Source organism: Acinetobacter sp. BY419 (assembly GCF_019038395.1).
GTDB lineage: Bacteria > Pseudomonadota > Gammaproteobacteria > Pseudomonadales > Moraxellaceae > Acinetobacter.
Genome location: NZ_JAGFXZ010000013.1, coordinates 1 through 57,671, shown reverse-complemented (window position 1 = coordinate 57,671; position 57,671 = coordinate 1). Strand labels below are relative to the sequence as shown.

The 57,671-nt window shown below is 43.2% G+C and carries 55 protein-coding genes and 4 tRNA genes (1 of these 59 running past the window's edge); 19 read left to right on the top strand and 40 right to left on the bottom strand.

What is annotated here, in order from left to right:
• From cgtA to KUG37_RS07075, 3 genes are all read right to left on the bottom strand, one after another.
• Positions 1–289 carry the start of an Obg family GTPase CgtA gene (cgtA, locus tag KUG37_RS07085; RefSeq protein WP_216934480.1) on the bottom strand. Its footprint begins 929 nt before the window's first position, so only the first 289 of its 1,218 coding nucleotides appear in the window; its start codon is at positions 287–289; the stop codon falls past the left edge of the window.
• Positions 290–675: 386 nt separating this feature from the next.
• Entirely contained in the window at positions 676–1,095 is a 420-nt protein-coding gene (locus KUG37_RS14715) for a hypothetical protein (RefSeq protein WP_254202638.1), read from the bottom strand.
• Between the two features lie 30 nt (positions 1,096–1,125).
• Complete coding sequence (locus KUG37_RS07075) at positions 1,126–1,500, bottom strand: helix-turn-helix domain-containing protein (protein ID WP_216934478.1); 375 nt, start codon at positions 1,498–1,500, stop codon at positions 1,126–1,128.
• 103 nt (positions 1,501–1,603) lie between these two features.
• On the opposite strand from KUG37_RS07075, the gene KUG37_RS07070 reads away from it, so the two are divergent.
• On the top strand, positions 1,604–2,464 hold the full coding sequence (locus tag KUG37_RS07070) for an SDR family oxidoreductase (protein WP_216934476.1): 861 nt from the start codon (positions 1,604–1,606) through the stop codon (positions 2,462–2,464).
• Positions 2,465–2,516: 52 nt separating this feature from the next.
• Here KUG37_RS07070 and KUG37_RS07065 read toward each other — a convergent pair whose 3' ends face one another.
• The 6 genes from KUG37_RS07065 to uvrB all read right to left on the bottom strand — a co-directional run bounded on the left by KUG37_RS07065 (position 2,517) and on the right by uvrB (position 9,954).
• On the bottom strand, positions 2,517–3,974 hold the full coding sequence (locus KUG37_RS07065; protein WP_216934474.1) for a glyceraldehyde-3-phosphate dehydrogenase: 1,458 nt from the start codon (positions 3,972–3,974) through the stop codon (positions 2,517–2,519).
• 241 nt (positions 3,975–4,215) lie between these two features.
• Positions 4,216–5,661: a hypothetical protein gene (locus KUG37_RS07060; protein WP_254202637.1), complete on the bottom strand. Its 1,446-nt coding sequence runs from the start codon at positions 5,659–5,661 to the stop codon at positions 4,216–4,218.
• On the bottom strand, positions 5,624–5,977 hold the full coding sequence (locus tag KUG37_RS14710) for a hypothetical protein (RefSeq protein WP_254202636.1): 354 nt from the start codon (positions 5,975–5,977) through the stop codon (positions 5,624–5,626). Before KUG37_RS14710 ends, KUG37_RS07060 begins: the two co-directional genes overlap by 38 nt.
• Positions 5,978–6,098: 121 nt before the next feature.
• Complete coding sequence (rarD, locus tag KUG37_RS07050) at positions 6,099–7,037, bottom strand: EamA family transporter RarD (RefSeq protein ID WP_216934470.1); 939 nt, start codon at positions 7,035–7,037, stop codon at positions 6,099–6,101.
• 162 nt (positions 7,038–7,199) lie between these two features.
• Positions 7,200–7,787, bottom strand: coding sequence for a lipocalin family protein (locus KUG37_RS07045; RefSeq protein ID WP_216934468.1), 588 nt, complete (start codon positions 7,785–7,787; stop codon positions 7,200–7,202).
• Between the two features lie 145 nt (positions 7,788–7,932).
• Positions 7,933–9,954 (bottom strand): excinuclease ABC subunit UvrB, encoded by a 2,022-nt coding sequence (uvrB, locus tag KUG37_RS07040; protein WP_216934466.1) that lies wholly within the window; start codon positions 9,952–9,954, stop codon positions 7,933–7,935.
• Positions 9,955–10,497: 543 nt separating this feature from the next.
• Between uvrB and KUG37_RS07035 the strand changes: the two genes are divergently transcribed.
• Positions 10,498–11,286, top strand: a complete 789-nt coding sequence (locus tag KUG37_RS07035) for a hypothetical protein (protein ID WP_216934464.1) — start codon at positions 10,498–10,500, stop codon at positions 11,284–11,286.
• A 291-nt stretch (positions 11,287–11,577) separates the two neighbouring features.
• Here the strand turns inward: KUG37_RS07035 and KUG37_RS07030 are convergent, their stop codons facing one another.
• Positions 11,578–11,757 carry a hypothetical protein gene (locus KUG37_RS07030; RefSeq protein WP_064095505.1) on the bottom strand — a complete coding sequence of 60 codons (180 nt, stop codon included), beginning with the start codon at positions 11,755–11,757 and terminating at the stop codon, positions 11,578–11,580.
• Positions 11,758–12,204: 447 nt separating this feature from the next.
• Between KUG37_RS07030 and KUG37_RS07025 the strand changes: the two genes are divergently transcribed.
• The 5 genes from KUG37_RS07025 to KUG37_RS07010 all read left to right on the top strand — a co-directional run bounded on the left by KUG37_RS07025 (position 12,205) and on the right by KUG37_RS07010 (position 16,676).
• Positions 12,205–13,278: an OmpW family protein gene (locus KUG37_RS07025; RefSeq protein WP_216934462.1), complete on the top strand. Its 1,074-nt coding sequence runs from the start codon at positions 12,205–12,207 to the stop codon at positions 13,276–13,278.
• Positions 13,279–13,433: 155 nt separating this feature from the next.
• Positions 13,434–14,648: an MFS transporter gene (locus tag KUG37_RS07020; RefSeq protein WP_216934459.1), complete on the top strand. Its 1,215-nt coding sequence runs from the start codon at positions 13,434–13,436 to the stop codon at positions 14,646–14,648.
• The gene (locus KUG37_RS14835) at positions 14,641–14,775 is read left to right on the top strand and encodes a hypothetical protein (protein WP_302052316.1); all 135 of its coding nucleotides are present in this window, start codon (positions 14,641–14,643) and stop codon (positions 14,773–14,775) included. The genes KUG37_RS07020 and KUG37_RS14835 overlap by 8 nt, the downstream gene beginning before the upstream one ends.
• A 178-nt stretch (positions 14,776–14,953) precedes the next feature.
• Positions 14,954–15,919 (top strand): TauD/TfdA family dioxygenase, encoded by a 966-nt coding sequence (locus KUG37_RS07015; protein WP_216934458.1) that lies wholly within the window; start codon positions 14,954–14,956, stop codon positions 15,917–15,919.
• Positions 15,920–16,346: 427 nt separating this feature from the next.
• Entirely contained in the window at positions 16,347–16,676 is a 330-nt protein-coding gene (locus KUG37_RS07010; RefSeq protein WP_216934455.1) for a four-helix bundle copper-binding protein, read from the top strand.
• Positions 16,677–16,815: 139 nt separating this feature from the next.
• Here the strand turns inward: KUG37_RS07010 and sthA are convergent, their stop codons facing one another.
• The gene (gene sthA, locus KUG37_RS07005; RefSeq protein WP_216934453.1) at positions 16,816–18,231 is read right to left on the bottom strand and encodes a Si-specific NAD(P)(+) transhydrogenase; all 1,416 of its coding nucleotides are present in this window, start codon (positions 18,229–18,231) and stop codon (positions 16,816–16,818) included.
• A 214-nt stretch (positions 18,232–18,445) separates the two neighbouring features.
• Between sthA and lipA the strand changes: the two genes are divergently transcribed.
• From lipA to KUG37_RS06990, 3 genes are all read left to right on the top strand, one after another.
• Positions 18,446–19,459: a lipoyl synthase gene (gene lipA / locus KUG37_RS07000; RefSeq protein WP_216934451.1), complete on the top strand. Its 1,014-nt coding sequence runs from the start codon at positions 18,446–18,448 to the stop codon at positions 19,457–19,459.
• Between the two features lie 345 nt (positions 19,460–19,804).
• Positions 19,805–22,309, top strand: a complete 2,505-nt coding sequence (locus tag KUG37_RS06995; RefSeq protein WP_216934449.1) for an acyl-CoA dehydrogenase — start codon at positions 19,805–19,807, stop codon at positions 22,307–22,309.
• A gap of 169 nt (positions 22,310–22,478) precedes the next feature.
• Complete coding sequence (locus tag KUG37_RS06990) at positions 22,479–22,865, top strand: carboxymuconolactone decarboxylase family protein (RefSeq protein WP_216934447.1); 387 nt, start codon at positions 22,479–22,481, stop codon at positions 22,863–22,865.
• 385 nt (positions 22,866–23,250) lie between these two features.
• Here KUG37_RS06990 and KUG37_RS06985 read toward each other — a convergent pair whose 3' ends face one another.
• The 9 genes from KUG37_RS06985 to KUG37_RS06945 form a co-directional block, all read right to left on the bottom strand.
• A complete protein-coding gene (locus tag KUG37_RS06985; RefSeq protein ID WP_216934445.1) occupies positions 23,251–24,126 on the bottom strand; it encodes an NAD(P)-dependent oxidoreductase in 876 nt (291 codons plus the stop codon).
• Between the two features lie 15 nt (positions 24,127–24,141).
• Positions 24,142–25,497, bottom strand: coding sequence for a pyrimidine utilization transport protein G (gene rutG / locus KUG37_RS06980; protein ID WP_216934443.1), 1,356 nt, complete (start codon positions 25,495–25,497; stop codon positions 24,142–24,144).
• Between the two features lie 33 nt (positions 25,498–25,530).
• Positions 25,531–26,088 (bottom strand): NADH-dependent FMN reductase RutF, encoded by a 558-nt coding sequence (gene rutF, locus KUG37_RS06975; protein WP_367947471.1) that lies wholly within the window; start codon positions 26,086–26,088, stop codon positions 25,531–25,533.
• Positions 26,089–26,191: 103 nt separating this feature from the next.
• A complete protein-coding gene (gene rutC, locus KUG37_RS06970; RefSeq protein WP_216934440.1) occupies positions 26,192–26,572 on the bottom strand; it encodes a pyrimidine utilization protein C in 381 nt (126 codons plus the stop codon).
• Positions 26,573–26,605: 33 nt separating this feature from the next.
• Positions 26,606–27,367 (bottom strand): pyrimidine utilization protein B, encoded by a 762-nt coding sequence (gene rutB, locus KUG37_RS06965; RefSeq protein ID WP_216934439.1) that lies wholly within the window; start codon positions 27,365–27,367, stop codon positions 26,606–26,608.
• A complete protein-coding gene (gene rutA, locus KUG37_RS06960) occupies positions 27,364–28,470 on the bottom strand; it encodes a pyrimidine utilization protein A (protein ID WP_216934438.1) in 1,107 nt (368 codons plus the stop codon). Before rutA ends, rutB begins: the two co-directional genes overlap by 4 nt.
• A 335-nt stretch (positions 28,471–28,805) precedes the next feature.
• Positions 28,806–29,597, bottom strand: coding sequence for a pyrimidine utilization protein D (gene rutD / locus KUG37_RS06955; protein WP_216934437.1), 792 nt, complete (start codon positions 29,595–29,597; stop codon positions 28,806–28,808).
• Between the two features lie 80 nt (positions 29,598–29,677).
• Entirely contained in the window at positions 29,678–29,935 is a 258-nt protein-coding gene (locus tag KUG37_RS06950; protein ID WP_216934436.1) for a hypothetical protein, read from the bottom strand.
• 134 nt (positions 29,936–30,069) lie between these two features.
• The gene (locus KUG37_RS06945; protein ID WP_216934435.1) at positions 30,070–31,251 is read right to left on the bottom strand and encodes a trypsin-like peptidase domain-containing protein; all 1,182 of its coding nucleotides are present in this window, start codon (positions 31,249–31,251) and stop codon (positions 30,070–30,072) included.
• 169 nt (positions 31,252–31,420) lie between these two features.
• On the opposite strand from KUG37_RS06945, the gene KUG37_RS06940 reads away from it, so the two are divergent.
• The 8 genes from KUG37_RS06940 to KUG37_RS06905 all read left to right on the top strand — a co-directional run bounded on the left by KUG37_RS06940 (position 31,421) and on the right by KUG37_RS06905 (position 35,530).
• Positions 31,421–32,179 (top strand): Nif3-like dinuclear metal center hexameric protein, encoded by a 759-nt coding sequence (locus tag KUG37_RS06940; RefSeq protein ID WP_216934433.1) that lies wholly within the window; start codon positions 31,421–31,423, stop codon positions 32,177–32,179.
• Positions 32,180–32,332: 153 nt separating this feature from the next.
• On the top strand, positions 32,333–32,959 hold the full coding sequence (locus KUG37_RS06935; protein ID WP_216934432.1) for a superoxide dismutase: 627 nt from the start codon (positions 32,333–32,335) through the stop codon (positions 32,957–32,959).
• Positions 32,960–33,107: 148 nt separating this feature from the next.
• Positions 33,108–33,183 (top strand) — tRNA-Asn (locus KUG37_RS06930).
• A gap of 5 nt (positions 33,184–33,188) precedes the next feature.
• Positions 33,189–33,264: transfer RNA gene (locus KUG37_RS06925), tRNA-Asn, on the top strand.
• Between the two features lie 294 nt (positions 33,265–33,558).
• Positions 33,559–33,634: transfer RNA gene (locus KUG37_RS06920), tRNA-Asn, on the top strand.
• A 6-nt stretch (positions 33,635–33,640) separates the two neighbouring features.
• A tRNA-Asn gene (locus tag KUG37_RS06915) sits at positions 33,641–33,716 on the top strand.
• Positions 33,717–33,778: 62 nt separating this feature from the next.
• Complete coding sequence (locus KUG37_RS06910; RefSeq protein WP_216934430.1) at positions 33,779–34,222, top strand: DUF2726 domain-containing protein; 444 nt, start codon at positions 33,779–33,781, stop codon at positions 34,220–34,222.
• Between the two features lie 318 nt (positions 34,223–34,540).
• A complete protein-coding gene (locus tag KUG37_RS06905) occupies positions 34,541–35,530 on the top strand; it encodes a diaminopimelate dehydrogenase (protein WP_216934428.1) in 990 nt (329 codons plus the stop codon).
• A 196-nt stretch (positions 35,531–35,726) separates the two neighbouring features.
• Here KUG37_RS06905 and KUG37_RS06900 read toward each other — a convergent pair whose 3' ends face one another.
• The 6 genes from KUG37_RS06900 to glnA form a co-directional block, all read right to left on the bottom strand.
• The gene (locus tag KUG37_RS06900; protein ID WP_216934426.1) at positions 35,727–35,990 is read right to left on the bottom strand and encodes a hypothetical protein; all 264 of its coding nucleotides are present in this window, start codon (positions 35,988–35,990) and stop codon (positions 35,727–35,729) included.
• A gap of 132 nt (positions 35,991–36,122) precedes the next feature.
• Positions 36,123–37,328 carry a S9 family peptidase gene (locus KUG37_RS06895; protein WP_216934424.1) on the bottom strand — a complete coding sequence of 402 codons (1,206 nt, stop codon included), beginning with the start codon at positions 37,326–37,328 and terminating at the stop codon, positions 36,123–36,125.
• A 113-nt stretch (positions 37,329–37,441) separates the two neighbouring features.
• On the bottom strand, positions 37,442–38,320 hold the full coding sequence (ubiA, locus tag KUG37_RS06890) for a 4-hydroxybenzoate octaprenyltransferase (protein WP_216934422.1): 879 nt from the start codon (positions 38,318–38,320) through the stop codon (positions 37,442–37,444).
• A 5-nt stretch (positions 38,321–38,325) separates the two neighbouring features.
• Positions 38,326–38,793 carry a chorismate lyase gene (locus tag KUG37_RS06885; RefSeq protein WP_216934420.1) on the bottom strand — a complete coding sequence of 156 codons (468 nt, stop codon included), beginning with the start codon at positions 38,791–38,793 and terminating at the stop codon, positions 38,326–38,328.
• A 48-nt stretch (positions 38,794–38,841) separates the two neighbouring features.
• A complete protein-coding gene (locus KUG37_RS06880) occupies positions 38,842–39,117 on the bottom strand; it encodes a hypothetical protein (RefSeq protein WP_216934418.1) in 276 nt (91 codons plus the stop codon).
• Between the two features lie 90 nt (positions 39,118–39,207).
• The gene (gene glnA / locus KUG37_RS06875) at positions 39,208–40,623 is read right to left on the bottom strand and encodes a type I glutamate--ammonia ligase (protein ID WP_216934416.1); all 1,416 of its coding nucleotides are present in this window, start codon (positions 40,621–40,623) and stop codon (positions 39,208–39,210) included.
• A gap of 992 nt (positions 40,624–41,615) precedes the next feature.
• Here glnA and KUG37_RS06870 point away from each other — a divergent pair.
• On the top strand, positions 41,616–42,830 hold the full coding sequence (locus KUG37_RS06870; protein WP_216934414.1) for an integrase arm-type DNA-binding domain-containing protein: 1,215 nt from the start codon (positions 41,616–41,618) through the stop codon (positions 42,828–42,830).
• A gap of 64 nt (positions 42,831–42,894) precedes the next feature.
• Here the strand turns inward: KUG37_RS06870 and KUG37_RS06865 are convergent, their stop codons facing one another.
• The 14 genes from KUG37_RS06865 to KUG37_RS06800 form a co-directional block, all read right to left on the bottom strand.
• A complete protein-coding gene (locus KUG37_RS06865; RefSeq protein ID WP_216934412.1) occupies positions 42,895–43,080 on the bottom strand; it encodes a hypothetical protein in 186 nt (61 codons plus the stop codon).
• Positions 43,022–43,399, bottom strand: a complete 378-nt coding sequence (locus KUG37_RS06860; protein ID WP_216934410.1) for a hypothetical protein — start codon at positions 43,397–43,399, stop codon at positions 43,022–43,024. The genes KUG37_RS06865 and KUG37_RS06860 overlap by 59 nt, the downstream gene beginning before the upstream one ends.
• Entirely contained in the window at positions 43,399–43,986 is a 588-nt protein-coding gene (locus KUG37_RS06855) for a glycoside hydrolase family 19 protein (protein WP_216934408.1), read from the bottom strand. Before KUG37_RS06855 ends, KUG37_RS06860 begins: the two co-directional genes overlap by 1 nt.
• The gene (locus KUG37_RS06850) at positions 43,967–44,269 is read right to left on the bottom strand and encodes a hypothetical protein (RefSeq protein ID WP_216934406.1); all 303 of its coding nucleotides are present in this window, start codon (positions 44,267–44,269) and stop codon (positions 43,967–43,969) included. The genes KUG37_RS06855 and KUG37_RS06850 overlap by 20 nt, the downstream gene beginning before the upstream one ends.
• Positions 44,250–44,576, bottom strand: coding sequence for a hypothetical protein (locus tag KUG37_RS06845; protein ID WP_004646469.1), 327 nt, complete (start codon positions 44,574–44,576; stop codon positions 44,250–44,252). The genes KUG37_RS06850 and KUG37_RS06845 overlap by 20 nt, the downstream gene beginning before the upstream one ends.
• An 80-nt stretch (positions 44,577–44,656) precedes the next feature.
• Positions 44,657–44,890, bottom strand: a complete 234-nt coding sequence (locus KUG37_RS06840) for a hypothetical protein (RefSeq protein WP_216934404.1) — start codon at positions 44,888–44,890, stop codon at positions 44,657–44,659.
• Complete coding sequence (locus tag KUG37_RS06835; RefSeq protein WP_216934402.1) at positions 44,883–46,901, bottom strand: hypothetical protein; 2,019 nt, start codon at positions 46,899–46,901, stop codon at positions 44,883–44,885. Before KUG37_RS06835 ends, KUG37_RS06840 begins: the two co-directional genes overlap by 8 nt.
• Positions 46,902–46,914: 13 nt before the next feature.
• Positions 46,915–47,307 carry a hypothetical protein gene (locus KUG37_RS06830; protein WP_216934400.1) on the bottom strand — a complete coding sequence of 131 codons (393 nt, stop codon included), beginning with the start codon at positions 47,305–47,307 and terminating at the stop codon, positions 46,915–46,917.
• Positions 47,304–47,660, bottom strand: a complete 357-nt coding sequence (locus KUG37_RS06825) for a carboxypeptidase regulatory-like domain-containing protein (protein ID WP_216934397.1) — start codon at positions 47,658–47,660, stop codon at positions 47,304–47,306. Before KUG37_RS06825 ends, KUG37_RS06830 begins: the two co-directional genes overlap by 4 nt.
• Complete coding sequence (locus KUG37_RS06820) at positions 47,650–48,903, bottom strand: hypothetical protein (RefSeq protein WP_216934396.1); 1,254 nt, start codon at positions 48,901–48,903, stop codon at positions 47,650–47,652. Before KUG37_RS06820 ends, KUG37_RS06825 begins: the two co-directional genes overlap by 11 nt.
• A 54-nt stretch (positions 48,904–48,957) precedes the next feature.
• A complete protein-coding gene (locus KUG37_RS06815) occupies positions 48,958–50,577 on the bottom strand; it encodes a hypothetical protein (protein WP_216934394.1) in 1,620 nt (539 codons plus the stop codon).
• Positions 50,578–50,586: 9 nt separating this feature from the next.
• Entirely contained in the window at positions 50,587–52,560 is a 1,974-nt protein-coding gene (locus KUG37_RS06810) for a hypothetical protein (RefSeq protein WP_216934392.1), read from the bottom strand.
• Entirely contained in the window at positions 52,550–52,969 is a 420-nt protein-coding gene (locus tag KUG37_RS06805; protein ID WP_216934390.1) for a hypothetical protein, read from the bottom strand. The genes KUG37_RS06810 and KUG37_RS06805 overlap by 11 nt, the downstream gene beginning before the upstream one ends.
• Positions 52,966–57,522: a tape measure protein gene (locus KUG37_RS06800; protein WP_216934387.1), complete on the bottom strand. Its 4,557-nt coding sequence runs from the start codon at positions 57,520–57,522 to the stop codon at positions 52,966–52,968. The genes KUG37_RS06805 and KUG37_RS06800 overlap by 4 nt, the downstream gene beginning before the upstream one ends.
• Between the last annotated feature and the right edge of the window lie 149 nt (positions 57,523–57,671).

Here is a 57,671-nt window from a genome sequence, read left to right as displayed (position 1 = left end):
CAATTGTTGTTCCTACTGGAACTTTTAATACGGTGTCTTCACCGCCACGACCAGCACAGTTCGCCCCACGGCCATTTTTTGCTCGTTCTGCACGGAATTTACGTGTATAACGATAATCAACTAGCGTATTGGTGTCGTTGTCAGCCTGAATATAAATGCTGCCGCCACGACCACCATCACCACCATCTGGACCACCAAATGGCACGAATTTTTCACGGCGAAAACTGGCTACGCCATTGCCACCGTCGCCAGCCTCTACGGTAATGACTGCTTCATCAACAAAGCGCATAATGCCAATCCTCTAAAAACTTTAAAACCCCATATTCTGCCATATTTTAAAGAATTTCTCGACTATATTTGTGGACTACTCCAGGAAGATGCTTCCTCTTTACAAGAATTTGGTTCACTTATAGATGATTTGACATTTATTTCGACTGCGATCAACATTTATTTAATTTCTCTTTCATAAATACTGCAAGCACTTTCCTAAGATAAATTTTTAAGTTTTATGAAGTATAATTTTTACTAAATGACTGTTTATGTTATTAATTATATCTATTGTATTACTGGTATATCCAGGATATTCATTTGAATATTCAGACCATCTTTCTAAATCATCTTCTTCATCAATTGCTTCCATGATTTGCAATAAATGGTAATGTGCTCTCTCTAATTCTAAAATTTTTTAACTAAATCGTGCTTATTTAATTCTCTTAAGAAATCACAATATAAAATCAAAGATGAATAAAAATTATCCAAATAAACTTCAAGTTCTTTAGTTATTAGAGCCATATCTTCATTTTTAGGCCATGTTAATGAGTATTTTTCCAGAATCCTACAGTATTGAATATTGATTTTATAAACTTCATTACCATATTCAGCAATTCTTTCAGCACTTTTTTGCTCTCGCCAACTCGTATACGTCATGAGCACAGCAATAGGAGCAAAGATCGCTGCTGACCAAAGCAAGAGATTGGTCGCTAAAGTAATATCAACTTCTAAAAGTTTAAAGATTGCATAAATCGCAATGCATAAAACTAAAATGATTGCGTACACTGCTAACAAAGTAGCAACCAGATTTTCTGACTTTTTCATGTCATTGCTTCCCCAAAAGCAATTTAGCTTCTATTTTGCAACGCGCGCTTTATTCTCTACAATATCTGGCAGACTTTTCTCAATCCAGTTAATTAGATACATAATTTTTTCAGCTGCTTGTGAACCGGTAATCGTCAACTGATATTCCACTTTTGGCGGCACGACCGGATAAACTGTTCTTAATATAAAACCATCCTGCTCCAGCATTTTTAAAGTCTGGGAGAGCATTTTTTCACTCACCCCTTCGATTCGCTGTTTCAACTCGCTAAAACGATGCACACCCTCACTGAGACAGCGCAAAACTAAAACAGACCACTTATTGGCGATATGCTCTAATATTTCTCGAGAAGGACAATCAGTAGATAAAACTTGCCCCAATAATTTACTGGTTTCATAAGCAGACATAAAAATATTCCCTTTTAGTAATAAGCTTACTTTTTAGTATGGGCTTAAATTGAGTAAGTTATCAAATTAATATTTATTCATAAAAAAAAGCGAGATTAAAAAAATGAAAATTGCAATTACTGGCGCAACGGGTCATCTCGGTCACTTGGTTATTCAACATCTACTTCATCAAACACCAGCAAACAATATTGTTGCTTTGGTGCGTCATGTAGAAAAAGCTGAATCATTTCAAAAGCAAGGTATTGAAGTTCGCCATTTTGATTATGACCAGATCGAGTCTCTTAAGCCTGCACTTCAAGGGATCGATAAATTACTTTTAATTTCTGCCAATGAAATTGGTCGTCGTACACCGCAACACAAAGCGGTAATTGATGCTGCTGTTGCAGCTAAAGTTCCCTATATTGCCTATACCAGTTTATTGCGTGCAGATACCTCCCGGCTTAGTCTTGCACAGGAACATCGTGAAACAGAACAATTGATTCATAACAGTGGCTTAGGCTATACCTTATTAAGAAACAACTGGTATATCGAGAACTATCTTGCTGACATTCAACACACCATTGACTCAGGTATTTTATATGGCGCTGCTCAGGATGCGCTTATCAGCGCTGCTCCACGTGAGGATTATGCAGAAGCTGCAGCAAATGTACTTCTTGGCTCAGGTCATGACAATAGAACATATGAATTGGCGAGTTCTAAAGCATTTAATCTGGACGCTATGGCTAAAACAATTTCTGAAATTAGCTCAAAACCTGTCGTTTATAAGAACTTGAGTACACAAGACTACAAACAAATGCTTCTACAGGCCGGATTACCTGAAAGCTTAGCTGTTGCAATGGTTGAGGCAGATGTTGAAGCAACTCGTGGAGCGTTTTTCAGTGAGAGTAAAGATTTAGAGAATTTACTAAAACACCCGACCACCCCAATTGAAACGACTGTTAAATCATTACTTACATCTATTTGATTTAATAAAAAAAGAGCCTCAATAGAGACTCTTTTTATTAGCTGAATACTAATTATGCATTAGTTTCGGCAGGAATTTTAGGATAGCTTACGCCGCCCATCTGTTCAGCAATACGTAATACCTGGCAGCTATAACCTACTTCGTTATCGTACCAAACATAAGCAGTTAAACGGTTACCTGAAGTGATAGTCGCTTGCGCGTCAAATACACCTGCAGTACGTGAACCGATAAAGTCAGAAGATACCACTTCTGTCGAGTTGGTATAGCCAATTTGACCTTGCAGGCTAGATCCGATTGAAATCTGACGAATGTATTCGTTCACTTCATCACGATCAACATCTTGACCTAAAGTCAGGTTAAGAATCGCAAGTGATACGTTTGGTGTAGGTACACGTACAGAGTTACCTGTCAGTTTACCTTGCAGTGCTGGAAGCGCTTTAGCAACTGCTTTCGCTGCGCCAGTTTCAGTAATCACCATGTTCAAAGTAGCAGCACGACCACGACGGTCAGCTTTATGGTAGTTGTCGATCAGGTTCTGGTCGTTTGTGAACGAGTGAACTGTTTCAACGTGACCATTCAACACTGTGTATTTGTCATGTAATACTTTCAGTGTTGGTGTAATAGCATTTGTGGTACAGCTTGCAGCAGAGATGATGGTATCTTCATCAAGGATGTCCGCCTGGTTTACACCGTAAACCACGTTCTTCATGTCACCTTTACCAGGCGCAGTCAGAATGACACGAGCAGCGCCCGGGCATTTAAGGTGTTGAGCCAGGCCTTCAGCATCACGCCATTTACCGGTGTTGTCGATGACAAGTGCATTGTTGATACCATATTCAGTGTAGTCCACTTCAGACGGATTAGATGCATAGATCACTTTAATGAAGTTACCGTTCGCAATAATTGCTTCGTTTTCTTCATCTACAGAAATTGTGCCTGCAAATGGACCGTGAATAGAGTCACGACGCAGTAAAGATGCACGTTTTTCCAAATCACCATCAGATGATTTACGAACCACGATTGCTTTCAGGCTAAGACCACGACCCAGACCTGATTGACCGATCATCAAACGTGCCAGGATACGACCGATACGACCGAAACCATAAAGAACTACATCTTTATGTTCTACAGCAGCAGCATTGCCTTCGATAGGTTTAACAGCGTCTGCAACAAATGCATCAATATCGCCGCCTTTTTCTTTAAATTCAACAGCAAGTTTACCCAGATCAACTTCAGCAGAACCGATATTTTCAACTTTCGCCAATGCTTCAAGAATAGGGAAAGTGTTTACCACTGAAAGTTCAACGTCGAGTACGCGAGTACGGCGGTGCGCTTTCAAAATCTGAATCACAGAACGGTTAATTAAAGAGCGACCATAAACTGTAGCTACAATATTTTTTTCACGATATAACTGGCCAACAAGCGCAATCATACGTTCCGCAAGTTCTTCACGGTTTTCCCAGCGACCTTGGTGCTCTGCATGTAGGGCAACGATAGTGTCTTTGCTCACAGATACGTCCTCTAATTAATTGTAAATCTAGGTATAAATTTCTAAACCCGACAATTGTAATGGAATTGGCCGCAAGTTTGAATCAAAAGCTCGTTGAGACGGGGAGTTTTTAACGTATATTCACTATAAATTTCAAAAATAGTCGTTATTAGTAGGATGATTTTGCATCCGAAAAATTCTAAACACAGCCATTTTTAAATATTTAGCAAAAATTTGTTAAATGTTGTTTATTCGAACAGAGCTAAAGTTCAAAATTTAACACATTGCCCGGATCTGAATGAATTCTACTTCCTGCTGAAAAATTCATGTCCAGACTCATGGAGGCATTGAAGTGTTCAATATCAAAATCATCATAGGTTTCGGGCAAATGAATCAGTACAGGCAAACGGGTCAGACCGTTATCTCCAGAGGGAAATGCATAATGGCGATCTATCTGCTGTAAATGCTGCAAACTTTCAAATTCCAGAAATACGCTACAGTTTTCATGGGTTCTTGGCACCTGAATAATTTCCAGAAACATACCGCGCTTTAACTGCTGCAATTGGTTGAGCGCGGTTTCAATCACCTCATCGAAATTATTTTTATGCCAAAACTTTTTAAATACGGATTTTTTCGCCTCATCCGCTTTTTGTCGCTGCAGTGTATTAATATATTTTTTCAGATCCCGGTATTGCTGTACATTTTCAGAAATCGTATTTTGAATATCCAGAACAGCCTGCTGTGAACGCTTATGCATGATCTGCCATTCATTTCGGTGTGTAGGAATAAAGGTTTCCCCTTTACGCTTTTCCAGTAAACGAATAAAAGCCAGCAATTTATATTCAAAATTCTGGATATACTGATTAAACATAAACCCCGGCTGGGCCTTGAAATCGCAGTAATAGGCCAGAATTTCTGTAAATATTTTATGTACATGCAGATAAGCAAACTCTTCAACATGAGACAAATGATCACGAATGGCATCCCGCATCGGCAAAAGCAATTCTCGTGTCATAATTTCTTCAAACTGCTTCAGGTGACGCTGTGCCACCACATCGGCATTTTTCTCTACGACTTGAATGGGCTCTACCAGTAAAGGTAATAACTTTTGCTCAGACACCTGCTCCAGAGTATGCACAATGTCGATCACATCCAAATGAATCTGGCTCTGTAAAGTCACCATCCGCTGCATCTGTGACTTTAGTGTTTCTACCACTTCTTCATCCATGTCATCCTGTAGATCCAAAACCAGAATATTCAGATAGACCTGATCTTCAAGCGCACCTTTTTCTTCAATCAGGAAACGGCGAATTGAATACGGGTTTTGCTGCACATCCATCACCGGTGCAACGATGAACAGGAATTGCGACGTCCGGACAATATCAAAATGACGAATTTTCTGCTCTTTAACCAGGAAATAACGGAAAAGTGGGTGCTTCATTTCCGCAGTCTGTTTTTTCAATAAAGGCTTATACCAATAACCCAACAATTGCTGCTTGATAAATACTTCAATAATAAAGCATTTGATTTGCTGTTCAGTGAGCTGGCGCACCCCTTCAAGTGGTTGTAAGCGAAGACTGCGAATAATTTCAGCCGCATTCAATAAAAATGTACGACGCAGTTCCAGCTTTTCACGCTGCATCTGGAAGTTTTCATTGACGTCAATTTTATCAATTTGCTCTAAGACATTTTCCAGATAATCTGGCAATTTGCAAGCTGTCAGTTAGACCTTGCAAGCTTTTTAAGGATAGACCAAAAGTACTGGCATAGTAACGCATCTGGTCATTGAGAAATTTTTGGCTGAGCAGTTCTACCGAATGCTGCGCCTGATACCGGTATTGATCCATTTCCCGATCCCAAAGAATTTTTTTGGGCTTTAAAATCTGAAAGTCGACAGTTTCCTTAAGCTCAGGTGAGACATCAGCCAAAATTGTTTTAAGCTCCCGCTCCCAATTTAAATCTAGGCTTGGTTCCAGTTGAGACAAGCGTGCACGCAACTGATATGGAATCGTGACCTCTGACATGTTCTATCCCCTTAAAATATCTTTCATATTCTTTTAATTATTGTCTGAATAAAATTGTACACACTTTAGTCAACGATTAAATCAGTAGTGTCTGACAAATAATCAACTTATTCAGAAATAGCTATTCATTCTTTCTTTTGAGTTTTCCCAGCTGAGCAGCTTTATTTGCCAGCTCATATTTTTTCAGCTGCTGCTGTTTTAAATGCAATATTCCTTCCACAACCAGCAACAAGACTGCCAGCCAGATTGGAATGTAAGTCAGCCACTCACCTGATTCCACGCGCTCACCCAGTGCCATAGAAGCAAAAGCAAGTAGTACCGGTTCCAGATAACTCAATAGCCCAAAGATCACAAAGGGTAAATATCGACTGGCCAAAATATAACTACCGAGTCCCAATGCGCTCAAAAAGCCTAATCCAAGGACGGCGAGTATCAAGTGGGAATGACTCAACATTAACGGCATAGAGTCGCTATAGATAAAGCCTAAATAAAATGCGACAGGCAAAATCAGAAATAAATCCCACCAGAATCCACCCAAGTGATCTGTAGCGAATTTACGCCGCATAAAGAAATAAAGTGGGTAAGCTAAAGCGACATACACTGTTTCCCATGCGATTGAACCAATTCGCCAGATTTCATGTCCTACCCCCAACACCGCCAAAGCGACAGCGACCATCTGGAAGGATGATAATTTTTCTTTGTAGAGCACACAGCCGACCAGCACCATCACCAGAGGCAGGAGAAAATAGCCGAGTGATACTTCGAGGCCACGACCATTGATGGGTCCCCACAGAAAGAGCCATAACTGTGTTGTACACAACAATGAACTGATCAGCAGCCAGATCAAAAACGAAGGCTGATTTAATACCCGTTTAAAGATACTGCTGATATATTTCAGATCGCCTGACCACCACATAAATGCAGTCAGAAATGGCAAGGTCGCCAGCATGCGCCAGGCAAAGGTCTGCTCACTATCTAAAGGCTGCAAAAAAGGCGTAAACAGATATAGCACTCCAAAAACCACGGAGGCCAATACAGATAACGCGATGCCTTTATACATAGTCAAACTCTACTTTGATTCGCCGGCATTATAACGATTAGTACAATAGAAAGCTTGATGCTTCATCTATTGAAAATAAAGTCACTACTTAATTTTAAAGTGTATTTTTAGCCATAAAATAAAAAACCATGCCTAAGCATGGTTTCTATTAAGAAGATATTTCTATCTTTGACTTTGTTTGGTATAAATCACATCACTCAGGTCATAACCCACAGACTGTGCATATTGCAAATATTCATTCACAACCTTTTTATCCAATTGTGGATTACGTGAAAGTATCCACATGTATTTACGTTTAGGCTCACCGACTAAAACAGTTTGATAATTCTCATCTAGTTTTAATACCCAATAATCACCACGAGCGACTGGAATCCAGCGAATAAAGTCTGGCAAGAAACTGACTTTTAACTTGGTATTCTGCGGTGGATCTTGCACAAATGCCTCACCCAGCGACTGGGTTTGTCCGCCATCTTTTTTAATACAGCGGTTATCGACCACGATATTTCCATTTTCATTCAACGTATAAGTCGCTGTGACATCACGATCGCACTTATTTTGAAAATACATAGGTTTGCGTGCAACTTCGTACCAAGTACCCAAATAACGGTCCAGTTCAACTTTATCAATGGTCGGTAATGGCTCTTTTTGCGCATAGGCCATTGTGGCTGCACCCAACCCGAGAAGAACCGCGCTACCTACCGCAATTTTTGCCAGCTTCGATCCAGTTAGTGAAGATTTTTGAGTTGTCATAAAGATACCTATTGCATGTTCACAAAATATTTATTTAAAAGATTTCTGTTCCTACAATAGCTTTATCCAAGGTCAGAATTTGTTACATTATGTTTGCTTTGTGATTGATTTTACGTCATTTAAATAATATTTAACGCAAACCCAATCAATCAAACATTTGGGCTTTTAAACGCAAAATTTCATCACGTATACGTGCAGCCTGCTCAAACTGTAGCTCTTTGGAAGCTTTCAGCATTTCCTTTTCAAGCTTATTAAGATGTTTCGCGAACATTTTCGGATCTGCCATAATATGCCGTTCATCTGCACTGATCGCACGTGCCTGATCCGAAGCTTTCAATTCAATTGAATCATCATTCAATATTTCACCGGTATCAATTTCCTTGATCACCTGACGGACTGCACTGCGCGGCGTAATACCATGCTCTTCATTAAACTGAATCTGCTTGGCACGACGACGATCTGTCTCATCAATGGCTCTCTGCATCGAATTAGTTATTCGATCTGCGTACAAAATCGCCTTTCCTTTCAGGTTACGCGCAGCACGCCCAATGGTCTGAATGAGAGAACGCTCGGAACGCAGAAAACCTTCTTTATCCGCATCTAGAATCGCGACCAGAGAAACTTCTGGCATATCCAGCCCTTCACGCAGCAGGTTAATTCCGACCAATACATCATGTACCCCGGTACGCAGCTCATGAATAATTTTCACCCGCTCGACGGTATCGATATCCGAGTGCAAATAAGCGACCTTAATCCCGTATTCTTTCAAATAAGAAGTTAAATCTTCGGCCATACGCTTGGTCAAGGTTGTAACAAGTACCCGCTCATTAATATCTTTACGCAGATTAATTTCGGAAAGCACATCATCGACCTGCGTCAGTACAGGACGGATTTCAATTTCCGGATCGATCAGACCCGTTGGACGTACCACCTGCTCGACAATCTGCTGGGATTTTTCCAGTTCATAGTGGGCAGGCGTTGCGCTGACATAAACGGTCGTCGGCACAATACGTTCCCATTCCTCAAATTTCATCGGCCGGTTATCCAGCGCACTGGGTAAACGGAATCCGTAATTTACCAGATTTTCCTTACGCGAACGGTCACCCTTGTACATCGCGCCAATCTGCGGCACCGTCACATGCGATTCATCAATAATCAATAGGGCATCATCAGGAATATAGTCGAACAAGGTCGGCGGTGCTTCACCCGCAGGACGTCCAGATAAATGACGTGAGTAGTTCTCAATACCATTGGTATAACCCAGTTGCTGCATCATTTCCAGATCATAGCGTGTCCGCTGCTCGATGCGCTGTGCTTCCAGCAGTTTGTCATTTTCACGAAAGAACACCAGACGCTCTTTAAGTTCGTCCCGAATGGTTTCAATCGCGCGGGATAAATTTTCTTTCGGCGTGACATAGTGACTTTTAGGATAAATAGTGACGCGAGGTACTTTACGAACCATTTTCCCGGTCAGCGGGTCAAACCAGCGAATAGAGTCGACTTCATCATCGAACAGTTCAATCCGGATGGCATCTTGATCGGATTCAGCCGGAAAAATATCAATAATTTCGCCACGAATACGATAAGTACCGCGCAGGAATTCCAGTTCGTTACGCGAATACTGCATTTCAACCAGCCGGCGAATAATGTCATCACGGCCAATGCGATCGCCTTCCACCACATGCAGCAACATGCTCATATAGGCATTCGGATCCCCCAAACCATAAATTGCAGATACCGATGCAACAATAATCGCATCACGACGCTCTAGGAGTGAACGGGTTGCAGAAAGACGCATCTGGTCAATATGGTCATTAATTGCAGAATCTTTCTCGATAAAAGTATCGGAAGATGGCACATAGGCTTCCGGCTGATAATAATCATAATAACTGACAAAATACTCGACGGCATTATTCGGAAAAAATGCTTTAAATTCGCCATAAAGCTGTGCAGCCAGCGTTTTGTTATGTGCCATGACAATGGTCGGACGCTGTGTCTGTGCAATCACATTGGCCATGGTATAAGTCTTACCAGACCCGGTAACCCCCAGTAAAAGCTGATCATGAAAACCCTGTTCAATGCCTTTGACCAGCTTTTCAATGGCCTGTGGCTGATCGCCTGCTGGTTGATAACTGGTCACTAGTTCAAAGGGCTTTTTATCACTCATAGCTTTCGCTGACTTCGCTGCGGATATAGACTTGATTTATTATGAGGGTAAATTTGAATTACTCAATCCCTGCTTAGGTTTCTGTTTGGTAAAATAAAACAATATTACTATTCATTATTTGCTAGCGCTTTAATCACTATCTAGTTTGAAAAATCATCAAAAAAAAATATAAAGTTATAAAAGCGATATCTACAAAACATAAGAATAGACAGAATAACAAAAGATAAAGAATATCGAGAAATCGCTTTTGAAAATCAGTTTCGCTATATGGGCACCATCATATTTTGTATAGGGCTTTTCTATCTGGTAACAGTGATTTACCTTCTTATTCAACCGTGCTTTTTATAAAAGATTCCTAGCTCATGCAGAAGAATAAATTAAGCATTTTCAGGCAGCAACTTTATTTGAGCGTACTCGGCATCATGTTTTTGCTCAGGGGTGGAATATTGACTTATCTGTTTGGCTAGCGCTGCAGAATAATGCCTTGACCCCTATCCATTTCAAAGGCAACATGAAGATCAGGATAGCCTAGAATAGACAATTATGACTTACCACTATCACGATGAAAGTATTGTTAAATCCCTTCCGGAAAATACGGTTTTTGTTTTTGGCAGCAACCTGGCTGGACAGCATGGTGGAGGTGCCGCAAGAACTGCGCTAGAACACTTTGGTGCAGTAATGGGTGTGGGTCGTGGCTGGGCCGGTCAAAGCTACGCAATTCCGACGATGAATGAGCATTTACAGCAAATGCCGCTGTCACAAATCCAGCACTATATCGATGACTTTAAGATTTACACCAAAAACCATCCTAAAAATAAATATTTTATTACTTCAGTAGGCTGTGGAATCGCAGGTTATAAGGTCGAAGAAATTGCCCCAATGTTTAAAGGCATCTCGCGCAATGTCATTTTCCCGCAATCTTTCCGTCCTTTTGTCGAAAAACCCCTGCCAAAATTAACCGCAAATTTCTTGCATACCATATTCCGCGATTCGGTCATTTTAAATCCGGCCACCGATGAGCTGATTGAAAAACTGCCATTGAGCGAAAATGAAAAAAGCCTGGCGAGAATTATTTTAAACACCCAGCTCTATCCGACCGACAGTAATGGCCGGGAACGCGTTTTTGAAATTGAAGACATCCTGCACAACCTGAATACCAAGCTGGTCGACTTCCAGAGCCATTCAGATGGTTCCATGCTGTTTGGGGGCGTAATTTTAGCGCTCCTAGAACTTTATAATATCAATGAGAAGGACTTTATAGATGTCTGGCAAGGTGAGCGAGAAATCGCCCCACCGAAACCAGAAAATAGAGCACGTAAAAGCATTCGTTAAGTTATCGAAATATCTTTCAAAAAGAGCCAATATCTGAATTGGCTCTTTTTTTGATCAGCTAAAATATTGAATATGAAATAGATCAAGCCGAAGTTTTATGTTGATTGTTGTTTAGAGAGCCTAGTATTTCATTTGCTCGATCAAAAAAATAAAGTTGCAAAAGATTTGGATAAATCAGAATTCTATTTTTTCGTGATCAGGACGATGGAAAGATGAAAATATTAATCGCAAACTCCCTGAAAATTTCCACAAAAAAGCCATGATCTATCATAGCTTTTTGAGTCTGATCAATTAGCGTTTGCCCATTGAACGACGAGTACCACGTGGTGGCATCCAGGTACGGTCAGCATAACGCTGCGGTCTTGGTCTTAAATCTTCCAGAACTTCTTCTGCAGCATTTTGCTCCGCTTGTTTGATCGGGAAAGGTAAATTAACCAGGGGCTTTTTTTTGGGAGTCGTTTGGGTGCTCATGTGATTCACTCAATAATATATGCAGCTATTGTACAAAAAAACTCAGTCAACTGGGTAGTTGGATCTTGGATAAATTCATTTGATCTTGTTTTTAGGAAAAACCACATAAGCCAATTACGCTAAATGCTTGAAATAATTCAGCTTGAAATTTAGCTCAACTCAACTATCCATCTTTAGTAATCAAACTTCACACCATGAAAGTTTTGCCGCTTTCAAGGGCAAGTTTTCTTCACTTTTATATTTAAGCGAAAGGTTAAAACCATTCTTTTTTTTCATTCTCTATTTTTAAAACTCAATACCTATAAACAAAAAATATACATCTATTACCAATATTAACGATCGATTAACTTTCGGCCTATTGTTCTACAACTGAACTTTTAAATGTAATTCACATAATTAATGAACTAGAAAAACGAATAAATACACTGGACATGGAGTTCCAAATCAATGAAAACAATACTGGCATGTATGGCAGGCCTGGCCACTTTACCTATGGTTGCGCATGCAGATTCCCCTTATTTTAGCCTACAGGATGGCGATGGCTTTAAGCGCTTTTCGGTATCAGTAGGTGCATTGCATGTGATGCCGCAAGGCAAAGCGCAACCATTTGCAGTCAATACAGCCGTTAAGAATGGTGAAACATCACGAGTTGGTAACATCTCAATTAACTCAGTCAAAAATAATCTTGATCCAAACATGGATCCAAATCTATCCTCTGTTTTTGTCAATTTTCTGGATTTACTCGGTACAGAAACACTGTCAGAAGACCTTAGTGGGCGAGCTCAAATCTATGGACTGGAAAGCTGGAGTAATCCCGGTACAGGTCTGGAAGCAGATGATGTGACTACCCTCGGTATTTTGACCAACTATTATTTTACCGATCATATTTCTTTTGAAATCAAAGCCGGCATTCCACCAAAAGTAGATCTGCAAGGTAGTGGTAAAATCTATGCGCCTTTCTCTGCGCTTGCTACACCAAATTTAGGAGTTATCGACCTGCCCGCCATTGAATTGAAAAATGATATTCTGATTACCGATCTGGAAGCTTATGGCCCAACCGCTTCGGCTCGCGCCTGGACACCGGCATTTGAATTCCAGTATCACTTTGGTAAAACTGGGGTCAATAAATTCCGGCCTTATGTCGGCTTAGGTGTCATGTATGCCTACTTCAATGAACTGGAAATTAACTCACGTACCGAGCAGGACCTGATCGCTGCTGGCCATATGATTGCCAATATTAAACAAGGCAAAGCAGGTGCTTCCCTGGATGGCACACCAAGTTCAGCCAATCCAAAAGTAGACCTGGAAGCATCAGACACCTTTGCACCTGTCGCGACCCTTGGTTTTAGCTATGACTTTAATGACACCTGGTTTGCAGTCGGCTCTATTTCTTATGCGCATCTAAAAAATGACACTACCATTACAGTGACTGACGCCACTTTGGGTGAGCTGATTCGTTCCAAAGCTGATATAGAAATTAATCCGATTTTGGCCTATGCCGGATTTGGAATGCGCTTCTAAGTTAATTTCTACTTTTTAGAGAAAACGGCTCCGGCCGTTTTTTTTCGCGAATGATATTAATAAAAAAAATTTATCTTTTGATCAATTTTTATTTAATCGTCTCTATTGCTCGAATCGAATACTATACCTATCAAATTTATAGGCATGAATGATGTATGGCTGACAGTCAGTTTTCCCAATCTCTGGTTTTTATGCTCATTGGCTCTGCCATTATTTTGGCATTGTCACTGGGCGTACGTCATGCATTCGGCCTGTATCTGGTACCGATGAGTGAAGAGTTTGGCTGGGGACATCATGTTTTTAGCCTGGCCATTGCCATGCAAAACCTGATCTGGGGTGCAGTTCAGCCAATTACCGGAGCATTTGCTGATAAATATGGCAGCAAGATTGTCGTTGCTGTAGGCGGAGCCTTATATGCAATCGGCCTGCTCCTGATGGCAGTCAGCTCGACCGGGCTGCTACTCAATCTCAGTATGGGGTTAATTTTAGGTCTGGCCCTTTCAGCCACCTCATTTTCGGTTTTATTATCTGCCGTCGGACGTGCAGCACCGCCAGAAAAACGCAGTATGGCCATGGGAATTGCCAGTGCGGCCGGATCTTTTGGCCAGTTTATCATGCTGCCTTCGACTCTGCTGCTATTACAGAATTTCGGCTGGTCAGGGGCACTAGTGGTCAGTGCTATCTTAATTGCGCTGATTGTGCCCTTAGCCTGGATGCTGAAAGCACCGATGTATGTTGCCCCGAATGCAAGCCTTACACCAAATAAGGCCTCACTCAATTTTAAACAGATTCTGGTGGTGGCGAAAAATCATAAACCATTCTGGTTTCTGGCGATGGGCTTTTTTGTCTGTGGTTTTCAGGTGGTGTTTATTGGCATTCATCTGCCCGGCTATCTGATTGATCATGGTTTTAATGCCACGACAGGCACGATTTTTCTGGCGCTAGTCGGTTTGTTTAATGTGGTGGGCACCTATACGGCCGGCTGGCTTGGTGGAAAATATTCCAGACCGCATCTGCTGATGGGCCTTTATGGCTTGCGCGGGATCGCGATTATTGCCTTTCTGATACTGCCCCTGAGTACATGGACAGTCTATGCCTTTGGTGTCATTATGGGATTACTCTGGTTATCGACCGTTCCGCTGACCAATGGCATTGTCGCAAATATGTTTGGTGTTAAATATCTGACCATGCTCAGTGGTATTGTGTTCTTTGCCCATCAGGTTGGCTCATTCTTTGGTGGCTGGCTTGGCGGAGTCAACCATGACTTGAGTGGCAATTATAATGTGGTGTGGATGCTGTCAATTGTCCTCAGCATTTTTGGTGTACTGGTACATTTCTGGGTCAATGAGGAGCAAATCGTCCATGACTGATTCTCTACTGAAACTCAAAATCTCGATTGCTGTGACGCTGTTGCTCTTACTCGCTTTGTCGATTGCACTGTGGTTTCAAACACCTGAGCTGTTTGAATATTTTAATCAGGCTTTCTGCGCCCATTAAACTGCTAAAATAGCATCAGCAAAAAAGACGCAATCTATCGCACAATAAGTTAAATGCTTCAAAATCAATAAAATAATAAAAATACAAGACTATTCATAAACTTATCATTTCTTTTGATTTTATTTCAGTTCGGAGTTTTCTTAGATTCTCATCAACAAGAAAACTTTGAGACTTTATAATGACCAGTTTAACCCAACTTTCGCAAGCCATTCATGATGCTCCACGCTGGCATCAGCCAGATCAATTGCAACATCCGGATGAAATCAAAATTGTGCCGCAAACCGGCCAAGCCTTGGGCGCAGTGGTCTATGGTCTGGATGCACGTAAAGCCCAGTCATCTGAAACCATTCTAAAATTAAAACAGGCACTGGCCGAGCATCTGATTCTGATCTTTAAACACCAAAGTCTGAATGATTTACAGTACCTGGCGTTTTCCACCTATTTCGGATCAATTTTCCGCCCAGGTGCAGATACGCCGGTACTGGCTGCGCAATCGGATAGCGGTGTTCCACCTGATGTCGTTGCGGTTTCCAATGCCGTCGGTCAAGGAGATTACACCGGGCATGGTGAACTCAATCCACATGCCGATCATCAATGGACACCCTTACCGTCTTTTGGTTCCTTCCTGTATGCGATTGAACTGCCTCAGGACGGCGGCCAGACCAGCTGGATCAATACCATTAAAGCCTATGATGCACTTGATGAAGAAACCAAGGTGCAAATTAATGGACTGCAACTGATTACCTATAACCCCTTCGTACGCCGTAAAAAAACCAGAGATCATGCTGATGATCAAGGCTATGGGAACAGCCCGCTATACCGCTTTAAAGATCAGCCAGTATTAAGTCACGCCTATCCGCATCCACTGGTACGCACTCACCCTGAATCCGGTCGTAAAGCTTTATGGCTGAACACGCATACCGAAGTCGAGCTGGTCAATTATGACGATCAGGCTGGCAGCGAACTGATTTCCAGATTACGTGAGCATGTCTCCAAACCGGAGTACGCTTATGAACATCATTGGGAAATTGGCGATATTGTGTTTTGGGACAACCAGGTGACTTTACACTCCCGCCGACCTTTCCCGGCCGAGCAGCGTCGCTTGTTAAAACGCATCAGTCTGGCAGGCAGCCGTCCTTTTTAAAAAACAAGAAATCAAAACAACAAGAAAGGTCATTAAAACCTTCAATAATAATGACTTAGAATGTGGATCTTGTACCATTGAGACTTTGACCGGCTCAATGGTTTTTTATTTTCCCCAACAATAAATTATCTTTCATAAATCAAAAAATGATCGTTATATTCATATTTAAATGCAGATTTAAAGTTCCTTCTCCCCCTGGGATGAGAAACCCCGCTTCGCAAGAAGATGAGGGAAAGGCTATAAAAAATGATTTATAAAAGAATTCTGATAAAAGTGCCTGGTTCTGAATACAACATTTGATTCAGTAAATCTTTTAACATAACAGAGCGCCTGTTTACTTTTCCTCACCTAATCTGCCTAGTGTATTTTCCTTTTTCTGCTTAACGTATTAGAAAATCAGCAATAGCAATATGGAGAGGATAAGCAGATGAATGAGCTTCAATTTTCAGATTGTGTGCAGGCTTGTATGCGCTGTTCACTGGCCTGTGCCAACTGTGCCAGTGCCTGTCTTAAAGAAGAGGATCTGGAGATGATGCGGGAATGTATCCAGCGCTGTCTGGAGTGTGCCGATATCTGTCAGCTTTGTGCCCGTATGGAACAAAAGCAGTCTCCATTCATGCATGAGATGTGTGAACTTTGCGCGAAAGCATGTGATTACTGTGTTGAAGAATGTGGTCATCATCAGGATGCACACTGCCAGCAATGTGCCGAGGCTTGCCGCCACTGTGCGGAACAATGCCGCAAAATGGCTGCTTAAAAATTCAATTTAATCCACTTGTTCTTGGTCTTAAATTGAACCGGTCAATACTTGTAATATCCCTCTGATTTAAACCATCCAGCTAAAAAACCCGCAAGCATTCACTTACGGGTTTTTCTGTCTAAGCCCAATATCTGGTTTAGAATAAACGGTTCATACCATTTAATGTCGCTACACGATAAGCTTCCGCCATCGTCGGATAGTTAAACGTAGTTTCTACAAAGTACTTGATCGTATTGTTCGGGCTGTTCATGACCGCCTGACCAATATGGATAATTTCAGAGGCATTATTACCGAAGCAATGTACACCCAAAACTTCCAGCGTTTCACGATGGAACAGAATCTTTAATTCGCCCATGGTATCACCGGTAATTTGTGCACGTGCCAAATGACGGAAAGATGCCTGACCCACTTCATATGGAATCTTTTCTTCAGTCAACTGCTGTTCAGTTTTACCAATCGAAGAAATTTCCGGAATGGTATAAATCCCTGTTGGAATATCAGTGACCGGCGCAACATCTTTTTCACCGCTCATGTTTGCACCCGCACAACGACCTTGGTCGTAGGCAGCAGAGGCCAGCGAAGGCCAGCCAATTACATCACCGGCAGCATAGATATTCTCAACTTCGGTTTGATATTGATCATTTACAGTCAACTGACCACGGCTGTTCGGTTTTAGGCCGACATTTTCCAGCCCCAGACCATCGGTATTACCTGAACGGCCATTACACCATAAAATTGCATCGGCTTTGATTTTCTTGCCGCTTTGCGTATACATGACGACATGGTCGTCAAATGTTTCTAAAAAGTCGATCTGTTCATTATGACGAATCAGTACACCCTGTTCACGCAAGTGATAAGACAGTGCATCAGAAATTTCATCATCCAGATAGCTTAAGAGTTTGTGCTGGGTATTGATCAAATCAACTTTATGTCCAAGACCGATAAAGATCGAGGCATATTCGCAACCAATGACGCCCGCGCCATAAATAATGATTTTCTGGATGGAATAATCCAGATCCAGAATTTTGTCTGAATCAAATACACGCGGGTGATTGAAATCCAGGATGTCTGGGCGGTAAGGACGTGAACCTGTCGCAATTACCAACTGCTTAAACATTAAGGTTTCTTTAATACCTTCAGGCGTAAACACAAAGATGGTGTTTTGATCCTGAATGTAGGCACGACCATGAAAAATGTCGATCTTATTGCGATCATAGAACCGCGAATGTGTATCTACTTGTTGTTGAATCACTTTATGCGCATGACGCAGTACTTGCTTCATGGTGAACTGTTTCCAGTCACCGACTTTTTGAAACAGTGGATCACGTTGATAACGGATAATACTGGATACCGTTTGACGCAATGCTTTACTTGGAATCGTACCGACATGGGTACAGTTACCACCAAGCTGTTCACGCATCTCAACGATCGCAACACGCTTACCAGATTTGGCAAGTTTCATTGCCGCGCCTTCGCCCGCAGGGCCTGAACCTAGAACTACCGCATCATACTTAACGAAAGCCCCACTAACGACCTCTTTCTTACGTGGCATTCAACGCTCCTTAAAATTAAAAACATTTCACTTTAATCTAGTGCATATTATGACGTAAATCCTGTTGATTTGGTGTATTTAACTCGCATATATTATTTGATGAGAACATTTTTTAAATGAATACCCCTTTTTGCCCTATTTATAATGAAGTCCGTTATAATAAACGCGCTATCTTTGAGTATCTCCCCCTTCAAAAACAGTGGAAAAGTTGAATATGTCTGAAAACCGTAAACCAGAACAGGGTGTCAAACTTCGCGGCGCGGAAAAGCTTGCCCGCATTCCTGTAAAAGTTGTTCCTACGGTTGAAACGCCACGCAAACCGGACTGGATCCGGGTAAAAATGGCGGCACCTGAAGAAGTTCAACGAATCAAAACCACACTGCGCCAGCAAAAATTACATACGGTGTGCGAAGAAGCCGCATGTCCAAACCTGCCTGAATGTTTTGGTGGGGGAACTGCCACCTTCATGATCATGGGGGATATATGTACCCGTCGCTGCCCGTTCTGTGACGTAGCGCATGGCCGTCCGAATGCACTCGATGCAGATGAACCGCGTCATATGGCTGAAACCATTGCCAACCTGGGTTTGAAATATGCGGTAATCACTTCAGTAGACCGTGATGATTTACTCGATGGCGGTGCACAGCATTTCGTCGACTGTATTAAGGAAGCACGTGCATTAAGCCCAAATACCTTGCTGGAAATTCTGGTACCAGACTTCCGTGGCCGTATGGATATTGCCCTGCGCATCATGACTGAATGTCCGCCAGATGTGTTCAACCATAATATCGAAACAGTGCCGCGTTTATACAAAGCCATGCGTCCAGGTTCTGATTATCAGCACTCTTTAAACCTGTTGAAAATGTTTAAAGAATACTGCCCGGATATACCGACTAAATGTGGTTTGATGGTCGGAATTGGTGAAACTGAAGAAGAAGTAATTGCATTACTTGATGATCTACATGCACATGGCGTGGACTATGTGACCATTGGTCAGTATCTACAGCCTTCAAAAGAACATGCAGCGATTGATCGCTTCGTAACTCCTGAAGAATTCGAACGTTATACTGCACATGGCCAAAAACTGGGCTTCCGCAACATCTGGGCGGCTCCAATGGTTCGTTCAAGTTACTTTGCCGACCGCCAATACTACGGCGAACCAGTGCCGGCAGTGCGTCGCAAAACTGACCCTGCCAAGAAAATTGCTGTTCAAACCATTGAAGCTTAACCCTGTTTAAATAAAAGCCCTCTTCTGTAGAGGGCTTTTTTATGTCTTCAATTTAATTTTTCTTCAGTATTAAAGGCTATTTTTTAGTTTAAGCTAAGATTAAGTCATTACTTATTTTCACATTTCTTTGCGCGTTCTCACTTGAAGACTGAGCATTTTTCAAACAACCTCAAAATAGATGAAAGACTTAAACATAACATTGCAATACTTGAAAAAGATCATTCTCACAAATGTAATACTGAACCTGTCTGATCCTCAAACGACTAAAAATGAATGAATAGTGGTGAAATAGTCCTGAGAGATCCCGGCAAAGACAGTGTTGTATAAATCTGGAGAAATATAACAATGTCATTTATTTTCGCTGTGCTACTGCTGTTACTGAGTTTATGGGCTGTATTCTATTTTCAGCTCTCGCGTAGTGCGGGTGCAATCGTGCTGATGGTCATGTCAGTGGTCTGTGCCTTTATTAGCCCATGGTCGCTGATTCTCGGCATTCCATTCATCCTGATTAGCCTCGTGGTGATGATCAAGCCTCTGCGTATGTCATTCATTTCCAGACCGGCCTATAAAGTGCTGGCCGGTGCCATGCCGAGTATCAGTCCGACAGAACGTGAAGCACTCGACTCCGGAACCAGCTGGTGGGAAAAAGAACTGTTTATGGGTGCGCCAAACTGGGAAACCTTTAACAATTATCCTTATCCGAAACTCTCGCTAGAAGAACAGGCTTTTCTCGACAATGAAGTTGAAACCTTGTGCAGCATGCTGAATGAATGGGAAATTCATGAGCAGAAAGCGCTGCCTGATCATGTCTGGCAATATATCAAGGAGCATGGCTTTTTAGGTCTGATCATCCCCAAAGAATACGGTGGTCGTGCATTTAGCTCTTTTGCCCAAAGCCGGGTGATGAGCAAGATTTCCTCACGTTCCCTTACCACAGCCGTGAGTTGCATGGTGCCGAACTCTCTGGGTCCGGGTGAACTGTTGCTGCATTATGGTACCGAAGCGCAGAAAAACCGTTATCTGCCGGGCCTGGCGCGAGGTGAAGAGATTCCCTGTTTCGGCCTGACCAGTCCGGAAGCGGGTTCTGATGCTGGCGCCATTCCCGATACGGGTGTGGTCTGCTATGGCCAGTTTGAAGGTCAGGAAGTCCTAGGCTTGAGAATGAATTTTTCCAAACGCTGGATTACGCTGGCACCCATTGCAACCGTGGTAGGTCTGGCCTTTAAAATGTATGACCCGGATCATCTTTTGGGTGAGCAGACTGAATATGGCATTACCTGTGCCCTGCTCCCTGCCAGTCACCAAGGTGTAAAAGTAGGCCCTCGTCATAATCCCGGCCCGCCTTTCATGAATGGTACAGTTGAAGGTGAAGATGTATTTATTCCTCTGGACTGGATTATTGGTGGCGTAAAAAATGCCGGTAAAGGATGGCGCATGCTGATGGAATGTCTGGCTGTAGGTCGTGGCATTTCCTTACCGGCACTCTCGACTTCTACGGCGGAAATGACTTATTTAAATGTCGGGGCTTTTTCCCGAATCCGTCAGCAATTTAAAATTTCAGTCGGCAAGTTTGAAGGTGTTCAGGAAGCCAATAGTGAAATCGCCAGTGATACCTATATGCTGGAAGCTTTTCGTTATCTGGTGACGTGTGGCCTTAATCAGGGCGGTAAGCCTGCTGTGATGACAGCGATTGCCAAATACTATGCCACTGAAGGAATGCGTAAGGTGGTGAATCACGGTATGGACGTGGTCGGTGGCCGCGCCATTCAGATGGGACCACGTAATTTTCTGGCACCTTATTATCAGGCGATTCCAGTCTCCATTACTGTTGAAGGTGCGAATATTCTCAGTCGCTCCCTGATGATTTTTGGCCAGGGTTCAATGCGTTGCCATCCTTATCTATATGAAGAATTACAACTCTTGCAGGCTGCAGACCCGGCAGCAGCACTCAACCCTTTTGACAATTTACTGTTTAAGCATCTGGGTTATACCTTTAACCGTACCGCCCGCTCCTTTGCCTACGCCTTTACCGGTGGTTCAAGTGCAGCACCGCAAAGTGCGGTTGACTTTACCCGCCCTTATTACAAGGTCATTAACCGGCTGAGTGCCAACTTTGCCTTAACTGCGGATATGTGTCTGGGTTTGCTGGCAGGCGATATCAAACGCAAAGAAATGCTGTCTGGACGTCTAGCCGATATTCATGCTCATCTGTTTATTGCATCCTCTATTCTGAAGTATTTTGAGCATAGCAAAAAGACTGAAGATGAACGTTTACATGCACAGCTTGCAATAGAAAAGTCACTCTATACGGCGCAGGAAGCATTTTATGATCTGTTTACCAACTTCCCGGTGGGTGCAGCAGCAGGCATGGTCAAACTGTTATGTTTCCCATTTGGCCGTCCCGTACAGAAACCTTCAGACCAGCTCAAACAGCAGGTTGCAAATAGCATGATGGAAGATAACGCATTCCGTCAGGCATTGAAGAAGCATGTCTATTACAACACCCATGAAACTGATGTAACCGGACGCATGGAATCGACTTTCACTATGTTACTGGATATTGAACAGCTTTGGGATCGCTTTAAAAAAGCTGAAAACAAAGGTCAGTTTAAGGGTTTAAGCTTTGCCGAGCATGTGGCAGATGCACAGCAATATGGCTTTATTAATGATGAAGAAGCAGAAAAACTGCTTCACTATAATACACGTCGTTATGACAGTATGTTGACTGATATCTTTGATCTGCATTTACAGGAAATTCTGGAGCTTAAAAATCCGTATCTCATCAAGGCTGATGCCACAGGAACCGATACCTCTGTTCAAAGCGATCCTTCGCACTCAACTTCACCTTAAATTAAACTTTGATCAAAGGTGGCATAACTTCCAAAGTGGGGTGGTAATTCAATACTTCACTTTGGAATCTTTCCGAGTGGCTTTTCAGCCACTTTTTTACGACTATTGCACGATGGTATTTCGCATTAAAAGTACTAAGCTAGTCCTATAAGAAAATTGAGGGTAAACCATGTCACAACAAGATTATGAAAATGGCCTGAAAGTTCGTACTGAAGTCATGGGTGAAAGTTTCGTCAAACGTGCACAGGAAAATACCGTGACTTTTACCCAGCCTCTACAGGACTGGATTAATGAACATGCCTGGGGTTCAACCTGGCAACGTGAAGGTGTATTACCACGTAAATACCGTTCTTTAATTACCATTGCCTTCCTTACAGCTCAAAAAAGCCCAACTGAACTGAAAGGCCATGTTCGTGGTGCGCTGAATAATGGCGCGACGGTTGAGGAAATTCAGGAAGTGTTACTCCATAGCCTGCCATATTGCGGCGCACCGGCAACTCAGGAAGCCTTTCGTGCGGCGCTTGAAGTGATTCAGGAATATCAGGCAAATCACTAGAATTTAAAGATGAAGGCAGGTTTGGACATTACAGAGGCCTGAGAGCGTTTAAAATCGGCTTAGGCTATTTAAGAGTTTCATCAATCAAAAAATTGATTACTGATTAATATTTAAAATAGGATTTAAAGTTCCTTTTCCTTAAGGAACGAGAGCATTGCTTCGCAAGAGGATGAGGAGATTTTTTATAAAACCTCTCCTTAACTTTTCCTATAAAAAGAGGGAATTTCCTTGATAATGGTTAATGATTGAAAAATGATTTATGAAAGAACTCTAAAAAGCCGGGAGTTTTTAAATTCCCGGCTTTTACTTTTAGATAGAAAATCAGTGTTTCTGGATTCGGTTTAATATGAACCGCCTCTCTGACTAAAATTGTTCTCTAAAACATTTATCCCCTCAATTCAATTTGGGTACGTTGTTCCAGTCCTTGTACCGCTGCGGAAAAATCCAGCTGGCTGGCCAGAGGCTTGGCAATCTGCTGAAACTGCTCTTGAATTAAAGACATGACTGATAAATCCAGTTGCTGTTGCTGTACCAGTTCCAAAGCAATACCGATATCTTTCTGCAATAAATCTAGCGCAAAAGTTTTGCTGAATTCACGATTTAAGACACGCTGTGCCATGATATTTTCCGACATACTGCTTTTACCACTGGAATGATTGATACAGTTCAGCGCACTACCCAAATCTACACCCTGCCCTTTCAGTACCGTCAAGCCTTCAGCAAGTGCCCATAAATGGGTAGCCATCAAAGTATTGTTCACTGCTTTTACTGCAAAACCAGAACCACTTTCACCGACATATTCAATCAAGCCGGCAAAAGCTTCAATAACCGGTTTAGCTTGTGCAAATGCATGCGCATTGCCCCCCACCATGACAGTTAAAGTGCCTTTCTCTGCCCCAATGGTCTGGCCAGAAACGGGTGCATCCAGATAATAACTCCCCTGTTGCTCCAGTCGCTTTGCCAGTTTTTGTGCAGATTCCGGCACACCACTGGTACAGTCAATCCAGATCGCACCTTGCTTTGGTGGATGTTTGGCAATTAAATTCTCTACATCCTGGCTGGTCGGCAAGCAGGAAAAGATAAAGTCTGCCTGAACGGCCTGTTCAATATCTACAGCCTGAGTCCTGAAAGATTGAGCATGATCTAGCGCTTTCTGTTCAGTCCGGTTCCAGACCCAAACCTGATGTCCAAGTTTTGGCAAATGAGAGGCCATATGCCAGCCCATTGCCCCAAGTCCTAAAAATGCAACTGTATGACTCAAAAAATACTCCTCCTATTAAGCAACCGGCTTAGCCTCAACTTCCGCTGTGGTCGATGCAGGTGCAGGCAATTCTTTATCTTCACCACGATTCAGAAACAGATTCAGTAAAATCGCGGCCAAAGTCGCAGTACCAATCCCGCCCAGATCAAAACCGCCAATCTGCAAGCTATAGTTACCTGTACCCATGATCAGGCAGACAGCACCAATGATCAACGTACTGTTCTTGTTAAAGTCAACACGGTTATCTATCCAAATTTTGGCACCAGCGACAGTAATCAAACCAAATACGACGATGGATGCACCGCCCAGTAAGGCCACTGGAATGGTACTAATCACAGCACCAAATTTTGGAGAAAGTCCCAGCAAGATGGCGAAGATACCGGCAAAGAAAAACACGGTGGTTGCATAAACCTTGGTAACTGCCATGACACCGATATTTTCAGCATAGGTAGTCATCCCCGTACCACCGACAGACGCTGATAATGAAGTACAGACACCATCCGCAAAGAAACCGCGACCCATATATGGCGACAGGTTTTTGCCGGTCATCGCAGATACTGCTTTGAAATGTCCCAGATTTTCTGCTACCAGAATAATCGCCACAGGTGCAATCATCAGCATGGCATTCATTTCAAAGACTGGACTCTGGAAACTCGGCAAACCAAACCATGCCGCTTCACTGACTTTACTGAAATCAATCGCAGCTCCGAAGCCCATCACATTGGTGAAAAGGAAATAAATCAGGTAGGAAGACAATAAGCCCAATAACAGCAGCAAACGGCGCACCATCCCGCGGGTAAACACGGCAATCACACTGATACATATAATGGTGACCAGCGCCATCCAGGAATCAAACTGGTTGGCAGATACACTTTTGATCGCGACCGGTGCGAGATGCAGACCGATAATCATCACGATCACGCCCGTGACTACCGGTGGCATCAGCTTTTCAATCCACGCAGTACCGGTTTTCATCACCAGCAAACCAATCAGCGCATAGACAAGACCGCAGGCAATCGTTCCCCCAAGTGCCAGCCCAATATTGGGATTCGCGCTAACCCCTGAATAGCCGGTAACTGCTACCACGGCACCAATAAATGCAAAACTGGATCCCAGATAACTCGGCAATCGGCCGCCAGTGATCAGGAAAAATAAAATTGTGCCAATCCCGGTAATAAATATGGTGAGATTGGGATCAAAGCCCATTAAAAGCGGTGCCAGCACGGTTGCCCCAAACATCGCGAACACATGCTGTAAACCGAGAATAATGCTTTTTCCAGCTGGCAGATATTCATCTGTTTGCACTGGTGTTGAATCGATATTGCCTTGGTAAGGCTTAAATTTTGGAAACCACGTTTCTTTTTCTTGCATCGGCTTCCCCTCCTTGATTAGGACTGAATTGATTTAGCACATTTTGTGTGGCTCACAGTAAGAACGGTTAAAGTACATCAGCGCATTACCTTGGCTCTGGCACATTGCTTTCACTTCACAGAACAGCACGTCATGACTGCCTACAGATACGTGCTGCACCACCTCGCAGTCAAAACTGACTAAGGCATCCTCGAGTACAGGTGACTGGGTCAGCAAAGTTTTCCAGTTTCCCTGACTGAAACGCTCTGCCATCGGTGTTTTCCCACCAAAAAGATTGGATAAATCTTGCTGATGTGAGGCTAAGGTATTTACACACAACACCTTATTATTCTTGAAAGTTTCATATACCGATGCTGAACGGTTGAGGCAGACCAGTAAAGTCGGTGGCGTATCGGTCACACTACACACGGCGGATGCGGTAAAGCCAGCCAGACCTGCATCGCCTTCTGTGGTAATCACGTTCACCGCAGCACCCAGATTGGACATACCCTGACGGAAAATCTGCTGGTCGATCTGGGTAAATACGTCAGCTGCGGTTTCAGTCTTTACAAGCTTATTTGATGCATTATTCTCTGTAATTGTGTCTGTGATGATTTTAGACAGTTTGACATTCATGCTGTTCTCCCCACCCCAAGTCAGCTTCTAGAGACAAACTGAGGGCATATAATGATGAGATTGAATCAGGTAAATCGGCTTATACATGGGCAATCGAAGCAATTTCGACCAGTGCCTCAGGTTTCACTAATCCGGTCTGTACGCAATAACGTGCCGGTTTATCTCCCGGAAAATATTCTGCATAGACTGTATTAACCGCGGCATAATCGGCCCAGTCTTTGACAAATACATGGTTAAAAGTCACGTCATCCATGCTGCCACCGGCTTCTTTAATCACCCGTTTGATGGTTTCCAGAATATGACGGGTCTGAGCTGCCGCATCACCGACATGCACGACGTTATTATTTTCATCAAAGGCTAATGTTCCTGACACATAAACAATATTGTCTGCCTTGGTTGCCGGTACAAACGGCGCTAATGGTTTCGATGTCCCTGCTGGAATAATGACTTCTTTAGGCATGCTGTTTTTCCTTAATCTTGCTATTTAAATTGTTTAAGCGCTTTGAGCTAATCTGGTTTCTTTTAGTGATTCACTTTCTTTTTGAAAGGTCTCTACAAAATTTGCAGTATCTGACACCCAGCCAAAGAAAGTTTTGATGTTATACAAACTGGCTTCATGAGCTTCGACCGGACCCGCCTGATGACAGGCATCTGCCAGCGCGACACCAAAATATTCCAGGAAGAAACCATCTCTTAAGGTCGATTCCACGCAGACATTGGTGGCAATCCCAACAAATACCAGATTGCGTATGCCACGAACACGTAACATGCTATCCAGCGCGGTATTAAAGAAGCCGCTATAACGAGGTTTTTCGATTACCAGATCTTGTGGCAGTGGCTTTAACTCATCAATCAATTCAAAATCCCAACTGCCTTTGGCCAGGAACTTACCGTACAATTCAGGCTGCTTGCGCATGGTCTTCAGGGCATTGGATTTATGAAAGTTAGGGGAATTCGCTCCACCCGCTTCCTTGTATTCTTCATCCCAGCCATTTTTAAAATAGATGACCTGAATACCGGCTGCATGCGCGGCATCGACTGCTTTTTTAATATTTTCTACCACCGGCTTGGTTTTCGAGACATCAAAACCGGCCAGATCCAGATACCCCCCTTGTGAGGTATAGGCATTTTGCATATCAATCACAATTAAAGCAGTCTGTTCAGTTGCCAGACGGATCGCTTCAGGTTCCGCCTTGAGCACTTTGCCCGTGCCCAATGTTTCAGTAAAGCCTGCAGATACGATGTGCTCACTCATGCGCTTTTCTCCAGAACGGGTGCTGTCTCTTCAATCACAATATGTTCACGGCACTTCATTAATGGCTGGACTTTCTGACCGAAATCTTCCACACCCTGAACAAAGTCATCAAAAGTCAGGAGCACACCTTCCGTACCCTTGATCTCGCCAATTTCATCCAACATTCGTGCCACATTTTTATAAGATCCCACCAGCGTACCCATATTGATATTAACCGGTGATATGCTAGAAGCCATTTGACGGATATTGGTATCTGCACCAGAAGTGGTATCTTTCCCGCCCTGATTCATCAGCCAGTTAATCGCTTCCATGTCGGCACCATCGTTATAGTGCTGCCATTTGGCTTGAGCTTCTTCATCGGTTTCTGCTGAAATAACCATAAACAGGACATAAGTCTGTACATCGCGGCCGGTGGCATCCGTTTTTTCTTTCAGGCGGTCATTGATTTCTGCATAGGCCGTTGGGGTATTTAATCCTTTACCAAATACGAAGTTGTAGTCAGCATATTGTGCAGAAAATTCCAGACCTGCATCCGACTGACCGGCACAGATAATTTTCATATCCGCTTGTGGGCGCGGGCTGACACGGCAGTCTTCCATCTGAAAATGTTCGCCTTTAAAGTCTGATTTACCTGTCGCCCAAAGTTCACGCAAAATCTGTACATATTCAGACAAATATTCATAGCGCTTGCCAAAATAGTCGTTGCCTGGCCACATGCCCATCTGGGTATATTCTGGTGGCTGCCAGCCAGTCACCACATTCAAGCCAAAACGCCCATTGGAAATCGAATCAATCGTGGATGCCATACGCGCCACAATTGCAGGCGGCATTACCAATGTGGCCGCAGTTGCATAAATTTTGATTTTGCTCGTGACGGCTGCCAGGCCTGCCATCAGGGTAAAGGTTTCGAGGTTATGCTCCCAGAATTCAGTTTTTCCACCAAAACCGCGCAGCTTGATCATAGAGAGTGCAAAATCAAAACCATAATGTTCAGCACGCTGTACGATTTGTTTGTTTAACTCAAAAGTCGGCATGTACTGGGGTGCATTTTCAGAGAGTAACCAGCCGTTATTTCCAATTGGACAGAAGACACCTATTTTCATTTTCACACCTCATTATTTTTAACTAACATTCAAAAACCTGCGGTAAATTCAAGTTTTTATTTATGCTTAAAATATTGCAATCCGCGTGCCAATTATTTTTATTCATTATTTTTCAATTACTTAATATTTGGTTTTTTGAATTTTTAGTAAAAAAAAGGTTTTCACCCCTGAATCAATTTTGCTCATCGTGTTTCATTCAGGTGCATTAAATTGAGCATTTGCTCTTTTAGCAACAGTCAGTCTTTTTGTAAAAACCATAAAAATGATTCATTAGAAAAAATAAAAAGCCAGAATCGGGTTCTGGCTTGAGTAAAAAGATTTGCTTGCTGAAAATATCAGGCTGCTTTTAAAAATTGCAGCATGCTCTGGTTCATCCGGCCTGTTTCGGTAACGGTAGCTGCATGAGCTCCTGTTTCAAACAGGCTAAGCTGACTATGCGGCAATAACTGCTGGAGTTGTTGCGAACGTTGATAAGGCACTAAAAAATCATCCTGATTGGCAATCAAATGTACGGGAATATCTTTTAATGCCTGCTGATGTTCTGTTTTAAGCTGAAATGCCTGCACAGCCTTTATACGTGCCAAGACATTGTCCAACGGTGGAAAATCCAGTAGCTGTTGATTTTCCACATCAGTCAACTGTCCAATATGTGTGGAGATCCATTGCGGTGGATACAGAAATAAAGCCTGTGCCCGCACATAGGCCTCGGCCCCGCTATTCAGCAACAAGGATGTGCGTGCCTGAAAACATTTTTGCGTATGTGCATCCAATTCCCCCCACGCATTCAGCATGGTCAGACTCAGTAACTTAAATGCCTGCTTAGCCTGATAAATCGCCAGCTGCATGCCGATATGGCCGCCCAAGGCATGGCCAATAAAATGAAACTCGCGAATATTCTCATTGATTAATAAATCCAAAATTTGCCGGGCCATATGATCTACGGAATAATCTGCTGGTAATAGATCAGAATCTTGATGACAACCCTCCTGATCATAGCTCACGACATGAAAATATTGCTGCAAAGCCTCAATTTGTGGATTCCAGAAACTGGCATGTCCACCGAGTCCGGAAGAAAGCACTACATAAGGCGCATCGGCCTGTGCTCCAGGATAAATAAATAAAGACATACATTTCTCATCAATCAAATATGAGATGAATGCAGCAAAATATATGCCTAAACCGGAATTTTTTTGAACAATTGTTAAAATTATAACCAATAGACATTAAAGCTGTAATAAAATTCATGTACTTCAAAGCGCACATTATAGCCAAGCTCGGTTAGCTCGGCAGACAGGGAACGAATATCATCCAAGGGCAGATGTTTGGGAAAAACTGTCAGCACCGCAGTATTTCCCTGTTTGGCATTGTCTTCGATGAGTTGTGCCAGACGCGGCTTGTATATTTCAATATCCAGATTAGCGACATTGGATAAAATTTTGGCATGATCTGCCGTCATAAAAGCCATTTTTATTTTCTCTTTTAATGGTATTTCATTAAATTAAATGATTTATAAAGCGCTTAATATTTCACTTTTGTATCACAACACGCTGAAATAAAGCATAAAAAATCCCTCATTAGGAGGGATTTTTTTGAGTACATTTACTGACCGGGCAAAGGAATATATTGTGAAGCACTATTTTGCGCTTTACGTTCAGTCACCCCGACTTCAAGCTTCATGGTTTTTCCACCACGCTCAATTTCAATCTGAATAGTACTGTTTGGCTTTTGCAAGGCCACAAAATTAATCAAATGTGAGGCGGAATTAATCTCTTCCTCATTCACTTTGATAATTTTATCGCCACGCTTGATCCCAGCTTTGGCAGCAGGTCCATCCGGTAGCACTTCGGCCACGGTGACACCTTTTTCTCTAGGTTGCAGCACATCATCGCGTTCCGCAGGCAATAAGCTGATGCCTAACCAGCCACGAACCACACGGCCATCTTCCAGAATGGCATTCAATACCTGCTGACAGATTTTGGCAGGAATGGCAAAACCAATCCCCAGCGAACCCCCAGACTGAGAAAAGATTGCGGTATTCACACCAATTAAATTACCGGCGACATCAATTAATGCACCGCCTGAATTACCCGGGTTAATCGCAGCATCGGTCTGAATAAAGTCTTCGTAGGTATTGATGCCCAGATCAGAACGACCTGTTGCCGAGATAATCCCTTGCGTCACGGTTTGACCGACACCAAATGGGTTACCAATCGCCAGGACGACATCACCGACTTCGTTACCACTGAGTTTGAACGGCAAGACAGGTAATTGATCCAGGTCAATCTTGATTACGGCCAGATCAGTATCCGGGTCAGTCCCTACCACCTTGGCTTCAGCGCGACGCCCATCCTGCAAAGCCACCACAATCTGGTCTGCCTGCGCAATGACGTGGTTATTGGTGAGGATATAACCATCCGGACGCACAATCACACCAGAACCTAAACTGTTTTCATTCGGGCTTTGTCCATACTGGTCAGGTAACTGATCGCCAAAGAATTCACGAAATACCGGATCGGTCAGCAAAGGATGCGCCTGTTGCTTGACTTTTTGGGTAGTAAAAATATTCACGACAGCCGGTGCTGCTACTCTTACAGCAGCATTATAGGAGACCACAGCTCCTGAACGCGTTGTATCAATCAACGGCTCTACTTTTTCAGCAGGCATTTTGACGCCATCCGGCGCAACTAGTGCCTTTGGTTTTTGTAGCTGTTGCCACCCCAAAAAACCGATAATGACTAAAATCAGTAACACCCAGGGTAACCATGTAAAGGTGCGGCGCACGTTGTTATCCTCTAAAATATTTTAATTCGTTGATGACTAAGTAATTTATGTTCTATTGTAATGCTAAATACATAACTAAACACAAAGAAATCCACAGAGATTTGTGCAGCTTTAGTTACAATCAGAACGATCGATAAATATGGCAAGTTTTTAAACTAACAGGAATTTTATGGCGAATTTAAACGATATTATTCAATGGTGTGACCAGACTTTGGTAACGCGTGAATTTAAGGACTATGCACCGAATGGCTTGCAGATCGAAGGCAAATCCGAGGTGCATAAAATCCTGTGTGCCGTGACTGCCTCCCAGAGTGCAATTGAAGCCGCAATTGAGCAAGGCGCAGATTTACTTTTAGTTCATCACGGCTATTTCTGGAAAGGTGAAGCCTACCCAATTACCGGGATGCGTGGTAAACGTATTAAATCTTTAATTCAAAATGATATTTCTTTAGTAGGTTATCATCTGCCTTTAGACAGTCACCCGACCTTGGGTAATAATGCTGCCATTGCAGATTTACTAGAACTGGAAAATATCGAACAGCTCGATCCGAGTGAAAAACATCCGATTGGTAACATCGGCTATTTAAAACAGGCGATGACACCAGAAGGATTCAAAGCCTATGTATCAGATAGACTCGGCCATGATGCGCTACATTTGCCTGCTGGAAAATCATTGATACAAAAAGTGGGTTTCTGTACTGGCGGCGCACAAGACTATATTCAAAAAGCGGCGCTACAAGACTGTGATGCCTATATTTCAGGTGAAGTGTCTGAACGTACTTTTTATGAAGCTCAGGAACTAAATGTACATTATTATGCCTGTGGTCATCATGCGACTGAAAAATACGGTGTACAACACCTGGCCAAAGCCATTTCAGAACAGTTTAATATTGAGTATGATTATTTCGAATTAAACAATCCGATTTAATTCGACTGACGGTTATGCTCAGAGGCTTTATTCATATATTTTCAGGATTTATTGTGTATTGTTATTTATACACGATGCCCATTTCTGCCCGATTATCTATTACAATAAAGCCACTTATTGTTAAAACCCAGCAAAATGCAAGGAATTGAGAACATGACAACCATTACTTTACCAGCATTACCTTACGGCTACGAAGATCTTGCTCCACACATCAGCAAAGAAACTTTAGAATATCATCACGACAAACACCACAATACTTATGTGGTTAACCTGAATAACCTGATCGCAGGTACTGAGCTTGAAGGCAAAACTCTAGAAGAAATCATTACAGCGACTGCTGGTGATGCTTCTAAAGCAGGTGTTTTCAATAACGCTGCTCAAGTATGGAACCACACGTTCTACTGGAACTGTATGGCTAAAAACGGTGGCGGTAAAGCAACTGGTACTTTGGCTGCAAAAATTGACGAAGCTTTCGGTTCTTACGAAAAATTTGCTGAAGAATTTGCTGCTGCTGCAACCACTCAATTCGGTTCAGGTTGGGCTTGGTTAGTGGCTGACAAAGTAAATGGCCAGCTTTCAATCATGAAAACTTCAAATGCTGATACGCCAATGGCGCATGGTAAAATTGCAGTATTGACGATTGACGTTTGGGAACATGCTTATTACATCGATTTCCGTAATGCTCGTCCTAAGTACATCTCTACTTTCCTAGAAAGCCTAGTAAACTGGGATTACGCAAATGCAAAATATGCAGGTCAGCCTGCAGGTGTTGAGAAATAATTTTTTATTTCTTTGCTAAAAAAATCACCCATTTTGGGTGATTTTTTTATTTTTTGGCCCTAAACGAATATTTATAAAGCAAACAATTCATTTCTTTACATTAATTGATTGACGGCCTGGGTATTCCTCCCTAAAATGCCGATCAGATTCTCCAATAGCTCAGTCGGTAGAGCGACGGACTGTTAATCCGCAGGTCCCTGGTTCGAGCCCAGGTTGGAGAGCCATCTATTCTTCCATAGCTCAGTCGGTAGAGCGACGGACTGTTAATCCGCAGGTCCCTGGTTCGAGCCCAGGTGGAAGAGCCAAGATTCTAAAAAAGCCCACTCATTGCGAAGTGGGTTTTTTTATCTCTGCATTTTTTAAATTGAGCTCATACTGATCTCTGTATGCGCAATCAACCCTCTCATGTCTTATAATTCAGATCCTTTATAAAAATTAAGGTTGATAACCATCTTGCAGCTCGAACTGACTGACACGAACATAACAGTTTGAACTGAAAACCTTTTCGATTATTTTTAAAACACTTGATTCAATTTCTTCAGCTTTTTTCTCGAAGTGCCTTGACCCCTTTTCAAATCTCTCTATAATCGCTGTCAGATTCTCCAATAGCTCAGTCGGTAGAGCGACGGACTGTTAATCCGCAGGTCCCTGGTTCGAGCCCAGGTTGGAGAGCCAATCTATTCTCCCATAGCTCAGTCGGTAGAGCGACGGACTGTTAATCCGCAGGTCCCTGGTTCGAGCCCAGGTGGGAGAGCCAAAATTCTGAAGAAACCCACTCATTGCGAAGTGGGTTTTTTTATTCTTCCCTATTTGTGATCTGTGTTTAATTTGAGTCAGTTTATATTTTTTGTGATTGGCTGCCTGGCAACATTTGCATTAGTTTGCCTGCTTTTCCCGCATCTTTTCACCCGTCAAAAGAAATTCTATCCGAAGCGCGTGATTACTGCCTTTGAAAGCAGAATGTTCACACGTCTGAAAGATGCCTTTCCTCATCATCATATTCTGGCCCAAGTCGCGTTTAGTGCCTTAATCACGCATGACCAGATGAAGATGCGCAATCAGTTCAATCGCAAAGTCACCGACTTTGTAGTGCTTGACCGCGAATATAATGTAGTAGCGATTATCGAATTAGATGATCCGAGCCATATTGGCAAAGAGCAGGAAGATGCTGAACGGGATGCCATGCTGATTGCAGCAGGCTATACCGTGATTCGATACACCCAGATTCCGAGCATTAGACAATTGCAAAGGGATTTAAGATAAATTAAGGTGCAATTGCGGCACGTCCCAATACAACCTAGGTTGGATTGATCAAAACCTCCCCTTCTACCTTGAATTTCCGAATAGCTTCTCGTGCTTCATTAGTAGCCAATACGCTCCAAATTTACGCACTCATTAAAAGCATTCTCAGTTAAACCCGCCTTTCTGGATACTTAGGGTGCTAAAATTTAAGTTATCGCTCTATAATCCTTTCGAAAACAAAATATAAGCAAGATGATCCTGTTCTGCCTATTTCATATCTGGTCATCATCATCTTGTTTATTTTTAGCGTTCTTTTTTTTATTCAGTGATCGTTTATTTATGCAAAATTCTATTCGTATTGGTATCGCGGGTTACGGTAATCTTGGTCGCGGTGTTGAAGCTGCCATTCAGAAAAACCCCGATATGCAGCTTGTGGGTATTTTTACTCGTCGCTCACCAAGCAGCGTCTCTCCTTGCTTTGCAGACACTCACGTGTATAGCATCGATGCACTATTAAATGATTTTAGCGATAAAATTGATGTGCTGATTCTGTGTGGTGGCTCTAAAGATGACTTACCGCAACAGACTCCTGTCTTTGCAAGCAAGTTCAATACTGTAGATAGTTTTGATACGCATGCACGTATTCCGGAATACTATGCTGCAGTCGATGCACCTGCGGTTACCAACCAAAAAACAGCCTTGATTTCTATTGGCTGGGATCCTGGCATGTTCTCCATTAACCGTTTATTTGGCGAAGCATTATTACCAGATGGTGAAACTTATACCTTTTGGGGTAAAGGCTTAAGCCAGGGTCATTCAGATGCAATCCGCCGTGTATCAGGCGTGAAAGCGGGAGTCCAATATACCATTCCATCAACAGATACGATTGAACAAGTCCGCAGTGGCGCACGACCTGAGTTAAGCACTAAAGATAAACATCATCGTGACTGTTATGTGGTATTAGAACAAGGTGCTGATGCTGCTACGGTTGAACAGACTATCGTCAGCATGCCTGATTACTTTGCCGATTATAATACGACCGTGAATTTTATCAGTGAGGAAACCTTACTGAAAGATCATCAGGATATGCCGCATGGCGGTTTTGTCATCCGTAGTGGCAATACAAGTGATGATCAACAACAAGTGATTGAGTTTTCTTTAAAGCTGAATAGCAATCCTGAATTTACCGCAAGTGTTTTAGTGGCTTATGCCCGTGCCTGCTACCGCCTGAATCAGGCTCAGCAATATGGTGCCAAAACAGCATTTGATGTAGCTCCCGGACTACTTTCAATTAAATCCCCAGAGCAATTGCGCAAAGAATTGCTTTAAGACCATTTAAATCTAGTCACCAATCGGATGAGGGGTGGCTAGATTTTTCTATTTTAGAGTAGAAATTACTTCATCAAGAAATATCGAATACCCACACTCACTTTAGCCAGTTTGCAATAAACCATGTGACTATCCGATACGCAGAAAATACAGTTTCAGAGAAGTGTAAAGGGCATTGAAAGTTGGGTGAGATAAATTAAGGTGCTGTTGCTGTATTTTCAGACACAGCTTGGGTTGAATTTACCTTAGCATCCTGCTCTGCTTTGAGCTTTTCCGCAGCTTCTCGTGCTTCAATACGCGCAATCATATCTGCCTGCTGCTGTTTATATTTCTCCTGATTTTTAGCATCACTATTTACCGCGAGAAATGCCATACTTATTAAAAACACCGGAATACAAAGTGCAAGCGTACCGAAGATCAATAGCTTTTTGACACTGCGGGGCTGTGGTTTCTCAGACATAACAAACCTACTTTAATTTCGTCATTTAATTGCACTGCTCAATATAACAAAATAAAGTCATAGCTCAAGGCCGAAAAATATTTAAATCCACGCCGACCTCAAGCCAACATGGATTTATCATTCTTGTTTTAATCAGGACACTGGGGTATTCATGACCGCTTCTACCGTATTGAGCAGTGCTGGAATATTTTCAGTGACCGCTGTGGCATGCGTTGCATTCAGTATTGGAATTAACTTCACATCAGTTCCATCTGCAAGCATCCCTTCATATAATATCTCGGTAATGGTATAAGGTACCGTGGTATCTGCTGTACCTTGAAAAATATAAACTGGACGATCAAGTCGAGTTTGTGCAGGCTGATTATCTATCAGATAATTCATAATATCAGGATCATTCAGGAAGTTTTGCTGTAATGCCTGGTATTGCGAGAAACTCACACCACTTTGTAATGTCGTTTGAATATCTGCACCAAAACGTTGTGCAAGCTCAGGGGAACATAAACTTTCAGCCTGCCTAGCCAGATCAACCTTGGCATTGACAAAGGCCTGATTGTAATTAAAGCTGGTTTTTTCCGCCTTAATTCCTGAACTGACGATAGCGGCATACGTATATAAAGTCGCAGCAATTGGAACTGCTTGTGCCACATTCCCTGACGCAGCCAGACCTTGAGCAAATAAAAGCCCTTCTTCCAAGGTATCATTAAGATAGGAAGCCGGGGCAATCGCAACTGCACCACGATAGGTATTATTTGGTAAAGCCTTATAAAATTCTGCAGCGGCCAAGGCAGCATGACCACCCTGAGACCAACCAATCACTCCCCAGTCTTTAGCCAGCAGTCCACCATACTGTTTTTGGGCTTCACTAATCGCCGACAATATTGACTTGGCAGCACTTTCCAGATGTAAATATGGATGAGGTACATTATCATTACCTAAGCCTTCATAATCTGGCGCAATCACCGCATAACCTCGTTGTACCAGCCCCATAACCAAGGCCTTTTCAGGCCCATCTAGCGCAAGCCGTGAAGGTGCACATTTATCAGCAGCACCAGTAGTACCATGTGCCCAGACAACGATTGGCCAACCGCCTACAGGTGGAGTACCTTTTGGGGTAAATACCAGCGCAGTTGCACGAATCTCTCGATCTTGTACGCTTTCCATTCTATAAGTAAAGATATCATGACGCTCGACAACTTCTTTCACCTGATCATCTACGGTATAGTTTCGTACCGGATTAAATCCTATATAAATGTCGTCATTGTCATCACCACACGCAGATAAAAATAGTACTGAAGAACACAGTACGCCCAACATCAATTTCTTATAACCGTTCTGCATATTTCTATCCTTTTATTGTTATTCCCTATCTCTTTTTATAGAGATCACTCAAAATTAAGCATAAAAAAAAGCACCCTTATAGGATGCTTTTGTTATTATCCGATATACGGTCATTACCTGAGAGCTAAGAGTATTCCTGCAAAAATAATGAGTCCAATCCAGCGGTTATGACGGAAAGCCCAAAAACACATTTGCGGATTTTTATCTCGAGTTTTAAACCATTGATAAATAAAATCAGCAGCAACCAGCAAAAGTGCTAGCAAGCCAAATGGAACCAATAAGTTTTCCAGCCAAAGAGCAGCACCTATCAATAAAATACTGCTTATCTGCAATACACTAATTATCTGAATATCGCGCTGGCCAAATAAAATCGCTGTCGATTTCACCCCAATTTTCAAGTCGTATTCGCGATCCGCAATCGCATATTGGGTATCGTAAGCCACGGTCCAGGCCAGATTACCAAAATATAAAAGCCAGCAGATTAAATCAGGCGTTTGTCCGACTGCGGTATAGGCCATTGGGATGGACCAGGAAAATGCCGCACCCAAAAACACTTGAGGCAAATGGGTATAGCGCTTCATAAAAGGATAAATAAACGCTAAAAACAAAGCCCCAAATGACCAGTAAAAAGTTTCAATCGGCAAGAAAAATAACAGACAGGCGCTGGCAGCCACCAAAACCAGAAATACCATCACCGCTTCTTTGGCACTGATGACTCCGGTCGCTAGTGGACGGTTTTTAGTTCGCTCCACATGCGCATCGACTTTACGGTCGGCAAAATCATTAATGGCACAACCTGCCGCCCGCATAAAAATCACGCCCAAAATCATGGGAATCAAAATTTCAATGCTTGGCATGCCCTGAGCGGCAATCCACAGCGCCCACATGGTGGGCCAAAAGACCAGTTCAGTCCCAATCGGTTTATCAAAACGACAAAGATAATAATAGGCGCTAAGACGCTCACGCCAGGTGATTACTTGTGCGGTTGCCATAAAAATCAAGCCCGTGAATTTTGTATAAAGTGTTCAAATGCCGGTAAAAATGTTTCTTGTACGATAAATTTACAGCCATGCCAAGTATAGCAGCTCTGGCGGGTCCAGCCTTCATCTAAAAGTACCACCCGGCGCTGACAGAGTGGATTGGTGCGCTGAAACAGAAACCAGCCGATCGGCTTACGGCCAATATGCTGAAAAATTCGGGCTTTTTTTTGCAGGCTTAATATTGGGAAAATACTTTTTGCCTTCACCCAAGGCGTCTGCTCTGAACCATAAAGATAACTTTCACGTACCCATGAAGTATGCTGATGGGACATCTGCATCCATTTAGCATTAGCGAAGCTCAAACGCTGAAAATGCTCCTGAATTGGCTCGACACGAAACTGCCCCTGAGCCAAATCGGTCAGTTGCTGTGTGAGTGAACCTGATGCATACAGCCATGGTTTTAACTCTGCAGGCAGAGTTGGCATCCATATACGCTGACCTTGATTTTTAGAATGACTATTCATTGTTAATTATTAACAGTTATCTGTTTTTGCAATGATTTCATATTTGCCTTGCGGGGTTTTAATTAAAATAAAACCTTCAGCACTCAAATAAAATGATTCAGGATAGGCATAATCCAACGCCATTTCTGGATTTTTTAGCGCCACAAATTGAGCCTGCTTATAACCCTCAGGCGACCGCCCCACTTCAAGATAAGTCACTTCAGAGAAATTTAGTTTGAAACCTTTATCATGATCTTTTGGATCGATCCATGGATAAAAGCTGGTGTACTTTTTACGTTGTGCCATTTAAGCCCATCAATCATTTAAAATTATAAACAGATGATACAAAAAAACCCGCGACATGCGCGGGTTTTCTTCGCTTTAATTCGGAATGAATTACAAGCTATAGTACATTTCAAATTCAACTGGGTGAGTAGTCGTGTTCAGACGACGAACTTCTTCAGTTTTAAGCTCGATATATGCATTAAGCATTTCTTTGGTGAACACGCCACCTTTTAACAGGTAGTCATGATCCGCTTGAAGTGCTTCAAGCGCCATTTCTAGGCTATGCGCAACTGTAGGGATTTTCGCTTCTTCTTCAGGAGGAAGATCGTACAAGTTCTTGTCAGCAGCTTCACCTGGGTGGATCTTGTTTTGAATACCGTCAAGACCAGCCATTAGCAAAGCAGCAAAACCTAGGTACGGGTTCATCATTGGATCTGGGAAACGTGCTTCAATACGCTTGCCTTTCGGGCTTGACACGTAAGGAATACGGATAGACGCAGAACGGTTACGCGCTGAGTAAGCAAGCATAATCGGTGCTTCGAAATGTGGAACCAAACGCTTGTACGAGTTTGTAGAAGGGTTGGTGATCGCATTCAAAGAGCGAGCATGTTTAATCACACCACCAATGAAGTACAACGCCATTTCTGAAAGGCCTGCATATTCATCACCAGCAAACAGGTTCTTGCCATCTTTAGAGATCGACATATGAACATGCATACCAGAACCGTTATCACCTACCATTGGTTTAGGCATAAAAGTCGCAGTTTTTGCATATTGATGCGCAACGTTCCAAACTGCATATTTGAACTGTTGAACTTCGTCCGCTTTACGCACCATAGTGTTGAAGCTCACACCAATTTCTAACTGGCAAGATGCAACTTCATGGTGATGTACTTCTACACGACCTGGGCCCATGATGTCTTCAATTCTTGCACACATGTCTGCACGCATATCATGTGAAGAATCTACAGGAGGAACCGGGAAGTAACCGCCTTTTACACGTGGACGGTGACCAGAGTTACCACCCTCGTAGTCCTTGTGGGTTGACCAGGCAGCTTCTTCAGCGATCAATGTATGGCGCGCGCCAGACATGTCTATTTCCCATTTTACTTCGTCGAATACGAAGAATTCTGGTTCTGGGCCAAAGAATGCAGTATCACCGATACCGGTAGATTTCAAATATTCTTCTGCACGGCGCGCAATCGAACGTGGATCACGATCATAACCTTGACCAGTTGATGGCTCGATTACGTCACAAGTTACAACAACTGTTGGCTCTGCAAAGAACGGGTCGATAAAACCAGTTGCTGCGTCCGGACGTAAAATCATGTCCGATGCTTCGATGCCTTTCCAACCTGCAATTGAAGAACCGTCAAACATTTTGCCGTCTTCAAATGTATCTTCATCAATACTGTCTGCCGGGTAAGTAACGTGTTGCTCTTTACCCTTGGTATCAGTAAAGCGAAAATCGACCCATTTTGCGCCACTTTCTTGTATGAGTTGAAGGACCTTGTTCGCCATGCTCATTTTGCTCCGATGTTTTTGTTGCACCCGTGAAGTGCGTGTTAGCAGTTGATAGTTATTAAGCAATTACCGTACCAACTTTTAAAAGTATAGATAAAATCTTGAAATCTTTATAAGAAATCATAAAATGATAAAAATACTTTGCAGCTATTATACTAGGTGAAAAACTAAATGCACTATATTCAAGCATTCTTCATTCATTTTGTTTAAGCTATATTTTTTAGCGCACTTAAACAGTGCATGCCTGTATGAAACCGTATTAAAAATATAGATTTTTGTGGCTAATTTGCTGCTTTTTTGGCTTTTTGTTTAAACTTTATTCGTTTATTGCTAAAAATTAAGCAATTTTCAAGGTATTTAGGTAAAGAAAAGTTCTGTTTTTAGGCTGCCCTATGTGCTTATTTTGAAGCATTTTCTTTAAATATACTTACTCAAACATACTTTATTTAAAGTTTAATTAATCAAGTGATGCTTTTTTCTGCATATTTTTAGGCCTGTGTTTTAACTTATTTTTAATTTATCAATTTTTGATCCAGAAAATAATCAATTTAAATGATGCATTGAGTAATGAAAGTAATTTAAATCATGAGAAATACTTGATCCAAACTGTTCCATAACCCTCAAGCACTGAAATTGAGAAAATTGTTGCGCCGAATACGGCTATTTTTTGCTATGATGAATGGTGCTTTATTTTCACACAATGAAATCAATGATTTAGTCGTGTCACACAAGTGCTTGCAATAAGCGCGAATAAAGTACGATCTGGATAACTTTAGCACAGTTAAGTGCATTAATTTCAATAGGTTAAGCTCATGCTTTTAATGATCGAGAATTATCATAATAATTAAATACTGTAAAATGCCATTAAATCAAAATCTCTATGTCTTTATTTTCAAGCCTTTCAAGTTAAATACCATAAAATAGAATTAAATTGTATTAATCACTTTTGTGAGTAATATAGTGAGTAACAATATTTAATTTCTTGCGTTACTCACATGCTTAACGATACCAAGCTAAAAAAACTAAAACCAATGGAAAAAGCATACCGTATTGCTGACCAAGGCGGACTATGTATTGAGGTTCGCTCTACCGGTACAAAGCTTTGGCGCGTACGCTATCGTTATGCAGGAAAAGCCTCAATGATCAGTCTCGGTGAATACCCTATCGTAAGCTTGGCTGAGGCACGTCAAAAGCAAGACGAAATCAAATCACTGCTCGCAAACAACATTGATCCAGCTGTGCATCGACAACAAGAAAAAGCCGCACTACTTTGTGATGAAAATAGTTTTGAGGCTATCGCAAAGGAATATGCTGCGGATCGTCTAAAGGATAAATCTCAAACCTATATAGATGCTTTTCACCGGGCAATGGAAAAGGATATCTACAAAGTCATCGGACATAAAAATATTAAAGATGTGACCTCTGCTGATGTTTTGAGGATCATGCAAAATACAGTGAAACGTGTTAAGAGTCAGGATAACCGCGGCACTGGTGAAGTCACAGCAATTGAAAACAGGAAAAAGATTGGCTCTGTGATGAGATATGCCATTGCAACATTAAGAGCTGAAAATGATCCGACTTATGCGGTACGCGAAGTCATTGTGCGACCAGACGTAGAGCATGCAAGACCATTAAGTTTAACTGAACGAAAGGTGTTTAGAGCACGGATTGACAGTTATGGTGGTGCTGAGTCGACAGTTAATTCTATTTTATTTTTGTTCTATACCATGCTTCGCACAATTGAGGTGCGTCGACTGCAATGGTCATTTATTGATTTTGAGGAAAGGACTATTACTTTTGAAAAGCAGACGCGAGAGCAGTTGAAAAAAGGCTTGCGACTGACCAAGAAAAATAGAACGCATGTGGTTCCAATGTCTGAGCAGGTTTATCAACTTTTACTCAAGCAAAAGAAGCTTACTGGCCGTAAGAAGTATATTTTTGAAGGTGTCTATAATGGCGGGATGATGCCAGCTACTACAATTAATAGAGCCTTGCAGTACATTATGCAGAATGTCACAGCTCATGATTTTCGGGCTACAGCATCCACCCTGCTTAATGAGCTTGGCTATGATGAAAAGTGGATCGAAACCCAACTGGCCCATGCTGATGAGAATAAAACGCGTGCGTCATACAACCATGCTAAATATTTAGCAGATCGTAAAAAGATGATGCAGGATTGGGCTGATATTGTGGATGGGTGGAGGGATTAAATAACCCCAACACATATCCCCACATTCACATTCGTCGTAATCGAATGAGCTGTGCAGCCCTCATTTAGAGGGCTTTCACAATAGCACCGTGCCGTGCCTTACAGTCATTGTACTTAGCCACTACATCAATAGACCAGACCAAAGCGACTTTACCCTGCCCGGATTCTAATTTCTGCAAGTCAGGACAAGGCTCAAGGAGGTTTGCTGGCACCACTGGCGATAAGTGAGTTGAGTTGCTGCAGGCCGTCATCATCAAAGCAATAGTTGAGATAAACAGGACGCTCAATGATCTTTTGCACTTCACGTGTAACGGTTTCGACTTGTACACGCTGTTCTGATTTTGCTGCTTCATAATCCGCACTCACCTGGTTAATTTGATTTTGTTTCTCAGCCAGAGCCTTGAGATGTTTTTGTTCTCTATCTTGAATTTTTACTGTGCATTGCTCGCTGGACTTACGCAGCTTTCCGCTCAAATGATTGGTATAGGCAATTTGCCCTACCCATAAAACAAAAAAGACCGCAATTGCGATCCAGTGTTTGTATTTCCATAAGACTGTGAGTATTGGCATTAGACTAACCACCCTCTTAATTTCGCCAGATGAGCTTTACGATCAGCAAGGCCATTGGTACCGCCATTGATCCGACGCGTAATGGTCAGCACATCATCTTTATCAGCCAAAGTATTCAGGCCATTATCAAACCAGAACTTACAGGCTACCATTAGGCCGATGCTAGGAATCGCCACAATCTCTGGATTGTTTTCAAAGTCGATGCCGAGTTGCTGGCCATATTTGCGATAGTTGGTACGGCCTGTTAATTGAATTGGTCCTCGGCCTTTAAATCGCTTTCCGTCCCCCGTTTGTATATTACCAAGGTCCTTTCGACCTTCGTACGCGGCACCAGAAGCGATTTCTTCCATATAGCGGAAGTTGCCAGACTCATGTGCTAGTTGTGCAAGGAAGTGTATAAAGCGAAGTGAGTTGTCCAAGATGCCAAAGGTTCGTAAATGAACATTAGCGGCAAGGCTAAGCTCTTCAGCACGCGATTGACTGGCACCCATTTTTTTAAATACTGCAGTCAGAGTGCCACGGCCAATAATGCCGTCATCATGCACACCTACTGACTTTTGGAGTTTTTTAATTTGAGTGGCGTTCATCATCTTTATCCGTATTAAAAAATTTAGGACGTGCACCACCCTTACCCCAGATATAAAGCTGTCGGGTAAAGAGTGCGAATAAAATACTTACTGTGGTGTAAAAAAGGGTTCCGGCCGGACTTGGCGAATACTCATCTTTAACAAAAAGCGCTGCCCCAAAAAGGATCGACAACACCAATAGAAAATCAATGTGTTTTGGGAGCTGGATTTTTGGATGAAATGCCATGATTGCAAATGAAACTATAAATAACACCAATGCCGTCTTACTTATGATTAGCAGCATCTTCATTCTCCTTTTTGACTAAACCAAGAACTCTTGATCGAGCCAAACTCAGCAATGCTTCAGCTGTACTTTTACCAGCAGCGCCCAGAATGAAACCAAATAGTTCTGGATAGTTACCGCTAGCAAGAAATAAACTTGCCGGTTTAGCAAAGACCACACATAAAATGAAGCCAGCAAAGAATCCTATCCAGCGATCCCGGGTTGGCTCCTTACTTAATAGAAAGCCAAAAGTTGCACCCAGCACACCTGTAAAAAGAATGTGTGAATGGTTCTTTATGCTTTCCAATACTTGACTAAGAAAGTCCATATACATCCCCTTTAGTCATACATCCCCCTATTTTTTGGCAATAAAAAAGCACCTAGAAAGGTGCTGTCGTTTGGTTAAGTTTAGACTTCTATTTCTGAATGCTGACCCGTGGGTGCTGGCCTTAAAATTACCTGATTGGCGATAAATACCCTTGCGCCTAAATTATAAGCTGTGCCGGATGTGCATAATACCGGTCCGGATCCGCCATCAATCTGCACCCGGTATTCTGGGTGCTTCACTGAAGTAATGGTACCGATGTATTCCGCATGGGTCGGATTAAGCAGCTTGCGCAGTTCAAATAAAGGATTAGTCACGACTGATACGCTCCACGGTAATGGTTTCATTGACCTTGTTATGCGAGAAACTGCCACTCACCCCATCAATGACACCCCACCACTGGCCATTAAAGGCAATCGACTTACCTGGTAGCATCTCGCCAATTTCCTGACTAACCGGGATATCCGAGAAAGTGTGCAGCTCCTGAATATTGGCTTTGACCAGTTCATTTTTGCCGAAACTCGCACCCGACACCACATTAAATAATGGACCAGTGACCGCCTCTAACGGTACATCACCCGAAGTACCGCGCTGCTGTACTTTCAGACTTTCACCACTTCGACTATTCACTATAATGATGGCATTGAAGTCAGCAATATATTCATCGTTCTTCTTGATGTTTTGCTGCATCACCAAGCTTTCAGACAGCAGAATGTCATAATCATCCACCGTCATCGCGTCCCAATAGCCTTTCTGGTACCGGGGTAAAACAGTCAGCGTGTTGCCTGCTTTCTGGCTATAGATAAAGCCGCCGCCTGCATCAACCACCTGTTTGATTGCATCGATGGGTGCCAGTTCTGCGTAACTCAGGCTTTCAACCGGTACGATCCAGCCCAGTTCATCAATCAGTTTCCAGTCCAGAACAGTATTTGATTGTGCCCGATCCAATTCCGCTTGAACCAGCTGCACAGAAGTGCGCTCGTTATCCTGAATAAATGAACGTGAAGCTGCGTATTTAGCCGAGTTTAGAGCTGTGATACTTCTCCCTGGGTAAGTATATAAAATACTGGCAAAGCGTCTGGTTTCCTCCGGATCTTCCAGCAGAATATGATGCTCAAAACCATTGATCGTGACTTTCAGGATCACCGGCTGACCGTTAATTGGCTGCAGCTTGTCTTTTTCAGTATGAGCAACGGTAATGGAGTAGGTCCAGCACCATTGAGATCGACTGGTACTGTAAGTACCCTCTATGACTTTAATTTTCTCGCCGGTATCCAGTCGCTCGGCTATTAGTGTATTCACGATATACCACCAGTTCCTTTTCGGCAGTGCTGGAATACAGTCATCCGCACCAAAATTTAAAACAACATTGTGTGAATCATTCTCATGACAGAGACAGATAAAATTTAGATCTGTACTGCCTTCATATTCGGGCATTTCAGGCTTTGGCCAAGGTTGAACCGGATGCTTGCGGTAATGAATCGCTTTGGCTTGATCCCATGGCAAATCTGACCTGGTGACAATCTCAAGCCCTTTATCCCACTCAAACGAAAAACAGTGCTCAAAGACTTGGGCCACGTCATGTGAACAGGTAAAAGTCTTGCGCTTGCGGATCATCTCCTGCCAGACCGTTTCCCGGTTATGGCGCAATTTAATCGTTTCTTCATGCAGGTAGCGCTGATGAATAAAACGCTTATCGGCTTCTTCCCAAATCACATAGGCATCAGAGCCTAATCCGGTTGCCTGCTCATGCAAAGATCTGACCGCCCGGGTTAATGATCCTGCTTGCTCATGCCAGATATCCATTTGATTAGAAATTACCAAGCCCTGATCATAAAAAAGAGCCTCATTTGAGACTCTTAAGATTGGCTTGGCCCACGGAATTTCTGTGGTGCTCAGGCATGCAATCGCTTTCTGATAGCACATATCAAAACCGTAAAACACCCCGACCAGATGGTTGATATCGAATAACGCTTGGAATTGGGCATTAAATCCAGTTTGAATGACCGCATCCACTGCACAATACTGATCAATTCTGACGGCAGATAATTCAGCTATAACGCCGGTTTGCAGCTGTACATCTAGCTGAGCCAACTGGCCTGTAGCCGCACTGAACTCCGCATTAAACCCGGTATTGATCCGTGCATCCAGTACATCATTGCTGTAGCTGACTGCCTTGATTTCCGCAACCAAGGCTGTACTGAAAACCGCATCCAGAGAGGCAAGATTTTGACTTTCACTACCAAAGTTGAGATCGGTAGAGCCTGTGACTGGATCTTTAAAGTTAAGGTTTACCTGGTGGCCATCGGGTGGAATATAGTTCGACACATGTCCACCTCATTTATGTTGATGGTCGTAGAATCAGTGAGTTCATCATGAGGGTGCTACCCAGCACCAGATCAGGATTGGCCAATGTGATATCTGAGCCCACTGCAAAGTCAGCCACTGCTTTCCCTTCACCGTTAAATAAACGTGCCCAAACCGCGGTACCTGATTTTATAACAGTCGCTGCGTCCGTCTGATTTAGTTCTATATGATCGGTATGTACCTGTTTGATTGAGGGCTTAGGCAGTGTCAATGTAACCAGTCTGGCATTATTATCTGCTGCTACACTGACGTTTACAGGCTTCGCATCGTCATGAAAAATAAAGGTAGCATTTGCGCTACCTTGATCTAAAAAGTTTGCCAGTGCCTGAAGTTGGGCCAGTCCGGCAGCTAAAGAGGTTTGGATCATTTTACCACCACTCCATCAGAAATCACTGCGTTATATTCACGGTTCGGGTCTAAAGCCACCACAAAGCACTCTGCCCCTTTCGCAACATTCCTGAATTTATAATTCCCCTGTTCATCTGACTTTATTCGCCAGATTTTCTCCGTTGTTTCGCGTCTATATAAAACTACATCCACGCTTCCAATCGGGGCGCCTGTTTTTTTAGTGGTACCGGTGACAAAGCCAAAACCATGATCATTAGTCATCGGAAGAAATGGTGTATTCCTTAAGCCCACTTTCATGTATTTTTTTGCCTGTAACTTTGCAGGGTCGGCAGTATATTCACCACAAAAAATCCGAAATACTTTAGCTCTCAATTTTTATTTCCTCCACCGGCGCAGTAAATACATGAATATAACCACTCACCTGGTGAGACCAGACTACCTGATACGGAATCGTTACCCCATAATCATCTGAAGTTATTTTGGGTAAGGATACTGCCCCAATCGCTCCCAATTGGGCTGCAAGTATCTCTGAGCGATACGCCCCACCTGAAACAAAGCCTAAAAACTGCCGTGTAGTTCGCTCATAAAGTGTTATAGGTGCAGCCGCAAACGTGTTAAATGTATCCAATGACTCAGGGAAAAAACTGGCTGCTGCCAATGTTTGTCCATTTATTACATCACCTGCATTGGCATTACTGGTAGGGTCTAGCGCAACCGGGATTTTGCCAATATAAAAATGGGAGGTTGGGGGGGTGGATTGCCCGTTAAACTGGTAGTAATCACTACTATTGATCGTATTCATTACCGTTGTTGAGCGCATCCCAATTATGAGTGGATAATCCAAAGCATCAAAATCAAAAACATGGATTGGCAAAATTGCAAAAAACCGCCCAGGGTAGTTAGTTGCATATCCATTGCTCATGCAAGTTAAATGGTATTTACTCCCCACAATAAAAAAGTTTCCATAGTTGGCAAGCCCTTGTGCCGCTGTGAAGTTCGCATCACTCGCGTTAACTTGCTGAGAAAACATCCATTGCAAGCCAATCTCGGGAATAATATTGGTTTTCCCATCGTCTAAAGTATCTGGATCGGTGATTTCCCCCGTGGCTTCGTTTGCGGTTTTACCCACACAGACATTTGAAGTGGATTTATGCTGTCCTGTTGCTGGCGAAAATACAAATCTGACATATAGTTCGCGCTCATCCAGATAGCGCATTTTATAAAGCTGGACTAAATCCAGTTCATACACCAGGTCCCATCCTAAAGGTGCAACTACGGTTTTAAAGCCACCAGAAATACTCGCCGGGGCATCATCAATAGTGAGAGTGACTGTATTAACTGTGACAGAATCAATGTGGAATTCCCCGGCATTAATCTCTGATAATGGGCCAGAATGCACCTTTAAAACTCGGCTTTCGGTGTATCCATGCACTCCGCCATAGGTGAACACTACCTGATTCCCAGTGACGGAAACGCTTAAAACGGTTTGTTCGTTATAGCCAGTGTTCAAAACTTTTTTAAATGCTGCGGGAATTCTTGCTCTTGAGATACTAGCCAAATCTAGACCCACATCTGAAAAAGCAAAAAATTTAGTTTGAGTCTGCTTCATTGCCATTTTTTATTCACCCATAAAAAAGACCGCGTATCGCGGTCATATTTCAATTAATGTTTAGAGCCTGCGATCAATATCGCCACGTAGCATGATCTGGAACTGGTCTGACAATACTGCAGGTTCTGACTGTTTTACGGTACGAATCACCCAGACTGGAAAGTTTGCAGCCACTGTATTGAATCGCAAGACGTTACCATTGGCCCACCCTGTACCCCAGCCTTCTTTTTTAATGATGAAGTACGGCACACCAGTGATAGGATTGGTGGGTGCATAATCTGTACTGGTCGACCCGGTAAGTGCGAGGCGACCTGTATATTCACCAACACAATAGAAGGTGTCATTACCGGTCAATACAATTGCCCAGCGTTCCTGAATTGCCCCTTTATTTGTCACCTGAATCGGATAAAGTGAATCATTAAAATTAGCCGAAATTACTGAACCCGTTGGCTCATCATTCCAGACGCTATTCCAGGCTTGCTGTACAAACTTACGGGTATATCGCGCCTGCATATCAGCAATGACCAAAGCAGATCCCACAATGGTATTTACTGCATCATAGTGATGGGTTAAAGGCTTGGTGAAAGTCAGCTGGCCATTGATCTGTACATCACGGATCAGCCCCATATCCTGATAGCGGTATTTCACTGTTAGTGGTGCAACCAGATTGCCCAGTACGAAGTCACCGCCCAATGTCACGCGGCCATAATCATAATCAACTGTGTACAAATCGAAAGCGACTTTCGTTCCGTTAGCATCCTCAAGTTCTGCCCATGAAATGCGCTGATCGTTCAGATCGTATGTGGTTCCAGCAATTGCACTGGGTAGCTCTTGCGCTTTGCTTGAGCTGACAATACCAATCCCACCGACTCTGAAGATCGGCACCCGGCCATCGATCGGCAAACGTGTGGCAGACAGACCTAAGATTTCTGAATCAAGTGGAATGTAGGTATAAGCCACAGCGTTATAGCGTACGGATGAAGCATCGATCCAGACCGGAACATTGATATAAGTGTCCAGACCTTCCTGATATTCAAGCAACGGATCGTACCAGTCCTTGGCTTCAATCTCTGCCCGATTGGCTTCTGCGATTCTGGTTTTGGTGTAAAAGTAAATAGTGATAAAACCATTTTCCCAATTGACCTGACCATGCGCCCGACTGGTCTCAATCACCCCATTTTCATCAGCGGTCAGTGTCAGCTGGCCAAATTCAAGTGTTCCCACCACCACAGTTAATGATTGTGGCCGGATCGGCATGATCGGGGTTCTGAAACTGATCTTGTTAACCGGCAACATATCAGTTGTTGTGGTTAAGGATTCCAGACTGACCATGTTATCTGCATTCGGAGTCCAGGAGTCAATTTCAACAATTCCAGTGCCGTATTGAATGACACCTGACTGAATCCCGCTGTTATTGGCCGGATTCACATTGCGATATAGCAAACCAGTACGATCCAGAAAGGTATCAGCACCCACCTTAAATCGGGCTGAGCCTGTCAGAATCTGCTCATCAAAACCGGAGGATAAATCCAGCTTGAGTTTGTTTGCCATCACTGTATGTGTGGCCGAATTGGAGCCGGATGTATCACGGTATTTCACTTGTACATCGACAGCATCAAAAGCTTTCAGCTCTACCTGTTCGCCTTGAACGCTGGATGGTTGTGGAGAATAAAAAGACATATTTCCTCACTATGCTGATGCATACGTTACTGACATCATTAGCAGAAATTTCTGAATAAATTTGTTTGCCGTACCCTGTGGTGTGACTTCGACCGCACCGGTAGCATAGGTAATAGTTCCTTGTACCTGACCGCGCTCATTGACTAGGTTACCAAGCGTTGCATTCACTGGCACATCAAACAGCCGTACTGTTCCAGTTGTTCCCCGATCGGCACTCTGAACGGGAATTTCCAGAAAAATACTATTCGGCTGAATTGCTGGTCCGGTACCAATGTTGAAGACCAGCTTCTGGTTGGCATCCGGTGCAACATCCATCTTGGTCTGCTCAAGTGATTGGCCATAGTTGTAAATCACCGAGAAAACTGTGCCTTTCTGTGGCAGCTTGCCTGGAATGATCTTGCCGGTACCGGTGGCATAATTGATTGCACCCGTGGCATCACCAGTAAACTTGCCTTGGGCATTGGAGGTTGCAGTTTTCACTTCCCCTTCAAGCATCCAGTTGATGGTGATGCCCGGCAATACACCGGGTCGACCTAAATCAAAATCAAAGGCAGCTTTTTCTACACTTAAATTTGATCGTACGAAGGTGACTATCGGTGTGCCCCAGTTCAGCAGGATCGGCGTATCCACATCCGGTAAGGCACCAGTCGTTAATAGCCATGAGCCGGTTTCATAGTTGATCATGCCCGAACCAAATGACGGACTGGCAGCCTTTAACTGCCCTGAACCATCATCTTTAAGTTCATAGAACTTGCCTTGCGACATATAAGAAATTGAAAGTGCGCCTGGTGCCGGAATCGGAATTAAAACTCCGGACCAGTTGCTACCCTGGCTATTGTGGGTTACTGGAATCGCGTGGCTTTGATAATACTGATTCGGTGCAGCTGCAGGCTTGAAGGTGATATTCAAACTTACATTGCCAGCTGGCGCTGCAGCAGTCCATTGAATCAAACCGCGCTGATAATCAATCGTTCCGACCTGGGTGCCTTGAGTATTTTTAAGCAGGCCGCCCTGATCGGTAATCTGCTGCCCTTGCAGGCTAAGCGACACACTCGATGGAATCACTGCTGAGCCCATGTAAAGGTTCTGGCTGACGCCAATCACCATATTCGGGTAATTGACCGTGATCGTGCCTTCGTTACCCGCCACCAGTACCACGCTTTCACCTGCAGCATTCACATCAATGATCGGTGTTTCAGTCTGGACCGATGGAATCAGCTGGGCAAAGATACTTTTGGCATTGACTGTAAATTCACCCACATTCGCAGCAGATGCCAGCGCTGTAGATGAATAGTAAAGGCCGGTATCCGCCACAATGGTATCGCGGAGAATGGTTTTTGATTTCTCACCGTTGTACCACTGGCGTGCCGATAATCCGACAAAATCAACTTCGAGCGGATCATTGAGTGAGTAGGTTGCCACCTTATACTCAACACTCTTACCATCGATGACCATAATGGCAGTACGGGTCTCAACCTTGGTGATTCGCACGTACTGCTCACGTTCCAATACCTTACCTTCATCACTGACCAGCACAATGGTATCGCCTACCGAAGACTCCACTTCCTGAGGAAACATGGCGACCTGGAGTGATGACATGCCCTGCCAATGGGTATCGAGTGGTGTGCCGGCAATCTGCCCGCCTTTGGCTAAATAGTTTTCCACCCGGTTCTGGGCAGCCTGACGTTCATCGTTCCAGTTTTTGGTGCTAAATAATAATGCGGATACGTTTGGATCCTTCGGCAGTTCAGAGACAAATACCGTTGCACCCATCAGTAAATCAGTATCTTCAGTGGTGACCGCTGGAAAGATCTTGCGCATGGAGACATCCCCCATGGTCCGATCCATTTCCGACACATCATTGAACAGGTTATTGCTGATGCCATCCTGTACTACGACACCAGAATACTTACCACCGCCATCCGAGTTATCGGTCAAGCGTTCAGACTTGTAGATCACTAAATCTTTGGTTTCAATCGCCATCGTCTAACTCCGTAAAGCGTAAGGTCACATTAAAATAATCATCCAGTGATACCGCTGGAATTCCCTTCACCGGTGCGGCCTCTAAAGCCCCATCCTGGTGATTAAATTTGACTTTGAATTGCCGGTTGTCATGTGGCTGCTCAAACTGCAGTCTGAAATTTTCCTCCTGCAGCCTGGACCATTCCAAAACAGTCCGCAGTTCACGCAACCTGACCCAGCCCATTTGTGGATCTGCGGGTTGCAAGGTAATTGGTCGGCCCGACTTCTTTTTGCCTTCCTGAATAATTAAAGTCCCATCCATGGCGTAGTCCTGATTCTGCTCAATGGCCTTCCATGAAAATTCATCAGGCCATAAAAAACCGTCCTCTAATGGGACGGTTTCGGATGTTGCTAAGCGAATGAGTTTCATGTTGATTTCGCTATACCTTTTAATTGGTTTACCAGACTGGTCATCACATCCTTTTGGCTTGCATCGCCTGTAAGGGATAGGGTTTGACCTCCGAATTGAATGTTGTAATTCACACTCTCACCACCCTTACTAAAATCTTTAGTTGATGGTACGGAAGGAATAGACGGCGCATAGTCATTCAAATTATTGGAACCAGTTGAAGCTACATTGACACTACGCAGCAATTCATTAATCTTGTTGGTACCATGTTGCGTAGTAATTCCCTTAGCAGCCGCATCGTCATACATCTGTCTCATGAGTGTATCTAGACCACCTACACCGCTATTGCCATAACTCGACATCTTGGCATCACGATCCGCTTCCATGGCTTGCGACCAGATATTACCAGCAAGTTTTTTGGCCTGTGCATCGTCATATCCCTCAGATTTCAACATAGCAATAACATCATTCTTGGTATAAGAATCATAGTCATCCAGACTACCGAGTGCCTTACTTTGCTGCTTCATTGCCTTATCAAATTCGCCTTTGGATTTATTGACCGCATCAGCCCAGGCTTCTGTAGAAGACTTAGCTTCTTCACGTGCGATCTGACCTGCATGACGATAACCATCACCGATACCGCGTGCAGAATCTCTAACACGATGATTGGCCTTCTCCCAGTCATCCATGGATTTGACGGCGGCAATACCTGTATCACTAATCTCAACCTTGAGCTTTTGTGTAGCATCCGCAGCATTAAATGCAGCTATGACTCCCGCATCACCAGACAGTGCTACTGCTTGGGCTGCTTTTTTGTGTGCTTGCTCAATCCCTTCGGCAGTAGCTTGGCCACTATTTCGAATAGTGTTGTAATCCATTAAGGCCTGCTGAGCAGACAGCTTTAATTGCTCCTTGGTTTTGATGCCAAGTCGCTCGAAAGCTTTACCGGTCTCATCAAGCTCATCTGGCAAATTAGCATTTGCATTGCGAATTGCCATGATACCAAGCTCAACCTGCTTGGTCGAAAACACCCCTTGCGCCTCAAACTCACGCATATTGGCATTTGCTGCATCAATTTCAGCTTGGCTTTTGGCCTTACTAAGCCATTCCTCCCATGCTTGGTAAAGAACATCACCAACCTGTTTACCTGTATACCCCGCCTCACCCAGCTTAGTCTTAAGTCCATCCAGTTCATTCCCGGAACTGGAAAACGACTTAGAGACTTTGTTTAGCGAGACATCCAGATCCACACCAAATAGCTTGGCAGCTGCAGATGCTCTTGAATATGCAGTTTCAGCCACCTGACCAGATCCAGTATTAGCTTTATTTAATTCAGCTATACGCAGATCACGGTTTTTCGACAGCTCAGCCTCTTTGGCATCGATCACAGTAATGGATGCCTGAGCGGAAGCTAAAGCATTTAAGTCACCAGTCTTCTTGGCTTGCTCAATCTGTTGTTCCAGAAGTGCACGTTCAACTGCAGCCTGTTTCTGATAAGCCAGATATTCCTCATCAGCTTTCTTAACATTTTCCTTGGCCAGCTTAAGAGCTTCTTCCTTTTTAGCAGCACTATCTGCAGCCTGTTCTGCACTCTGGCTTGCCTGAACACTAACCTTGCCAGCCTCATCGATGGTTACGATGTAGCCTTTGGTTAATAGATCGGCCTGCATCACGCCGTCCATGACACCGCCATTGGCCTTGATAGCAGCTTCGGCATAAGCCTGAGCTGAAGCCAGCTTATCCTTATCTAATGCGGCTTTGTTGGTAGCATGCTCCTTCTCACGACTCTCAAGCTCATTAGATTTCTGGATAATCGAATCAATGGTCGACTGATTGCCATCCTTTCGTGCTTGGTTTAGCTGTGCATCTATATCTGCACGCTCATCCGCCAATGCTTTGGATTTTTGAGTTAAATCCTCGTTTTGTTTCGTTAGTTCAGCGAAAGTTTCTTTATTTTTAGCTATAGTTTCGGCATTTTTCTCATCCTGAGTCTGTACAGCCTCTTTCATACGCTGTATGCCTTTGGATTCGAATGCTAATGCATCTTTCTCAGCTTCGGCGTAATACTGCTTAGCCTTGTCCTTCATCACATCGGCATTTGCTGCAAATTGCTTACTAACATCACCCCATGTGACTGCCGCCAGAACACTATTGGCTGCTGATGCTAAATCGAAAAATGCCCCAGCTAAAAGATTTACCCCGATTTTTATTGCTGATGCACCATCTGCAATAAAACCAAATGTAATTGATAACCCTTGTAGCACTCGCTCTAGGAAACTTACTTGCTCAGCAGCTGCTGTTGCCTCACCAGTAAACGATGAAAGCACCGCCAAGGCATTGGTAAGCGATGTTCCCAAGATATCTACAATTGTTTTACCAAAATCAAATAAGGTTGACACAACATCTTTAATAGCATCGTAAGCGCTAGATAAAGCGGATTTAAGGCTGTCAAAAATTGAGATATCAATAAATGAAAGTTGATCACCAATCCAAACAAAGCCAGAGCCAATATCCTTAAGCAACGTTTCAACAATACTCATGTTGTCAGCAAGAGTTACCAGCCACTGTGCTACCGTTGCTGATGCGCCGTTTGCCTGGTCCATCTCACCAATTAGGATTTGCCACTGTGTAGCGATTCTCTGTAAAGCATTGCCGATGGTGGTTGGGAACTTGGCATAGTCTGCTTCAATTGCTGCTGATTGATTTTGCAGAGCCTTAATGACTTTCTCTGCTGATAGCTCTCCATTCTCTGCCATCTTACGCAGTTCACCGGTAGTTACACCGAGTGACTGAGCTAAGGCTTTAGAGATACCTGGAGCCTGTTCCATGATCGAGTTGAACTCGTCACCACGAAGTACACCTGATTGCAAGGCTTGGGTGAACTGGGTAATTGCTGCATCAGCTGCAGCTGCCGATCCACCACCAGTCTGAATGGCCATATTAATCGTTTTGACCAGATCAAGACTTTGCTGTTGGGTCATCCCCATCTGCTTACCAGTATCATTCACTTTCGTGAATAGGCCCGCAGTAGCATCCAGACTTGAGTTGGTCATCAGCGCAACCTGATGTACCCCAGCCATGGCTTGAGTAAAATTTCCACCATCACTGGTAGCGATGTTGATTCGTGCTGAAAGGTTGGTATAAGAATCTGCCGCCTGGGCAAGTTCTTGAAGACCTAAGCCCACACCAATTGTGGCTAATGCTCCCACCAATGCGGTTACAGCAAACTTAGCGCCATCCATGCCTCTAGAGAAAACAGAAACTCCAGAATTTGCTTTTTGTGCGGCAGGCTCAACACCATTCAATTCACTTTTAAGCTTTTCGATTTGCTGTTCAGTGATCTTGGTTACACGCTCTACTTCTTCAGCCGGCAATTTACTATTGGCTTTAAAGTTTTCGAGCTTTCTGGTCAGGTCTGCAATAGCATCATTAATCACGGACGGCGGTTTAATGCCTAATGCTTCATAAATTGCATGCCCAGCTTGCTTGGCACTACCGGATGCCTTATCTGTGCTTGTGGAAACACCTTGCATTGCAGTGGTGGCTTTTACATTAAATTCCGAAAAAGCTGATTTAGTCAGATCTACTGCTTGCTCAAGACCTTTGACTTTATCACCAGCCGCTTTAATCTCATTAAGCGTTACCGCTTCACTACTTTGCTCTAATGCTGAAAATGCATTTCTTGCTGTCAGTAATTCACGCTCTAAGGTATTAATACTATTGGTGCCAATACTGCCAATACGTTCAATTTCTTTGGTACTGAGGCTTGCGCCGTCACCCATACTTTCAATTGCACGGGTAGCAGTCTGCGCTTCCCCTACCACGCCAGTTAGATCTACAGCGCTAAAACGTTGCACCTGATTAATAGCTGATTGAGTAGCACCATCCACGCCCTTCATTGCATTGATAGCAACGCCTTGATAGTAGTTGAAGGCACTGGATGCTTCGTTAATGGCATCTTGAATGCTTAAAACACGCTGTTTGGCAATCTCAATATCTTGCAAGGTGCCATCAGTGCTTTGCAGTCGAACCAATTCAGCCTGAGCGGCTTTCAGTGCCAAATTCAGCTCATTAAGACCCTGCTCACCTGCACTAGACATTGCACGGAGTTCACCAGCACTGATTGTCGACTTATCGCCCAGAGATTCAATCTCTTTTGCGGCAGAGAAGAATTTATTGCCTAGCATTTCCGCCAACTGAACAGCGTCACCTGGAATGGCACTACCAAGCTCAAATCCAGCCTTATTGGCGTTATTTGCTGTCTCTTGAAGTTCACTACCCAAGCCATCAATCTTTCCGGCTGCCTGAACGGCTTGGCCCTGTAGATCGCCAGCAGCTTGAGATACCTCACCTAACTTTCCTTTAGCTTGGTCCGCTTTTTTCTGGAGGTCATCTGGTACAATTTTACCGACTTCTTTTGCTGTTTCTTCAGATGCTGTTTTAAGTTTATCTGATTCTATTTTTATCGCATCAAAGAGGGCTTTTGCGGTTTTTTCGGATTGCTGAACATTGGATACAAAGTCTTTGGTATCAGCATCCATTACTAATTTGAAGGTGAGTTCTTTTCCAGCCATGATGACCTCTGAATTTTAGGCACTTAGATTCTCAAATGAAGTGCAACAGAGATTAAATTATTGGAAAGAAGCAAGATGAGCTAGCATTTTGCTTCCGACCGACCAAAGTCAAAGTTGCATCATGAACTATACTCACCTTACCCAAGAAG

Coding starts and splice junctions, on each gene's coding strand:
- KUG37_RS14715 (WP_254202638.1), bottom strand. CDS start 1,095: ATGAAAAAGTCAGAAAATCTGGTTGCTACTTTGTTAGCAGTGTACGCA.
- KUG37_RS07075 (WP_216934478.1), bottom strand. CDS start 1,500: ATGTCTGCTTATGAAACCAGTAAATTATTGGGGCAAGTTTTATCTACT.
- KUG37_RS07070 (WP_216934476.1), top strand. CDS start 1,604: ATGAAAATTGCAATTACTGGCGCAACGGGTCATCTCGGTCACTTGGTT.
- KUG37_RS14710 (WP_254202636.1), bottom strand. CDS start 5,977: ATGTCAGAGGTCACGATTCCATATCAGTTGCGTGCACGCTTGTCTCAA.
- rarD (WP_216934470.1), bottom strand. CDS start 7,037: ATGTATAAAGGCATCGCGTTATCTGTATTGGCCTCCGTGGTTTTTGGA.
- KUG37_RS07045 (WP_216934468.1), bottom strand. CDS start 7,787: ATGACAACTCAAAAATCTTCACTAACTGGATCGAAGCTGGCAAAAATT.
- uvrB (WP_216934466.1), bottom strand. CDS start 9,954: ATGAGTGATAAAAAGCCCTTTGAACTAGTGACCAGTTATCAACCAGCA.
- KUG37_RS07035 (WP_216934464.1), top strand. CDS start 10,498: ATGACTTACCACTATCACGATGAAAGTATTGTTAAATCCCTTCCGGAA.
- KUG37_RS07030 (WP_064095505.1), bottom strand. CDS start 11,757: ATGAGCACCCAAACGACTCCCAAAAAAAAGCCCCTGGTTAATTTACCT.
- KUG37_RS07025 (WP_216934462.1), top strand. CDS start 12,205: ATGAAAACAATACTGGCATGTATGGCAGGCCTGGCCACTTTACCTATG.
- KUG37_RS07020 (WP_216934459.1), top strand. CDS start 13,434: ATGGCTGACAGTCAGTTTTCCCAATCTCTGGTTTTTATGCTCATTGGC.
- KUG37_RS14835 (WP_302052316.1), top strand. CDS start 14,641: ATGACTGATTCTCTACTGAAACTCAAAATCTCGATTGCTGTGACGCTG.
- KUG37_RS07015 (WP_216934458.1), top strand. CDS start 14,954: ATGACCAGTTTAACCCAACTTTCGCAAGCCATTCATGATGCTCCACGC.
- KUG37_RS07010 (WP_216934455.1), top strand. CDS start 16,347: ATGAATGAGCTTCAATTTTCAGATTGTGTGCAGGCTTGTATGCGCTGT.
- sthA (WP_216934453.1), bottom strand. CDS start 18,231: ATGCCACGTAAGAAAGAGGTCGTTAGTGGGGCTTTCGTTAAGTATGAT.
- lipA (WP_216934451.1), top strand. CDS start 18,446: ATGTCTGAAAACCGTAAACCAGAACAGGGTGTCAAACTTCGCGGCGCG.
- KUG37_RS06995 (WP_216934449.1), top strand. CDS start 19,805: ATGTCATTTATTTTCGCTGTGCTACTGCTGTTACTGAGTTTATGGGCT.
- KUG37_RS06990 (WP_216934447.1), top strand. CDS start 22,479: ATGTCACAACAAGATTATGAAAATGGCCTGAAAGTTCGTACTGAAGTC.
- rutG (WP_216934443.1), bottom strand. CDS start 25,497: ATGCAAGAAAAAGAAACGTGGTTTCCAAAATTTAAGCCTTACCAAGGC.
- rutC (WP_216934440.1), bottom strand. CDS start 26,572: ATGCCTAAAGAAGTCATTATTCCAGCAGGGACATCGAAACCATTAGCG.
- rutB (WP_216934439.1), bottom strand. CDS start 27,367: ATGAGTGAGCACATCGTATCTGCAGGCTTTACTGAAACATTGGGCACG.
- rutA (WP_216934438.1), bottom strand. CDS start 28,470: ATGAAAATAGGTGTCTTCTGTCCAATTGGAAATAACGGCTGGTTACTC.
- rutD (WP_216934437.1), bottom strand. CDS start 29,597: ATGTCTTTATTTATTTATCCTGGAGCACAGGCCGATGCGCCTTATGTA.
- KUG37_RS06950 (WP_216934436.1), bottom strand. CDS start 29,935: ATGGCTTTTATGACGGCAGATCATGCCAAAATTTTATCCAATGTCGCT.
- KUG37_RS06940 (WP_216934433.1), top strand. CDS start 31,421: ATGGCGAATTTAAACGATATTATTCAATGGTGTGACCAGACTTTGGTA.
- KUG37_RS06935 (WP_216934432.1), top strand. CDS start 32,333: ATGACAACCATTACTTTACCAGCATTACCTTACGGCTACGAAGATCTT.
- KUG37_RS06905 (WP_216934428.1), top strand. CDS start 34,541: ATGCAAAATTCTATTCGTATTGGTATCGCGGGTTACGGTAATCTTGGT.
- KUG37_RS06900 (WP_216934426.1), bottom strand. CDS start 35,990: ATGTCTGAGAAACCACAGCCCCGCAGTGTCAAAAAGCTATTGATCTTC.
- KUG37_RS06895 (WP_216934424.1), bottom strand. CDS start 37,328: ATGCAGAACGGTTATAAGAAATTGATGTTGGGCGTACTGTGTTCTTCA.
- ubiA (WP_216934422.1), bottom strand. CDS start 38,320: ATGGCAACCGCACAAGTAATCACCTGGCGTGAGCGTCTTAGCGCCTAT.
- KUG37_RS06885 (WP_216934420.1), bottom strand. CDS start 38,793: ATGCCAACTCTGCCTGCAGAGTTAAAACCATGGCTGTATGCATCAGGT.
- KUG37_RS06880 (WP_216934418.1), bottom strand. CDS start 39,117: ATGGCACAACGTAAAAAGTACACCAGCTTTTATCCATGGATCGATCCA.
- glnA (WP_216934416.1), bottom strand. CDS start 40,623: ATGAGCATGGCGAACAAGGTCCTTCAACTCATACAAGAAAGTGGCGCA.
- KUG37_RS06870 (WP_216934414.1), top strand. CDS start 41,616: ATGCTTAACGATACCAAGCTAAAAAAACTAAAACCAATGGAAAAAGCA.
- KUG37_RS06865 (WP_216934412.1), bottom strand. CDS start 43,080: ATGACGGCCTGCAGCAACTCAACTCACTTATCGCCAGTGGTGCCAGCA.
- KUG37_RS06860 (WP_216934410.1), bottom strand. CDS start 43,399: ATGCCAATACTCACAGTCTTATGGAAATACAAACACTGGATCGCAATT.
- KUG37_RS06855 (WP_216934408.1), bottom strand. CDS start 43,986: ATGAACGCCACTCAAATTAAAAAACTCCAAAAGTCAGTAGGTGTGCAT.
- KUG37_RS06850 (WP_216934406.1), bottom strand. CDS start 44,269: ATGCTGCTAATCATAAGTAAGACGGCATTGGTGTTATTTATAGTTTCA.
- KUG37_RS06845 (WP_004646469.1), bottom strand. CDS start 44,576: ATGGACTTTCTTAGTCAAGTATTGGAAAGCATAAAGAACCATTCACAC.
- KUG37_RS06830 (WP_216934400.1), bottom strand. CDS start 47,307: ATGATCCAAACCTCTTTAGCTGCCGGACTGGCCCAACTTCAGGCACTG.
- KUG37_RS06820 (WP_216934396.1), bottom strand. CDS start 48,903: ATGGCAATGAAGCAGACTCAAACTAAATTTTTTGCTTTTTCAGATGTG.
- KUG37_RS06815 (WP_216934394.1), bottom strand. CDS start 50,577: ATGTCTTTTTATTCTCCACAACCATCCAGCGTTCAAGGCGAACAGGTA.
- KUG37_RS06810 (WP_216934392.1), bottom strand. CDS start 52,560: ATGGCGATTGAAACCAAAGATTTAGTGATCTACAAGTCTGAACGCTTG.
- KUG37_RS06805 (WP_216934390.1), bottom strand. CDS start 52,969: ATGAAACTCATTCGCTTAGCAACATCCGAAACCGTCCCATTAGAGGAC.
- KUG37_RS06800 (WP_216934387.1), bottom strand. CDS start 57,522: ATGGCTGGAAAAGAACTCACCTTCAAATTAGTAATGGATGCTGATACC.